General features: G+C 35.5%; 39 protein-coding genes and 1 pseudogene (2 of these 40 cut by a window edge). 18 read left to right on the top strand and 22 right to left on the bottom strand.

What is annotated here, in order from left to right; genetic code table 11:
* The 12 genes from mukE to HNR69_RS00670 all read left to right on the top strand — a co-directional run.
* A protein-coding gene (mukE, locus tag HNR69_RS00725) for a chromosome partition protein MukE (RefSeq protein ID WP_011609018.1) crosses the window boundary here: on the top strand, positions 1 to 74 show its end. 670 nt of this gene lie to the left of the window's left edge; 74 of the gene's 744 nt are visible here — the last part of the coding sequence; the start codon falls outside the window, past its left edge; it ends in the stop codon at positions 72 to 74.
* A 26-nt stretch (positions 75 to 100) separates the two neighbouring features.
* On the top strand, positions 101 to 4,603 hold the full coding sequence (gene mukB, locus HNR69_RS00720) for a chromosome partition protein MukB (protein ID WP_075293958.1): 4,503 nt from the start codon (positions 101 to 103) through the stop codon (positions 4,601 to 4,603).
* Positions 4,604 to 4,670: 67 nt separating this feature from the next.
* Positions 4,671 to 5,582: a DUF5655 domain-containing protein gene (locus tag HNR69_RS00715; RefSeq protein WP_075293864.1), complete on the top strand. Its 912-nt coding sequence runs from the start codon at positions 4,671 to 4,673 to the stop codon at positions 5,580 to 5,582.
* 11 nt (positions 5,583 to 5,593) lie between these two features.
* Positions 5,594 to 6,448, top strand: coding sequence for an EamA family transporter (locus HNR69_RS00710; RefSeq protein ID WP_075293865.1), 855 nt, complete (start codon positions 5,594 to 5,596; stop codon positions 6,446 to 6,448).
* A gap of 11 nt (positions 6,449 to 6,459) precedes the next feature.
* Positions 6,460 to 8,010, top strand: a complete 1,551-nt coding sequence (locus HNR69_RS00705) for a type I restriction-modification system subunit M (protein ID WP_075293866.1) — start codon at positions 6,460 to 6,462, stop codon at positions 8,008 to 8,010.
* 261 nt (positions 8,011 to 8,271) lie between these two features.
* Positions 8,272 to 9,354 (top strand): Fic family protein, encoded by a 1,083-nt coding sequence (locus tag HNR69_RS00700; protein ID WP_075293867.1) that lies wholly within the window; start codon positions 8,272 to 8,274, stop codon positions 9,352 to 9,354.
* Between the two features lie 370 nt (positions 9,355 to 9,724).
* The gene (locus tag HNR69_RS00695; protein WP_183405637.1) at positions 9,725 to 11,023 is read left to right on the top strand and encodes a restriction endonuclease subunit S; all 1,299 of its coding nucleotides are present in this window, start codon (positions 9,725 to 9,727) and stop codon (positions 11,021 to 11,023) included.
* 67 nt (positions 11,024 to 11,090) lie between these two features.
* Positions 11,091 to 11,615, top strand: a complete 525-nt coding sequence (locus HNR69_RS00690; RefSeq protein WP_075293869.1) for a transposase — start codon at positions 11,091 to 11,093, stop codon at positions 11,613 to 11,615.
* 129 nt (positions 11,616 to 11,744) lie between these two features.
* Positions 11,745 to 14,801 carry a type I restriction endonuclease subunit R gene (locus tag HNR69_RS00685; RefSeq protein ID WP_075293870.1) on the top strand — a complete coding sequence of 1,019 codons (3,057 nt, stop codon included), beginning with the start codon at positions 11,745 to 11,747 and terminating at the stop codon, positions 14,799 to 14,801.
* 42 nt (positions 14,802 to 14,843) lie between these two features.
* Complete coding sequence (gene sbcB / locus HNR69_RS00680) at positions 14,844 to 16,274, top strand: exodeoxyribonuclease I (RefSeq protein WP_135026440.1); 1,431 nt, start codon at positions 14,844 to 14,846, stop codon at positions 16,272 to 16,274.
* Positions 16,275 to 16,384: 110 nt separating this feature from the next.
* Positions 16,385 to 16,804, top strand: a complete 420-nt coding sequence (locus HNR69_RS00675; RefSeq protein WP_012340506.1) for a hypothetical protein — start codon at positions 16,385 to 16,387, stop codon at positions 16,802 to 16,804.
* Between the two features lie 225 nt (positions 16,805 to 17,029).
* On the top strand, positions 17,030 to 17,254 hold the full coding sequence (locus HNR69_RS00670; protein ID WP_087469221.1) for a hypothetical protein: 225 nt from the start codon (positions 17,030 to 17,032) through the stop codon (positions 17,252 to 17,254).
* Between the two features lie 560 nt (positions 17,255 to 17,814).
* On the opposite strand, the gene rplY is transcribed toward HNR69_RS00670, so the two are convergent.
* Complete coding sequence (gene rplY / locus HNR69_RS00665; protein WP_011609026.1) at positions 17,815 to 18,102, bottom strand: 50S ribosomal protein L25; 288 nt, start codon at positions 18,100 to 18,102, stop codon at positions 17,815 to 17,817.
* 220 nt (positions 18,103 to 18,322) lie between these two features.
* Between rplY and HNR69_RS00660 the strand changes: the two genes are divergently transcribed.
* Positions 18,323 to 18,928 carry a DedA family protein gene (locus HNR69_RS00660; RefSeq protein ID WP_075293872.1) on the top strand — a complete coding sequence of 202 codons (606 nt, stop codon included), beginning with the start codon at positions 18,323 to 18,325 and terminating at the stop codon, positions 18,926 to 18,928.
* A gap of 172 nt (positions 18,929 to 19,100) precedes the next feature.
* Here the strand turns inward: HNR69_RS00660 and rplT are convergent, their stop codons facing one another.
* The 3 genes from rplT to infC all read right to left on the bottom strand — a co-directional run bounded on the left by rplT (position 19,101) and on the right by infC (position 20,363).
* Positions 19,101 to 19,454 carry a 50S ribosomal protein L20 gene (rplT, locus tag HNR69_RS00655; protein ID WP_011609028.1) on the bottom strand — a complete coding sequence of 118 codons (354 nt, stop codon included), beginning with the start codon at positions 19,452 to 19,454 and terminating at the stop codon, positions 19,101 to 19,103.
* 70 nt (positions 19,455 to 19,524) lie between these two features.
* Positions 19,525 to 19,722, bottom strand: a complete 198-nt coding sequence (gene rpmI, locus HNR69_RS00650; RefSeq protein ID WP_011609029.1) for a 50S ribosomal protein L35 — start codon at positions 19,720 to 19,722, stop codon at positions 19,525 to 19,527.
* 98 nt (positions 19,723 to 19,820) lie between these two features.
* On the bottom strand, positions 19,821 to 20,363 hold the full coding sequence (gene infC / locus HNR69_RS00645) for a translation initiation factor IF-3 (protein WP_075293873.1): 543 nt from the start codon (positions 20,361 to 20,363) through the stop codon (positions 19,821 to 19,823).
* Between the two features lie 361 nt (positions 20,364 to 20,724).
* On the opposite strand from infC, the gene fnr reads away from it, so the two are divergent.
* Both fnr and uspE read left to right on the top strand, forming a co-directional pair.
* Complete coding sequence (fnr, locus tag HNR69_RS00640; protein WP_011609031.1) at positions 20,725 to 21,498, top strand: fumarate/nitrate reduction transcriptional regulator Fnr; 774 nt, start codon at positions 20,725 to 20,727, stop codon at positions 21,496 to 21,498.
* 150 nt (positions 21,499 to 21,648) lie between these two features.
* Positions 21,649 to 22,572: a universal stress protein UspE gene (gene uspE, locus HNR69_RS00635; RefSeq protein WP_011609032.1), complete on the top strand. Its 924-nt coding sequence runs from the start codon at positions 21,649 to 21,651 to the stop codon at positions 22,570 to 22,572.
* A gap of 44 nt (positions 22,573 to 22,616) precedes the next feature.
* Here the strand turns inward: uspE and folC are convergent, their stop codons facing one another.
* The 15 genes and pseudogenes from folC to glnS all read right to left on the bottom strand — a co-directional run bounded on the left by folC (position 22,617) and on the right by glnS (position 49,302).
* A complete protein-coding gene (gene folC, locus HNR69_RS00630; protein WP_075293874.1) occupies positions 22,617 to 23,948 on the bottom strand; it encodes a bifunctional tetrahydrofolate synthase/dihydrofolate synthase in 1,332 nt (443 codons plus the stop codon).
* On the bottom strand, positions 23,938 to 24,837 hold the full coding sequence (accD, locus tag HNR69_RS00625; RefSeq protein ID WP_011609034.1) for an acetyl-CoA carboxylase, carboxyltransferase subunit beta: 900 nt from the start codon (positions 24,835 to 24,837) through the stop codon (positions 23,938 to 23,940). The genes folC and accD overlap by 11 nt, the downstream gene beginning before the upstream one ends.
* Before the next feature lie 84 nt (positions 24,838 to 24,921).
* Positions 24,922 to 25,866: an oxidoreductase gene (locus tag HNR69_RS00620; protein ID WP_075293875.1), complete on the bottom strand. Its 945-nt coding sequence runs from the start codon at positions 25,864 to 25,866 to the stop codon at positions 24,922 to 24,924.
* 104 nt (positions 25,867 to 25,970) lie between these two features.
* A complete protein-coding gene (locus HNR69_RS00615) occupies positions 25,971 to 26,798 on the bottom strand; it encodes a PHP domain-containing protein (RefSeq protein ID WP_075293876.1) in 828 nt (275 codons plus the stop codon).
* Positions 26,799 to 26,877: 79 nt separating this feature from the next.
* Positions 26,878 to 29,487, bottom strand: a complete 2,610-nt coding sequence (gene pepN, locus HNR69_RS00610; RefSeq protein ID WP_075293877.1) for an aminopeptidase N — start codon at positions 29,485 to 29,487, stop codon at positions 26,878 to 26,880.
* Positions 29,488 to 29,595: 108 nt separating this feature from the next.
* Positions 29,596 to 32,055 (bottom strand): glycogen/starch/alpha-glucan phosphorylase, encoded by a 2,460-nt coding sequence (locus HNR69_RS00605; protein ID WP_136122223.1) that lies wholly within the window; start codon positions 32,053 to 32,055, stop codon positions 29,596 to 29,598.
* Positions 32,056 to 32,176: 121 nt separating this feature from the next.
* The gene (gene glgA, locus HNR69_RS00600; protein ID WP_075293879.1) at positions 32,177 to 33,616 is read right to left on the bottom strand and encodes a glycogen synthase GlgA; all 1,440 of its coding nucleotides are present in this window, start codon (positions 33,614 to 33,616) and stop codon (positions 32,177 to 32,179) included.
* 69 nt (positions 33,617 to 33,685) lie between these two features.
* Positions 33,686 to 34,996, bottom strand: coding sequence for a glucose-1-phosphate adenylyltransferase (gene glgC / locus HNR69_RS00595; protein ID WP_011609040.1), 1,311 nt, complete (start codon positions 34,994 to 34,996; stop codon positions 33,686 to 33,688).
* 58 nt (positions 34,997 to 35,054) lie between these two features.
* Positions 35,055 to 37,037 carry a glycogen debranching protein GlgX gene (gene glgX / locus HNR69_RS00590; protein ID WP_075293880.1) on the bottom strand — a complete coding sequence of 661 codons (1,983 nt, stop codon included), beginning with the start codon at positions 37,035 to 37,037 and terminating at the stop codon, positions 35,055 to 35,057.
* Between the two features lie 25 nt (positions 37,038 to 37,062).
* Positions 37,063 to 39,486: a 1,4-alpha-glucan branching protein GlgB gene (gene glgB, locus HNR69_RS00585; protein ID WP_075293881.1), complete on the bottom strand. Its 2,424-nt coding sequence runs from the start codon at positions 39,484 to 39,486 to the stop codon at positions 37,063 to 37,065.
* 11 nt (positions 39,487 to 39,497) lie between these two features.
* Positions 39,498 to 41,597: a 4-alpha-glucanotransferase gene (malQ, locus tag HNR69_RS00580; RefSeq protein ID WP_136122222.1), complete on the bottom strand. Its 2,100-nt coding sequence runs from the start codon at positions 41,595 to 41,597 to the stop codon at positions 39,498 to 39,500.
* A gap of 109 nt (positions 41,598 to 41,706) precedes the next feature.
* The gene (locus HNR69_RS00575; protein ID WP_075293883.1) at positions 41,707 to 42,150 is read right to left on the bottom strand and encodes a YcgN family cysteine cluster protein; all 444 of its coding nucleotides are present in this window, start codon (positions 42,148 to 42,150) and stop codon (positions 41,707 to 41,709) included.
* Positions 42,151 to 42,264: 114 nt separating this feature from the next.
* Positions 42,265 to 45,048, bottom strand: coding sequence for a M16 family metallopeptidase (locus tag HNR69_RS00570; protein WP_136122221.1), 2,784 nt, complete (start codon positions 45,046 to 45,048; stop codon positions 42,265 to 42,267).
* Positions 45,048 to 47,440 (bottom strand): annotated as a pseudogene (locus HNR69_RS09725) (TonB-dependent receptor plug domain-containing protein). The gene HNR69_RS00570 and the pseudogene HNR69_RS09725 overlap by 1 nt, the downstream one beginning before the upstream one ends.
* A gap of 194 nt (positions 47,441 to 47,634) precedes the next feature.
* Positions 47,635 to 49,302, bottom strand: a complete 1,668-nt coding sequence (gene glnS / locus HNR69_RS00560; protein WP_075293885.1) for a glutamine--tRNA ligase — start codon at positions 49,300 to 49,302, stop codon at positions 47,635 to 47,637.
* Positions 49,303 to 49,497: 195 nt separating this feature from the next.
* Between glnS and HNR69_RS00555 the strand changes: the two genes are divergently transcribed.
* Positions 49,498 to 50,451, top strand: coding sequence for a gluconeogenesis factor YvcK family protein (locus HNR69_RS00555; protein WP_075293886.1), 954 nt, complete (start codon positions 49,498 to 49,500; stop codon positions 50,449 to 50,451).
* On the opposite strand, the gene HNR69_RS00550 is transcribed toward HNR69_RS00555, so the two are convergent.
* Genes HNR69_RS00550 through ttrB form a run of 3 tightly spaced genes read right to left on the bottom strand, consistent with a single transcriptional unit; the run spans position 50,438 to position 55,282 of the window.
* A complete protein-coding gene (locus tag HNR69_RS00550; RefSeq protein ID WP_075293887.1) occupies positions 50,438 to 53,527 on the bottom strand; it encodes a tetrathionate reductase subunit A in 3,090 nt (1,029 codons plus the stop codon). The two genes, HNR69_RS00555 and HNR69_RS00550, sit on opposite strands and share 14 nt — an antisense overlap.
* On the bottom strand, positions 53,520 to 54,548 hold the full coding sequence (nrfD, locus tag HNR69_RS00545) for an NrfD/PsrC family molybdoenzyme membrane anchor subunit (RefSeq protein WP_075293888.1): 1,029 nt from the start codon (positions 54,546 to 54,548) through the stop codon (positions 53,520 to 53,522). The genes HNR69_RS00550 and nrfD overlap by 8 nt, the downstream gene beginning before the upstream one ends.
* Positions 54,545 to 55,282: a tetrathionate reductase subunit TtrB gene (gene ttrB / locus HNR69_RS00540; RefSeq protein ID WP_075293889.1), complete on the bottom strand. Its 738-nt coding sequence runs from the start codon at positions 55,280 to 55,282 to the stop codon at positions 54,545 to 54,547. Before ttrB ends, nrfD begins: the two co-directional genes overlap by 4 nt.
* Positions 55,283 to 55,500: 218 nt before the next feature.
* Between ttrB and HNR69_RS00535 the strand changes: the two genes are divergently transcribed.
* Positions 55,501 to 57,198: a sensor histidine kinase gene (locus tag HNR69_RS00535; RefSeq protein WP_075293890.1), complete on the top strand. Its 1,698-nt coding sequence runs from the start codon at positions 55,501 to 55,503 to the stop codon at positions 57,196 to 57,198.
* Between the two features lies 1 nt (position 57,199).
* Positions 57,200 to 57,671 carry the 5' portion of a response regulator gene (locus tag HNR69_RS00530; protein WP_075293891.1) on the top strand. Its footprint extends 119 nt past the window's final position, so 472 of the gene's 591 nt are visible here — the first part of the coding sequence; it begins with the start codon at positions 57,200 to 57,202; its stop codon lies beyond the right edge, outside the window.

Genomic DNA, 57,671 nt, shown 5'->3' with positions numbered 1-57,671 from the left:
AAGATAATATGGATCAAAGTGCGGTAGAAAATGAACAATATTTTGAAAATGAAGAAAATGAGGGGATTGCATAATGGTAGATTTAGCGTTACAGCCGACCATGTCTGAAGAAAACATCGATCAAGTTGAACTACAGGATAAACAAGAATCCCTCGAAAATTTTACGGCATTTTCGCCTTTTCGTTCTCAGGGGGGAGTGGAGCGAGGTAAGTTTCGTTCTTTAACCTTAATTAACTGGAACGGTTTTTTTGCCCGCACTTTTGATTTAGATGAATTAGTAACTACGCTTTCAGGCGGTAATGGTGCAGGTAAATCTACAACGATGGCAGGATTTGTAACTGCACTTATTCCGGATTTAACTTTATTACATTTCCGTAACACCACTGAAGCCGGTGCAACAAGCGGTTCTCGTGATAAAGGGTTACATGGAAAACTTCGCCCCGGAGTTTGTTATGCGGTTTTAGATACTATTAATTCACGTCATCAAAGAACTTTAGTGGGAGCAAGATTACAACAAGTGGCAGGTCGTGATAAAAAAGTAGATATTAAAACCTTTTCTGTTCAAGGCTTAGCATTATCACAAAATCCAACCGCACTTTTCACTCAAATAATTGATGAGCGTCAAGCGAGGATATTAAATCTTAATGAATTAAAAGACAAAGTTGAAAAACTCAATGCTCAATTCAAACAATATCATTCAATAACAGATTATCATGCGATGATGTTTGATTTGGGGATTATCCCGAAACGTCTGCGTTCTTCTTCAGATCGCAGTAAGTTCTACAAATTAATTGAAGCATCTTTGTACGGGGGTATTTCAAGTGCCATTACCCGATCATTGCGTGATTATTTATTGCCTGAAAATTTGGGGGTTCGTAAGGCTTTTCAGGATATGGAATCAGCTTTACGTGAAAACCGTATGACCCTAGAAGCCATTAAGATTACTCAATCTGATCGTGATTTATTTAAGCATTTAATTACTGAAACGACTAATTATGTAGCATCGGATTATATGCGTAATGTCAATGAGCGTTTAGGTAATATTCAACGTGCGATTAATTTTCGTCGAGATTGGTATAAAGCAAAAGGTGAGCAATATTTATCACAACATCGCTTAGTGGAATTGAGTAAAGAAGCTGCTGATTTGGCTGAAAATGAGAAAATCTTAGAAATAGATCATCAAAGTGCGGTAGATCATTTGAATTTAGTTCTAAATGCTTTACGTCATCAGGAAAAAATTGAACGTTATCAACAAGATGTGCTTGAAATCACAGAACGTTTAGATGAGCAAACTTTAGTCGTGGAAAATGCGAATGAGCAGGTAATTGACACTGAAGTACAGTTACAGAATGTAGAAAGTGAATTGGATCAGATTCGTAATCAATTAGCGGATTATAAGCAAGCCTTAGATGCACAACAAACTCGTAATTTACAATATCAACAAGCCATACAAGCATTAGAAAAAGCTAAACATTTATGTGGATTACCTGATTTAGCTGTTAAAAATATTGACGATTATCACCAAGAGTTTGCGGTTCAAGCGGATCAATTAACTGAGAATGTACTGGATCTTGAGCAAAAAATGTCTTTGACGCAAGTTGCAAAAACACAATTTGATAAAGCTTATCAATTGGTATGTAAAATTGCCGGCGAAGTACCTCGTTCAGCAGCATTTGAGCAAGCTAAGGAATTGTTGAGAGAGTATCCGACACAAAAAATACAAGCTCAACAAGTCTCTCAATTAAGTGCTAAATTACATGAGCTTGAGCAACGTTATCAACAGCAACAAAGTGCGGTACGTTTATTAAAAGAACTGAATCAGCGTGCGGATTTACAGGTCGATGAAGCAGAACAGTTGGAAGATTATTATGTAGAACAAGAAACATTGATTGAAGATTTAACCGACAAATTATCAGAGCAAATAGAAAACCGCTCTGTCTTGCGTCAAAAAAGGGAGCAACTAACTGCACTTCATCAAGAAAATAGCCAAAAAGCACCGGCATGGCTAACAGCCCAAGCCGCATTGGAGCGTTTACAAGAACAAAGTGGCGAACATTTTGCAGATAGCCAAGATGTCATGAATTTCATGCAAGCACAGTTGATTAAAGAACGCAACTTGACGATTGAACGTGATCAATTTGAGCAAAAGCGTCAGCAGTTAGACATTCAGATTTCTCGTTTAAGTCAGCCGGACGGCTCAGAGGATGCTCGTTTAAATATGCTGGCGGAACGTTTCGGAGGTGTGCTGTTATCTGAATTATATGATGATGTACCTATTGAAGATGCACCTTATTTTTCTGCGTTATATGGACCGGCTCGCCACGCCATTGTAGTACGAGATATAAGTGCGGTGAAATCTCAGCTGGATAATTTGGAAGATTGCCCTGAAGACTTGTATTTAATTGAAGGCGATCCAACCGCATTTGATGACAATGTATTGGATTCAAAAGAATTGGCTCATGGGGTAGTTGTACAGATTTCAGATCGTGAGTTACGGTATTCGAAATTCCCTGAAGTTCCTTTATTTGGTCGAGCGGCTCGAGAAAAACGTTTAGAAGAATTAAATATTGAACGTGATGAAATTTCGGAACTTTATGCACAAAGAGCTTTTGATGTACAAAAATGTCAACGTTTGCATCAGCATTTTAGCCAGTTTGTCGGGTTGCATTTGGCTTTAGCATTTTTACCTAATCCGGAACAAACTATTGCTGAAATTAATCAGCAACGCAATGAAGTAGATCGTGAATTAAATCTACTTAACAGTACAGAACAACAATTGCGTCTTCAATTGGATCAAGCCAAAGAAAAGTGGCAATTACTTAACAAATTAAGACCGCACTTTGCTCTATTGGCTGAGGACAGTTTAATAGATCGTATTGAAGAATGTCGTGAGCAACTGGATTTTGCACAACAAGATGAGTTGTTTATTCGTCAGCATGGTGCGAATTTATCGCAACTTGAACCTATTGTAAGTAGTTTACAAAGCGATCCTGAACATTATGATCGTTTAAAAGTTGATTATGACCAAGCAGTTATTTTGCAAAAAAAAGTACAGCAATGTTTGTTTGCTTTATCTGATGTAATGCAGCGTAAAGCTCATTTTGCCTATCAAAATGAAGTTCAAACCGAAACTTCTGATTTGAATGAGAAACTTCGTCAACGTTTAGAGAAAACGCAACAACAGCGTAATGATTTCCGTGAAAAATTACGTCAAAAGCAAGAACAATTTGCCCAATATAATAAAGTTTTAATTGAGCTGACATCTTCTTTGCATAATAAACAACAAGTACTAAATGAGTTGTTACAAGAAGTAGGTGATCTTGGTGTTAGAGTAGTTCAAGGGGCAGAGCAGTTGGCTCAATCTCGTAGAGATGAGTTATATCAACAACTTTCTATCACTCGCCAACGTCGCACTCATGTCGAGAAAGAATTAACTCGAATTGAAAGCGAATCGCAAAGCTTGAATACCCGTATTCGCAAAGCGGAACGAGAATATAAGGCTCAACGTGAAACAGTAGTAGCGGCGAAAATTAGCTGGTGTGTGGTGATGAGATTATCTCGTGGCAGTGATGTCGAAAAACGTCTAAATCGCCGTGAGTTTGCTTATTTATCTGCCAATGAATTGCGTTCTATGTCAGATAAAGCCCTTGGTGCATTACGTCAAGCTGTAGCGGATAATGAATATTTGCGTGATTCATTGCGAATTTCAGAAGATAGTCGCAAACCTGAAAATAAAGTGCGGTTCTTTATTGCAGTTTATCAACATTTGCGTGAACGTATTCGCCAAGATATTCTTAAAACGGACGATCCTATTGATGCTATTGAGCAAATGGAAATTGAACTTAACCGTTTAACTAACGAACTGACTCAACGAGAACAAAAATTAGCGATTAGTTCAGAAAGTGTGGCAAATATTATGCGTAAGACAATTCAACGTGAACAAAATCGTATTCGTATGCTAAATCAAGGTCTGCAAAATATTGCTTTTGGACAAGTCAAATCTGTGCGTTTAGTAGTGAATATTCGTGATTCTCATGCTATGTTGCTCAATGCCTTATCTAATGAACAGACCGAATATCAAGAACTCTTTACGGATACTCGCATAACCTTCTCCGAGGCTATTGCTAAGTTATATCAACGCCTTAATCCTCATATTGATATAGGGCAACGTACCGCACAAACGATTGGTGAAGAACTTTTAGATTATCGCAATTACCTTGATTTAGAAGTAGAAGTCTATCGTGGTGCGGATGGCTGGTTACGTGCAGAAAGCGGTGCTTTATCTACCGGTGAAGCTATTGGTACAGGTATGTCAATTCTCTTAATGGTTGTACAAAGCTGGGAAGAAGAAAGTCGCCGTATTCGAGGAAAAGATATTATTCCTTGCCGTTTGTTATTCCTAGATGAAGCAGCACGTTTAGATGGTAAATCCATCTCAACGTTATTTGAATTGTGTGAGCGTTTAGATATGCAACTTCTCATTGCAGCACCTGAAAATATTAGTCCGGAAAAAGGCACAACTTACAAATTGGTGCGTAAAATTTCAGGCAATCAAGAACATGTTCATGTTGTCGGATTGCGTGGATTTGGTGCAACAGAGTAGTCAAATAAAAGAAAGTGCGGCTAAAAATAAGCAATTTTTGACTGCACTTTTTTGAGGAAAATAATATATGTTGGTTTTCAAAAAAGAAAAAAAAGAAAAGCTATCTCTTTTAGAGGAAATACCTTTTAAATTGGAAAAGGACATTCAACGTCTTTTTGAACAAAATCTATCAGAAATCACATCTTATGACTTTGTCAAATCCGAATTTTCAATTAAAAATTATCGCATTGATACATTAGCTTTTGACGAGGAAAGTAATTCTTTTGTTATTATTGAATATAAAAGAAATCAAAATATTAGTCTTGTTGATCAGGGAATTTCTTATCTTAATTTAATGCTTGATAATAAAGGTGAGTTTATTCTTGAATATAATGAAAAAAATGAAACAAAATCATTAAAAAGAAATGAAGTAGATTGGTCTCAGTCAAAAATTATTTTTGTGTCCCCATCATTTACTGATTTCCAAATTCAAGCTACGAATTTTAAGGATTTGCCTATTGAGTTATGGGAAATAAATCAATTCAATCAAGATATTATAACTATCAAACAGATTAAAAAATCCAAATCTGCACCTAGCGTAAAACAGATTAAGGTTACCCAAGATTCATCTTTAGATAAATTAACGAAAGAGATTAAGATTTATACAGAACAAGAACATCTTGAAAATCAATCTGATGAAATAAAAGAACTCTACGATGAATTTAAGCAAGCTATTTTGAAATTAGATAGTGAAATAGAAATAGTTGCCAAAAAAGTTTATATCGCATTTAAAAAGAAATCTAATATTGTTGATATTCAAATTAAGAAGAAAAATTTAAAACTATGGATCAATTTATCTAAAGGAAAACTAGATGATCCTAAAAAACTAGCAGTTGAAGTTGATAAAAAAGGGCATCATGGTAATGGAGATTATGAATTAACCATTAAAAATACTGATAATATTGAATATATTATGAGTTTAGTTAAACAAGCTGTTTAGGAGAAATAATAATGCAATATCTTATTCTTGCCGTTTTATGTAGTGTTTCTGTTTCCATTTTATTTAAATTCACCAAAAAATATCAAATTGTAACCGCACAAATGATTGCATTTGGTTATGTGGTTGCCTTGTCATTGAGCTATTTTTTATTATCACCTAATTTTAAAGGACTTACTTTTACCGAATTTTTTGCACAAAGTGAAGCTAAGCCGATCTTTATCAGTTTAGGGATTTTATTGCCTGTCGGTTTTTTAGTGATGTCGAAAGCAGTGGAGTATGGCGGTATTATTCGCACAGATGCTGCACAACGTTTGGCATTGTTCTTGCAAATTATCGCTGCAGTTGTGATTTTCGGTGAAACCTTAAGCGATATGCGAATTGTCGGTATCATTGTCGCATTTTTCGCTTTATTTTTCCTATTAAGCAAACCTGCCGGCGGGATAAAAAGTGCGGTCAAAGCCGCTTTTGCTCTTGCCGGCGTTTGGTTAATTTGGGGAGCAACAGGGATTTTATTTAAGAAAATTGCACTAATGGGCGGTGCATTTCCTACAACCTTGTTTATCACTTTTGTCCTAGCCGCCGTGATTATGTTTATCTACCTATTAATCAAACGCACTAATTGGACAGTATCCAGCCTGATTGGTGGCATTATTTTAGGTTGTTTGAATTTCGGTAATATCCTGTTTTATATCTACGCACATCAACATTTCAAAGAAAATCCAACCATTGTTTTTGCCACAATGGATCTCGGCGTAATCTGTCTTGGTACACTAGTCGGTGCAACTATATTTAAAGAAAAAATCAGCAAATTCAATGGTATTGGGATCTTATTAGGTCTTGTCGCTATTTTGTTGTTACGGGTTTAGGGGAAGATTAAATGACAATCAGCATTCAACAACGTTCTGAACTCCATCGCCAAATTTGGCAAATTGCAAACGAAGTTCGTGGAGCCGTAGATGGTTGGGATTTTAAACAATATGTATTAGGCGCACTGTTTTACCGCTTTATCAGTGAAAATTTTGCCGCCTATATTGAGCAAGGTGATGAAAATATTGATTACTCAGCCTATTCCGATGAAGAAATTGATGCAGCAGGCATTAAAGAAGATGCTATCAAGACCAAAGGTTATTTTATTTATCCAAGCCAGTTATTTAAAAATGTCGCTAAAAATGCCCATTTAAATAAAAATTTAAACATTGAACTTGCCGATATTTTTACGGATATTGAAAGTTCTGCTGTCGGGTTTGATTCGGAATACGATATTAAAGGTTTATTTACCGATTTTGATACCAAAAGTAACCGTTTGGGGAATACGGTTGAAGATAAAAATAAACGACTTGCAGCGGTATTAAAAGGCGTTGAAGCGTTAAATTTCGGCGAATTTGCGGATAATCAGATCGATCTTTTTGGTGATGCCTATGAGTTTTTGATTTCCAACTATGCTTCCAATGCAGGTAAATCGGGTGGTGAATTTTTTACGCCGCAAAATGTGTCTAAACTGATTTCACAACTTGCTCTACACGGTCAAAGTGCGGTCAATAAAATCTACGATCCTGCGTGCGGTTCAGGTTCTTTATTGCTCCAAGCAAAAAAGCAATTTGATGATCATCTGATTGAAGAAGGATTTTTCGGTCAAGAAATTAATCATACTACCTACAATCTCGCCCGAATGAATATGTTTTTGCATAATATCAATTATGACAAATTCCATATTGAACTGGGCGATACCTTAATCAATCCAAAATTAAAAGATGATAAACCTTTTGATGCTATTGTTTCTAATCCCCCTTATTCGATTAAATGGATTGGCTCAGACGACCCAACCTTAATTAACGATGAACGTTTCGCACCGGCTGGTATTCTTGCACCCAAATCCAAAGCGGATTTTGCCTTTATTCTGCACGCTTTAAATTACCTTTCTGCCAAAGGACGTGCAGCGATTGTCACCTTCCCGGGAATTTTCTACCGCAGTGGTGCAGAGCAAAAAATTCGTCAATATCTTATTGAGCAAAATGTCGTAGAAACCGTCATTGCACTACCGCCAAATCTTTTCTTTGGCACGAGTATTGCGACAAATATTTTAGTGCTTTCCAAACATAAAACCGACACTAAAACCCAATTTATTGACGCAAGCGGTCTGTTTAAAAAAGAAACCAACAACAATGTATTGACTGATGAGCATATCGCTGAAATCTTGAAACTCTTTGCGGATAAAGTTGATGTTGAGTATCTCGCAAAATCTGTCGAAAACAGCCAAATTGCGGATAATGAGTACAATTTAGCAGTAAGTTCTTATGTGGAGCAAAAAGATACCCGAGAAGTGATTAACATCACCGAGCTTAATACCGAAATTAGCGAAACTGTTGCTAAAATTGACCGCTTGCGGGCAGATATTGATGCCATTGTAGCGGAGATTGAAAAATCATAACCAAAATAGAAGGGGCTTTAGTCCATCAAAAACAATCGGGTTTATGATGATGGGCTAAAGCCCATCCTACAAGTAAATGAGTTACGGAAACCATAGTTTGAAATCCTATGACTGATAGAAAATGGCATTTTTCTATCGATGAGAATGACAATACTGATAGAAAATGGCATTTTTCTATCGATGAGAATGACAATACTGATAGAAAATGGCATTTTTCTATCGATGAGAGTCACAATACTAATAGAAAATGAGTGTGTGTATATGCTATTTGATTGTCCTGTTGATGAATTACCATTAGAACCTAACCAATTTGATACTGTTGCAATTTTGAAGAAAGTAACGATTGCAAACCGTGCTTTAGCCGAATTAAAAGGGGTTTTACTTTCCATACCGAATCAAGCAATTCTTTTAAACACATTATCATTACAAGAAGCAAAACATAGCTCTGAAATTGAGAATATCATTACAACTCAAGATGAGCTATTTAAAGCTGATTTGAATGCAGAATATTTTAGTAATCCGGCAGCTAAAGAAGTACAACAATACAGTTTTGCGTTACATTATGGTTTCTCTGAAATTCAAAAAGATAAGATTATTCGCCTTAAAACACTCATCGGTATTCAAAATCGTTTAGAGGAAAATAAAGCCGGTCTTAGATCAATTCCGGGAACAGAATTAAAAAATTCTCGAACTGGTAAAGTTATTTATACTCCACCGCAACATAAAGATGATGTGGAAAGGTTGATGAATAATCTGATTGAGTTTATTAATGATGAAACGATAATGCCGGATACCGATCCATTGATAAAAATGGCAATTATCCACCATCAATTTGAAAGTATTCACCCTTTTTATGATGGAAATGGTAGAACAGGACGAATTTTGAATATCTTATATCTTGTGCAACAAGGACTTCTGGATATTCCTGTTTTATATTTAAGTCGGTATTTAATTCAAAATAAACAAGAATACTACCATCATTTACAAAATGTGAGAGATACAGGGCAATGGGAAGAATGGATTTTATATATGTTAGATGCAATAGCAGATACGGCAAAATCAACATTACATCTCATTCAGGAAATCAAACAACAGATGCATTCTTTTAAACATCGTTTGCGAGATGAATTGCCAAAAATTTATAAACAAGAATTGCTTAACCAACTTTTTAAACACCCTTACACTAAAATTGAATTTATAGAAACAGAATTAGGGGTAAGTTGGCAAACGGCTAAACGATATTTAGACGAAATTACAAAAATCGGATTATTAGAGAAAGCTAAAATAGGAAAATATAATTTTTATATTAACAAACCTTTGTTTGAACTTTTCTTAAATTACTAGAGTAGGATGGGCTTTAGCCCATCGAAAACATAGGCTAATACAAAAGGGCGGATGTAATCCCCCCTACAAAAGAATTGTTCAAACATTGTTGGGTTGTAGGGGCGAATCACATTCGCCCAAAATAAAAACAAGCGGTATAAAATCAAGGAAAATTTGCAAAATGAGTAATCGAATTATTGAGAAATTATTAAATGGGGCTGAGGTGGAGTGGGCTTTAGCCTATCAAAACAATTAGATGTTCAAAGGGCGGATATAATCCGCCCCTACAAAAATAGATACATATCCCAAAATCAAAGGTTATCATCGTAGGGGCGAATCACATTCGCCCAAAATAAAAACAAGCGGTATAAAATCAAGGAAAATTTGCAAAATGAATAATCGAATTATTGATAAATTATTAAATGGGGCAGCGGTGGAATGGAAGCCGTTGGGGGAAGTTTGTCATTCGATAAAAACAGGTTTAAATCCAAGACAATTTTTTACATTAAATACACCTGATGCAACTAATTACTATGTAACAATTAGAGAATTACAAAATCATAAAATCATTTTTACTGATAAAACTGATAAATTAAATGATGAAGCGTTGAAATTATGTAATAACCGTTCTAATTTAGAAATTGGAGATATTTTATTTTCTGGAACAGGGACTATTGGAAATGTAGCACTGATTGACAAAGAACCTAGGAATTGGAATATCAAAGAAGGAGTTTATGCCATAAAACCAAAGAAGAATATAATTTTGCCTAAATTCCTTTTATATCTTTTTGAAATAGATTTCATTAGAAAAGATTTTTTAAGTAAATCTGCTGGAGGTACGGTTAAAAGTGTTCCAATGAAGGAATTAGCTAAAATAATAATCCCAATCCCCCCACTCGAAATTCAAGAAAAAATTGTAAAAACACTTGACAAATTCACTGAGCTGGAAGCTACGCTGGAAGCTACGCTGGAAGCTGAATTAGCTCTGCGTAAAAAACAATATCAGTATTACCGAGAAACCCTATTGACATTCCCGCAAGATTTAGATAGGGGGGGGTATAACGAAATTGCCAAAGCCTTGTATCACAATACGCCAGTGGTGTTTAAGGCTTTGGGGGAAATGGGTGAATTAATTCGAGGGAATGGATTACAGAAAAAAGATTTTACAGAGACTGGCGTACCTGCAATTCATTATGGGCAGATTTATACTTATTACGGTACTTTTGCAGATAAAACAAAATCTTTCGTTTCTGCGGAATTGGCTAAAAAACTGAAAAAAGCACAAAAAGGTGATGTATTAATTGCAGGAGTAAGTGAAAATGTTGAAGATGTAATGAAACCATTAGGTTGGTTAGGCGATGACATTGTTTTTTCTGGGGATATGTTTGCATTTAGACCTAATAAAAATTTAGATACAAAATATCTTACCTATTTATTGCAGACAGAACATTTTGCAAAATATAAAGAAAAATATGCACTGGGAACGAAAGTTATTCGGCTTAATTCTGCAAATTTACTGAAATATGAAATTCCGGTCCCTGAATTATCTGAACAGCAAAAAATCGTCAATATTCTAGACAAATTCGACAGTCTAACAAATTCAATCAGCGAAGGATTACCGAAGGAAATTGAGTTAAGACGGAAACAATATGAGTATTATCGGGAGCAGTTGTTGGATTTTCCCCGATAATTGATATTTTGGGCGAATTACATTCGCCCAAAAATAAATCAACATAAAATGAAAACAGGTGTAAATAATGAAATTCAATCCTGACATTCATCACAGAAAATCATTACGTTTAAAACATTATGATTATCGTCAAAATGGGTTATATTTCATTACAATTTGTTGTAAAGACAGGCAATGTCTTTTTGGTAATATCGTTGCTAATGAAATGAACCTAAACAATTTAGGTGAAATGGTTAGAGAATGTTGGTTGAAAATTCCCAACTATTATTCACAGGTTAATTTACATCAATTCGTCATTATGCCCAATCATATTCACGGTATTATTGAAATTGCATCGAATGAAAATTGGGGCGAATGTAATTCGCCCCTACACAATAAATTTAATGGAACATCTCAAACCATAGGTGCAATGATTCGAGGATTTAAGGCAGGTGTAACATCGTGGGCAAGAAAAAATACAGAATATTATGATGTATGGCAACGAAATTATTACGAACATATTATCCGTAATGAGAAATCGTATAATGAAATTGTAGAATATGTTTGTAATAATCCGATTATGTGGAAAAAAGATAGATTTTATAATTCGTAAAATAGAAGATAAATACATTAAAAGGCGGATGTTATCCTCCCTAAAAAAATATATACATATCCCGAAATTAGGGGGTATTATTGTAGGGTCGAATTACATTCGCCCAATTGAAAAATAGAAGGAATGTTTATGTTTGAAACTACCCCTATCACCGAAACCAATAATTTTATCGTGTTAGATAAATACGAAAAAATCGAGCAGTCAAATTCTTATCAAACCGAAGCGGATTTAGAGCAAGAGTTGATTGCCGATTTGCAGTTTCAAGGCTATGAATATCGTTCTGATTTAAAATCTCAACAGGCTTTACTCGCCAATGTACGTGAGCAGTTGGAAAAATTAAATAATGTGCGTTTTTTAGATTCGGAATGGAAACGTTTTATTGATGAATATCTTGATAAAGCTTCAGAGAGCATTATCGAGAAAACCCGAAAAATTCATCAGGATCATATCTATGACTTTGTGTTTGATAATGGGCGTATTCAAAATATCTATTTGTTAGATAAAAAAGAAATTGCCCGTAATAAAGTACAAGTTATCAATCAATTTGAGCAAAAAGGTTCTCATCTTAATCGCTATGATGTCACTATTTTGGTCAATGGCTTACCATTGGTGCAAATTGAATTGAAAAAGCGTGGGGTGGCAATTCGTGAAGCCTTTAACCAAATTCATCGTTATAGCAAAGAGAGTTTTAATACTGAAAATTCGTTATTTAAGTTTTTACAAATTTTTGTGATTTCAAACGGTACGGATACTCGCTATTTTGCTAATACAACTAAGCGGGACAAAAACAGTTTTGATTTTACTATGAATTGGGCAAAATCGGATAATACTTTGATTAAAGATTTAAAAGATTTTACCGCTACGTTTTTACAGAAAAATACTTTGCTTAATGTGTTGATTCATTATTCGGTATTTGATGTGAATAATACGCTTTTAATGATGCGTCCTTATCAAATTGCTGCAACAGAGCGGATTTTATGGAAAATTCAAAATACACATTTCACTAAAAATTGGGGGAATTTAGAAAGCGGCGGTTATATTTGGCACACCACCGGTTCTGGCAAAACATTAACCAGTTTTAAAGCAGCACGCCTTGCCACTGCATTAGATTTTATTGATAAAGTCTTTTTTGTGGTGGATAGAAAAGATTTAGACTATCAAACAATGAAAGAATACCAACGTTTTTCGCCTGATAGTGTGAATGGTTCGGAAAGTACAGCAGGCTTAAAACGTAATTTAGAAAAAGAAGACAATAAAATTATTGTGACCACTATTCAAAAATTGAATAACCTGATGAAATCAGAAGATAATTTAGCAATTTATAAACAGCCTGTGGTATTTATTTTTGATGAATGTCACCGTTCGCAATTTGGTGAAGCACAAAAGAATTTAAAGAAAAAATTTAAAAAATTCTGTCAATTTGGATTTACCGGTACGCCAATTTTTGCTGATAACGCACTGGGTGCGGAAACTACAGCGACAGTTTTTGGCTCGCAGCTACATTCTTATGTCATTACCGATGCTATTCGTGATGAAAAAGTGCTGAAATTTAAGGTGGATTACAATAATGTTCGTCCTAAATTCAAAGAGATTGAATGTGAAAAAAATCAAGAAAAATTGACCGCACTTGAAAATAAACAGGCGTTATTACACCCGGAACGTATTAAAGAAGTTACGCAATATATTTTGACCCATTTCAAGCAAAAAACACACCGTTTAAATTCATCAGGAAAAGGGTTTAATGCAATGTTTGCCGTAAGTTCGGTTGAAGCAGCAAAACTGTATTACGAGCAGTTTAAATTGCAACAACAAGCGGTTCAAAATCCGTTAAAAGTTGCAACCATTTTCTCGTTTGCCGCAAATGAAGAGCAAAATGCGATTGGTGAAATTGCTGATGAAACTTTTGAACCTACCGCAATGAATAGTTCGGCAAAAGAATTTTTGAGTTTGGCAATTGATGATTACAATCGTCTATTTAAAACAAATTACGGCGTAGAAAGTAAAGAATTTCAAAACTATTACCGTGATTTAGCAATGCGGGTTAAAAATCAAGAAATCGATTTATTGATTGTGGTTGGAATGTTTTTAACAGGTTTTGATGCCCCAACGTTAAACACTTTATTTGTCGATAAAAATTTGCGTTATCACGGTTTAATGCAAGCCTTTTCCCGTACAAATCGAATTTATGATGCGACTAAGGCATTTGGTAATATCGTGACTTTCCGTGATTTAGAGCAGGATACCATTGATGCCATTACCTTATTTGGTAATAAAAATACGCGTAATGTGGTATTAGAACGCAGCTTTAAAGAATATATGGAGGGTTATCAAGATGCTCAGGGAAATTATCATCGAGGTTATAAAGAAGTAGTTAAAGAGCTGCAAACAAAATTCCCTGATCCTACTCAACTCGAAACTGAGGAAGATAAAAAAGCATTTACCCAATTATTTGGTGAATATCTGCGTTTGGAAAATGTGTTGCATAATTACGATGAATTTCACGAGTTAAAAAATACTGAGCAGAATGAAAATAGCGTAAAAGAGCCTGATGGCACATATATTGTTGGAAATAATGTGATTTTGCCGGAGAGAAAATTACAAGATTATCGTTCAACATATAATGATATTCGGGAATGGCAGAGAAAACAAAATCAAAATGGTAATGCTGGAAAATCTCAAATTGATTGGAGCGATGTGATTTTTGAAATCGATTTATTAAAATCACAAGAAATCAATTTAGATTATATTTTAGAATTGATTTTTGAACATAATAAAAAACGCAAAAATAAACCGGCACTCATTGAGGAAATTAGCCGAACCATTCGTTCGAGTTTGGATAACCGAGCAAAAGAAGGGCTGGTTGTTGATTTTATCCATCAAACTGATTTAGATAAAATTCCGGATAAAGCAACTATTATTGAAGAGTTTTTCCTATTTGCTCAGCAAGAGCAAAAAAGAGAGGCGGAGAACTTAATTGAGAGCGAAAATTTAAATATAGATGCAGCAAAACGGTATATAATGACATCTCTTAAACGAGAATATGCTAGCGAAAATGGTACAGATTTAAATGACCTTCTACCTAAAATGAGCCCGCTTAACCCACAATATAAAATGAAAAAACAGACGGTGTTTGAGAAGATTTCCGCCTTTGTGGAAAAATTTAAGGGGATTGGGGGAATGTTTTAATGAATTCTACAAAGTGCGGTAAGTTTTTTAAGGTTTTTGTGTATGCAAAATGATTTCAGTTTTTTTATCTACGATTACGAAAGTTTTGGGATTAATCCTGCCACTGACAGACCGGCTCAATTCGCCGGTATTCGTACAGATCAAGATTTTAATATTATTGGCGAGCCTGTAATGTTTTATTGTAAGCAAACCGATGATTATTTACCGTCGCCGGAATCAGTTTTGGTAACCGGTATTACACCGCAAATTTGTAATGAGAAAGGTATTCCCGAACCGGAATTCGCAGAGAAAATTTTAGCTGAATTTAGTCAACCCAACACTTGTATTATGGGGTATAACAATGTCCGTTATGACGATGAGATGACACGTTATACCTTTTATCGTAACTTTATTGATCCCTATGAATACAGTTGGAAAAACGGCAATTCTCGCTGGGATTTAATAGATGTAGTCCGAGCTTGTTACGCTTTACGTCCGGATGGAATAAATTGGGCTTACGATGATGATGGAATGCCGAGTTTTCGTTTGGAAAAATTAACACAAGTAAATGATATAGAGCATGGTAATGCTCACGATGCAATGGCTGACGTCTATGCCACGATTGCAATGGCAAAATTGATTAAACAAAAACAACCAAAACTTTTTCAATTTTTCTTTGAAAATAGAGGAAAGAGGGAAGTTGAGAAGTTGATTGATATCGCTAATATGAAACCTTTAGTACATGTATCAGGCATGTTGGGTAATTATCGAGGTAATACCAGCTGGGTTGTACCATTAGCTTGGCATCCTATAAATCAGAATGCTGTTATTGTTTGTGATTTAGCAAAGGATATTGATGACTTATTGGCTAAAAGTGCGGTCGAATTACGTCAAAATTTGTATACACCAAAAGTTGAATTGGAACAACATAATATTTTACCTGTACCACTTAAATTAGTGCATATTAATAAATGTCCTATTCTTGCTCCTGCAAAAACATTATTGCCGGAAAATGCAACCAAATTGGGAATTGATCGAGAATTCTGTTTGCAAAATTTGCAAAAACTGCGTCAATCTCCAGATATTCGAGATAAGGTCATTGAAATTTTCCATGATGAAAGAGAAGTAATACACAGTGATAATGTAGAAACTGAATTATATAAGCAATTTTTCAGTAATAATGATAAAAACAATATGACGATTTTGCGTCAATTATCTCCGGAGAAATTAAACGAGCATAATTTATCTTTTTCAGATAAACGTATCTCGGATTTATTATTTCATTATCGAGCAAGACATTTCTATAAAACGCTTGATCGCTCTGAACAGATAAAATGGCAAAAATATCGCCAACGTAAACTAGAAAAAAGTGCGGTTCAATTTGAGGAAAGTTTACAACGTCTAGTAGAAGAGTATCAAAATAATCCTGAAAAATTATTGTTGTTACAACAAGTATATGAATATGGAGCAACTTTACTTAGTAAGCTATATTGATAATAGCAATATCTAGAAATGCAGGATGAAAAGGTATTTGGTAAATAAAATAAAAGAGACAACGTAACAGCTATAATTTTATTTACTAAAATTTATAGAGGAGAAGAGGGTTGAATATTTTAATTGATTTTGATGGTACTTGTGTAACGCATAATTTTCCTGAAATAGGCGAAGATATTGGTGCTGCACAAGTATTAAGAGATTTGGTTAAGAATGGCCATAACTTGATTTTATTCACAATGAGATCGGAAGATTGTTATCTTGATGAGGCATTGACATGGTTCAAAAATAATGGGATTGAGTTATACGCTGTTAATATCAATCCTGAACAATCTAAGTTTACCAGTTCTCCTAAAGCCTATGGAGATCTTATTATTGATGATATTGCATTAGGCATTCCGAAATGGTCCTGCCATTTTTATCGCCCTTGTGTTGATTGGAAATTGGTGTCGGAAATGCTGTATAGTCAAAAATTGCTAACATTTGAACAAATCAATAAATATGATTTTAGCATGAGAAATTATTTATAATTATGAAACGTTTTAGCCTACGAGAAATTCTGAATAGAAACGATAAAAAGAGACAACGTAACTTAATTAACTGAAGCGAAACGAAAAGAAGCAAAAAATGAAAACATATAACAGTGAATATTTCTATGATCCAATGAGGGCTTTTTATGACAGCGGCGCTGATTATCTTACAGTAGAAAAGCATAGGTTAGTCGTTATTGTTAAACATGCCTATATGCAACGTTATTGAAAATATCTTGCGGTGATTATGGAAATTGTCCAATAGTAACAGAGCAAATAGAGCAAGATATGATGGATTTAGCTGAACTTCGTAGACTATTTGAAGGTACAAAAGAATTTCCATTAGACAAAAACTATATCAAATATCGCTATGAATTAGACTATGATGAGCAGATTAAAAGCTTAGATAAAATTTTACTAAAATATGTAGATTTTTTGAGTTCTAAATAGAATTGTAAAAAGTCATAAAAAAGCAACGTTCACAGCTATGCGAGGACGTTGCTTTTTTTGTAGCTTTTATTTATTAAGCTTTTTCTCCTTAAGACCACACTACAAAACTATTACAAATCATCTCTCTATTTAATAAAGTTAAATAATAATACCTTTCAATGTGCAAGGGAGCCTTTATCTGTCTTGCTTAGCTGGTATAACTGACTTGTGCATAAGTCTGTGATTTATTTATATCGTAGTTTTTACTAACTCTATAACTTATTACATATAATGTATATTATGTTAAATTAAATGATTAGATATGTAACTTTTGACTGTTTATACCCCCCTATTTTGCTATGAAATCTTCTGTTAATTAGATGAGATTAAAAAATAAAAACGATAAAAATAAAAGCGAGTTTTTTATTTTTTATATTTGATACAGCGTCACAAATTTGATTTGTATTTAAAGTGAATAAATTGCATTATTGAATACAATTTTCATTACGGTTTTATTTTAAAACACATTAAAAAAGCCCCATGATTTTCATCATGAGGCTTAAAATTTTGAAAACTTTTACTTATACACGTTTAAAATCAATATGGACTAATTTTGGCTTGAATGGATGGCGTTGCATCGCTTGTACTTTAACAGAAATTTCCTTCCCTTCAATAACTAGGATAATAGTATCCGAATAGAAAGAATCATGAATTTGAGCGTTATTTAATTCATCATGATTTAATACAATTGAAACAGGTGCTTCACTACCACCATAAACGATAGCAGGGATTTGACCATTATGACGCAGGCGGCGGCTCGCACCCTTACCTTGCTTAGAACGAACTTCAGCGTTAAATTTAAATGACATTTTTATGTTCTCTTGAATAAAATAAAAAAAACAAAAAAAACCGCAGGCGACCCAGCGATTTCCCTTACGTTATGCTAAAACTTATAGTCATGTTTTAGACAGGTGCTGATTATAATGAGTTATTCTCTATAAATCAAATAAAACATTGAATTTAAACTGGATATTTCTACTAAAAAAGCTAAAATAGCCGTCATATTTTCTTATTATAAATGGATAGTTCATGGACTTATTAATTAATTTTTTTACTGATTATGGGTATTTTGCAGTTTTCTTTGTTCTCATTATCTGTGGCTTTGGAATTCCTATTCCGGAGGATATTACTTTGGTTTCAGGGGGGGTTATTGCAGGTTTATACCCTAATGAAGTTAATGTTCATATCATGCTGATTGTGAGTATGCTTGGTGTGTTAATTGGTGACAGTACAATGTATTGGCTTGGTCGCATTTATGGGGTGAAAATATTAAGAACTCGATTAATCAAGAAAATAGTAACCCTTAAACGTTTAAAAATGGTGAAAGAAAAATTTGCTAAATATGGCAATAGAGTTTTATTTGTGGCACGTTTTTTACCTGGTTTAAGGGCACCAATTTATATGATATCAGGCATTACTCGTCGTGTTAGTTTTATTCGTTTTCTCCTAATTGACTTTTTTGCTGCAATTATTTCAGTGCCTATTTGGGTATATTTGGGTGATTTTGGTGCAAGCAATTTAGACTGGTTACATCAACAAATAAAGAAAGGTCAATTTGCAATTTATATCTTAATACTTCTACTCGCATTGTTCTTATTTTGGAAATGGAAACGTAGTAAGAAAAAAGATGTGTAATTTAGACCATCTTACAGGGCGTATTTAATTATGCCCTATTTTATTTACGGTATAGTGATTTGTAAAAAATAACCATACTCTTCTACTTTCGACACACTAGATATCGTATAAAATATTGGAGATATATAATTTAAAAAGGGTACTATAAAAAGTACCCTAATTTATCTTTAAATTAAAGCGCAGATTTTGCTTTCTCAACCAATGCTGTAAAAGCAACTTTATCAAACACAGCAATATCAGCCAAAATCTTACGATCGATCTCAACAGATGCTTTTTTCAAACCGTTGATAAATTTGCTATACGATAAACCGTTTTGACGAGTAGCCGCATTGATACGAGCAATCCATAGTTGACGGAATTGACGTTTACGTTGACGGCGGTCACGGTAAGCATATTGACCAGCTTTAATTACTGCTTGGAATGCAACACGATAAACACGTGAACGTGCACCATAATAACCTTTAGCTGCCTTAAGAACTTTCTTATGGCGTGCTCTTGCAATAACACCACGTTTAACACGAGCCATTATCTAATCTCCTATTGTCCATGAATCTTAAAAAATTTAACTAATCGTATGATTGTGCCCAAAACACTATTTATGCGTATGGTAAGCACGCTACTACTAAAACTTGGTCTGCTTTCGCAACCATTGATTTATGACGTAAATGACGTTTACGTTTAGTTGTCTTTTTAGTCAAAATGTGACGTAAGTGAGATTGTTTACGTTTGAAACCACCTGAAGCAGTTTTCTTGAAACGCTTAGCAGCACCACGTAAGGTTTTAATTTTAGGCATTGTTTATAACTCCGCATTGTTTAAGTTTAACATCAGATAATTAGGCGAATAAAAATACGGCAATTCATACCGCACTTTACTACTTGAATTTGCACTAATTATTTCTTTTTTGGGGCAAGTACCATAATAGCTTGGCGACCTTCTAATTTGCCAGGTGCAGATTCAACAACAGCAATATCAGCAAGATCATTTTTAACACGTTCTAACATGTCTAAACCAATATCTTGGTGAGCCATTTCACGTCCGCGAAAACGAACAGTGATTTTAGCTTTATCCCCATCCTCCAAAAAGCGAATCAGGCTGCGTAGTTTTACCTGATAGTCGCCTTCGTCTGTACCAGGACGGAATTTAATTTCCTTCACTTGTACAACTTTCTGCTTTTTCTTCTGCTCTTTTGCAGCTTTACCTTTTTCATAAAGGAACTTACCGTAGTTCATAATACGGCATACCGGTGGTTCTGCATTTGGACTAATTTCAACAAGGTCTAAATCTGCTTGCTCTGCTATATTTAAAGCTTGTTGGATAGATACAATACCTACTTGTTCGCCATCTTGGTCAATCAAACGAACTTCTTTCACTCTAATTTCATCATTAATACGATTAGGGCGATTTGTTGCCGGAGCTTTTTTTACGGTTTTAATAATGTTATTCCTCTAACGATTTTAAACTACCATCAAACTGCAATACTGCAGAAGACATAAACGATTGCTGTATTTTTAGCAAAAATACGGCGAGATTTTATAAGATTTTCAATTACTATGCAAGGTATTAAGGCATATATTGACAAGTTTTATAAATAAATGCACTTAATAAAATACATAGAACGCATAGAATTTGAATAAGTTTTTTCTTTGTTAGCTTTTCTGCCGGCATAACTAGTTTCCTTTGCACTTTTTAAATTTAAAACTTCTTAATTATTTTATTTAATGTTATCATTTCTTGAGTTAGATCAAGTTTTGCATTACACGCTTTTATCTCAGTTTCAATGCTTTTGAGGAATGAATGAAAACTTTTCCCTATGAACAAAAAATTGGACGACGAGTTCAATCTACTGGTTGTGCTATTCACTGTCAAGCTTGTAGTATTAGTCAACTATGTATTCCGTTTATGTTTAATGAACATGAATTAGATCAGCTTGATAATATTATTGAGCGTAAAAAACCTATTCAAAAATCTCAAATTTTATTTAAAGCAGGCGATGAACTGACTTCTCTCTATGCTATTCGATCCGGCTCCATTAAAAGTTATACTATTGGTGAAACTGGAGAAGAACAAATCACCGCCTTTCATTTACCTGGTGATTTAGTAGGATTTGATGCGATTAATGGTATGCGACATTTTAGTTTTGCACAAGCTTTAGAAACATCTATGGTGTGTGAAATTCCTTTTGATATTCTTGATGATCTATCAGGAAAAATGCCGAAATTACGACAACAAATAATGCGTTTGATGAGTCATGAAATCAAAACAGATCAAGAAATGATTTTGTTATTATCTAAAATGAGTGCTGAAGAACGTCTAGCAGCTTTCATCCATAACCTTTCAAATCGATACTCTGCTCGTGGTTTTTCTGCACGAGAATTTCGTCTAACAATGACCCGTAGTGATATAGGTAATTATTTGGGATTAACTGTTGAAACAATCAGTCGTTTGCTGGGACGTTTTCAAAAAAACGGTCTTTTATCCGTGCAAGGAAAATATATTACTATTAATAATATGTCAGAACTTTCTACACTTGCAGGAACGACAAAACCTAAAATTAAAATGATCGGATAAAAACTTGGACGCAATAATAAGTTACTACTTTCGATCATTTTTTAAAGTACAATTACTTGTCATTTTTATAAATATTGCCTATTCTATTTCTATAGTTTGTTTCCACTGGAAAAATATGTTTATTGTTTTTGCAAAATATCGGAGGTTATTATGCAATTTAATAATATACTTGTCGTTTTAAATCCCGAATCAGAAAAGCAATATGCTTTGGCTCGAGCAGTTCGTTTGGTACAAGAACAAAAGAGCGAGAATAGAGTAAGAATTACAACTTTTATGACGGTGTATGATTTTTCTTATGAAATGTCAACTTTGCTTTCTTCCAAAGAAAGAGAAACAATGTGTAAAAGCATTATTAAGCAACATCAGCAAGCTGTTCAACCATATCTCGAAAAATATGCGGATCCGAATATTGAATTTAATTCAATTGTTCTTTGGCACAGTAATGAAGCGGAAGCTATTACAAATGCTGTTGCGGAACATAATTATGATCTTGTCATTAAATATACTCAGGAGAAGGAATCTTTATCGGCATTAATTTTTACACCTCAAGACTGGCAATTACTACGCAAATGTCCTGCACCTATTATGGTAGTACGTGATGGAAATTGGAAACATCAACGTCGAATTTTGGTAGCGGTTAATGTTTCCAATAATCAAGAGGAATATACTTCATTAAATAATGAACTTGTTTCTTTAGGAATTGATTTAGCGGATAAATTAGAACGAGGCAATATTCATCTTGTTACCGCTTACCCTCCCACTCCAATTAATATGGCAATTGATTTACCTGAATTTACAACAACAGAATATGGTGATAGTGTTCGTGGACAGTATCTTTTAAATATGAAAGCATTACGCCAACAATTTTGTATAGATGAAGACCATACTCACGTAAGAGAAGGATTTCCTGAAGATGTTATTCCTGCTGTCGCAAAAGAGCTGGAGGCTGAATTGGTTGTTTTGGGAACAGTAGGAAGAACAGGACTATCTGCCGCATTCTTAGGAAATACAGCAGAACATGTTATTAGCAAATTAGAATGTAACTTGTTGGCAATTAAACCGAGTAAAAAATAACAAAATTATTACACGAAAATCCTAACTTAATCGTTAGGATTTTTTTAAAGTAATTTTAAAAATGAGCCTACGGTATAGAATGAGCCAAATACTAAAATAATATCCTTTTCTGTGGCATTTTGTACCGCACTTTTTACTCCCTCATATACAGAAGAATAAGTTTGAGCAGATAGCTCATTAGTTGTTGATATTTGTTGTAATGTCATAAATAATTCATGACTACTCTGCCCTCTTACGCCATCTAAGGTTACTAAATTCCACTGATCAACAACTTTGATTAAAGGTGATAATATTCCTTGACTATCTTTATCTTTTAGAATGCCACATACCGAAATAATTTTTCCGATTGATTTAGCTTTAAGTGCGGTTAATCTTTCTAATAAATAGGAAGCTGCATGAGGATTATGACCAACATCAACAATAATTTGAGGTAATTGTTTAACTGTTTTTTTACTTAATTTAGCTAAATTTAATAATTTTTCCGGGTTAATTTTCTGAAAACGCCCTGCCAGTTCAACTTCTCTAAGTGACTTATGAACAACTGATATAGAAATATCAAAAGGTAAATAAGCCAACGTTGCTAAAGCTGTTGCAGCATTTGCCAAGGGAATACTACAAATAGGTAAATTATCCATATAAATAGCTTTATCACCTTTTATTGTTTCCCATGTCCAGCCATTTTCCTGTTTGCTGAATTTCCAATCTTTATTACGACAAAATAATATTGAATCTAATTTTTTCCCTTGTTCTAATAAAGAACAGGGAATATTGTTTTCACCAATAACGGCAGGCTTATTTGGACGAAAAATACCCGATTTTTCAAAAGCGATCTCTTCTCGAGTATTGCCCAAGAAATCCGTATGATCGATGTCAATACTGGTAATTACGGCAAGATCTGCATCAACAATATTAGTAGCGTCCAAACGACCGCCTAACCCTACTTCTAAAATAACAACATCCAAATTAGCTTGCTTAAAGAGATACAAAGCAGAAAGTGTACTAAATTCAAAATAAGTTAAAGATTGTGATTTATGTTGCTCAATAAAAGCAAATGCTTGAGTATGTTCTTCATCAGCTAATTCTTGATTTTGAATTCTTACTCTCTCGTTATAACGAATTAAATGAGGAGAGGAATAAACACCAACACGAAATCCTGAGTTTAGTAATAATATTTCCAGTAGACGACATGTCGTCCCTTTTCCATTTGTTCCTCCCACAGTAATAACAAAAGGAGCAAGCTGTAATAAATCTAATTGTTGTGCAACTGTCTTGACCCTATCTAATCCTAAGTCAATTGCTTTAGCATGTGCTTTTTCTAAAAAACAAAGCCACTGTTCAAGTGGCGATGTTGCAAATAAATTTAAACTAGACATCATCAGATTTTTCTTGAATTAATTCAGGTTCAACAAAAGGGGAAGGCATATTCATGAGCTTGCTTAAAAGATTAGCTAAAGTTTCACGCATCTCAGAACGTTTAACAATCATATCAATAGCTCCATGCTCCAGTAAAAATTCACTGCGTTGAAAACCCTCTGGTAATTTTTCACGCACAGTCTGTTCAATAACACGAGGTCCGGCAAATCCAATTAATGCTTTGGGCTCTGCAATATTAATATCACCCAACATTGCAAAACTTGCAGACACACCGCCTAAAGTCGGATCTGTTAATACTGAAATAAAAGGAACACCTTTTTCTTTCATCTTTGCCAATACTGCACTGGTTTTAGCCATTTGCATTAATGAGAACAAAGCCTCTTGCATACGAGCTCCGCCACTTGCCGAAAAACAAACTAATGGACAATGTAATTCTATTGCTTTTTCAGCAGCTTGAACAAATTTTGAGCCTACAACAGATCCCATAGACCCTCCCATAAAACTAAAATTCAAGGCAGCCACAACAATTGGCATGCCATAAAGAGTGGCTGAAACAGTAATCAACGCATCTTTTTCGCCTGTTTCTTTTTGTGCGGCTGACAGTCTGTCTTTATATTTTTTTAAATCTCTAAATTTTAAAATATCTTTAGGTTCTAAATCTGCAGCAATTTCAACAATGCTATCTTTATCCAATAAAGCAACAAGGCGTTCTCTTGCATCAATACGCATATGATGACCGCACTTTGGACAAACTTCTAAATGACGTTTTAATTCATCACGATACAACACTTGCTCACAGGAAGTGCATTTGGTCCATACCCCTTCAGGTACATTTGATTTTTTGCTATTTGAAGTTGTATTTTTACTAAAAATTCTATCAATCCAGCTCATGTTTAACCTTTTATTTATTAACTTAAAACTCGCCTCATTAGACCATAAGTCGGGGGAATTTTCCAGAATTTAACACAACTCCGACTAGCCTATTAATTCAAGCAATTTAACTGCCATTAACGCTAGATTAAAGTGTTGCTCATCGGCTACAGACCAAAATTCTATTTTATTTTCCGCCGCACTTAATGTACTAATATGCAATTTCACTTTTTCCTCATTGTTTTCATTTTCTCCGTGAGTAACCGGCGTAATTAATTTCTCTGCATGATATTGAATTAGCTCATTTTCTTGCCAAAAATGTAATTGGCTTTCTATATCAACCAAATAATCTGAAAGTACGGTCACAAACTGCCCCATTCCATAAAATACAGGCACTTGAATTTGATGAAAGACAATATTCTCTAATTGTGGGTAAATTTTTTGTAACTGTATAACTAAATTTTGAGTTTGTACAGGAAAGACATCAAAGGCTAAACGTTGCTGTTCCGTATCCAGCGGAATCCCATTTAATAATTGAGCTGTCTGTCCGGCCAATTTGGCAACTTGTTCTGCTTCTACATAGGAAGCGGGTAATAATGAAGTCACAACCAATTGATGAATGCTATTAACAATATTACTGATAGCTAAAGCACATTGCGTTACTTGTGGATTTGGAAGGGAAACAATATTTCTTTGACGTAATTCAATCAATTGATCGTCATTAATACCTGGTACAACAACTGGAATATTTGCAAGGCTTGCACAAATGCCCAGTACATCGATCACAATACAACCTGAATCAGCTATTTTTGCCAAAAGATCAACATGCTCAATTGTCCCTGCAAATAAAACATAATTAAACTCTGTCCAATCTGCCTCTTCAGGCATAATTTGAACAACTGCTTTATTGTTAAAACGAATGCTTTGCTCTTCTTTGAAAGGCTTTATTTCAATAATTGTCAAGCTTTCAATTTCAAGCTGAGTGTGTTCTAAAGTTTCGACAATTTTCTCAGATAACTCAAATTCTGCTGCAATAGCAATACTTAACATTTTTCTCTCTTATAAACTCGGATAGAATGCAGTGCATTTTACAAAATAATTAAGGGAAAAGAAAATGCTCCTGTAATTATTTACTAGGAATATTGCTCAGAAAATTAACGCAATAAATCCCAAACAGGACGACAATTTTCCGGTAACACTAGAGATTTTCCCAATTCAATCCAATTGCTTGGAAAATGAAAATCGGAACCAACGGAACTGTATAAATCGTAATCTTCCGCCCAACGAGCAAGTAATAAACGTTGATCCTTGGTTTGTCCACAACCTGCTACTTCTATTGCATCCCCACCCCACTGTTTAAAATCAGCGATAAGACGTTTTATCTTTTTTGTTGTCATGGTATAGCGTAATGGATGAGCAAGCACTGCAATTCCGTTGGCTTGATGAATAATCTCTATTGCATTAGGAATATCAACCCATTGTGTTTTGACATATGCAGATTTTCCTTGTGCTAAGTATTTTTTAAAAGCTTGACTAATGTTAATAACCTTGCCTATTTGCACTAAATAACGGGCATAATGTGCTCTTGTTACTTCTCCATCCGTCAGTTTTTGCGTTTCTGCAAAGGCGTTGGCTACACCTAAATGCTCCAATTTTTTCCCGATTTCAACCGCTCTTTGTAAACGAATTTTTGCCTGCTCATTCAAAAGTGCGGTCATTTTTTTTGAATTTTCATCAAAACCTAATCCTACAATATGGATACTATAATTTTCCCAAGAAGTAGAAATTTCAACACCATTGATCAATGAAATGCCTAATTGTTCTGCTTGAGTACGAGCTTGCGATAATCCTGCAATAGTATCATGATCTGTCAAGGCTAAAACATTTACACCTTGTTGATGTGCCCTTATCACTATCTCTTGTGGTGATAAGGTACCGTCAGATATAGAACTATGGCAATGCAAATCATAAATTTTGTTCATACTTTCCTAAATTACTTATCAAAAATAAAAAGTGCGATAAATTTCACCGCACTTTCACTTAGTTATGTGTCTGTTTTCGCTATTGAAGGGCTTTTTCTATTTTCTCAAACAAATCTTTCGACAAATTTTCCACTTCGCTTAAGCGAACTAAAGCACGTTTCATCAAAGTTTGCCGTTGAGGATCAAAACGAGAGAAACGAATTAGCGGTTCAATTAAGCGTGAAGCAACTTGAGGATTACTTTCATTTAACCTTAACAGGATCTCAGTTAAAAAACGATAACCTGAACCATCGATTGCATGAAATCCTTTTAAATTATGTACACAAAAGCTACCGACTAAAGCTCTTAAACGGTTAGGATTATTAAAATTAAAACTTGGATGTTCCATTAATTGTTGCACATAGTCCAAAGTATTGTCTTCAGGTCTTGTAGCTTGTAAGGCAAACCATTTATCCATAACCAAACCGTCTTGTTGCCATTTTTGCTCAAAATCCGCTAATAATTGGTCTCGACAAGGTAGTTGAGCCTGTGTTGCCGATTTTAAAGCATTTAAACTGTCAGTCATGTTATTTGCTTTGACATAATGTTTATTCACCAAATTGTTACCTAAATCTGTATAAGCCAAATAATTCAAACAGAGATTACGCAATGCTCTCAACGCAATATCTTGCTCAGTTACTTGATATGTCTCTAACTGAATTTCATTATAAATTTTCAAGAATAACTCTTTCAAATTATTTGCAATATGGCATTGCATAAATTCTCGCACTGCATAAATACCGTCCGGATCGATCGTTTTGAATAATTCGGCAAATTCAGTTTCTTTTGGCAGTGTTAAAATCGTTGTTACTAAACCAATATCTTGCTGGTAATTTTCTAATACTTGATAAAGTGCGGTAAGAATTTCAGCAGAAAACTCCAGTGCCAGTCCTTGTTGATAATGAATTAAGTTACGTCGTAACTCTGCATTAAATAACATTTGAGCCGCATCCCAACGGATAAAATCATTTCCAGCAAATTTCAACAGTATGATTAATTGTTGTGTATTATAAGCATAATCTAATTTTACCGGTGCGGAAAAATCACACAATAACGCTGGTACAGGACGTGTATAAATGTGTTGAAATTCAAAAAGTTGTTCTTTTTGTGTAAGATTTAATACGTCAGAAAGATCTTTGCCATCAGCCTGTAAAAATTGCTCCACACCGCTTTCATCGTATAAAGCGATTTTTATTGGAATATGTAAATTGACTTTTTCCATCTGATCGGCAGTTGGCGGGGTAAATTGTGAGATTTTGAGTTGATAAACGTGATTTTTTTCGTCATAAAAATCTGTTACAACCAATTCCGGCGTACCTGATTGACTATACCAACGACGGAATTGGGTTAGATCAAGTTTATTGGCTTGTTCCATTGCAAGGATAAAATCTTCACAGGTCGCCGCCTTGCCATCATGGTCTGCAATATAACGTTGCATACCTGCCTGAAAACCTTTTTCTCCTAATAAAGTATGAAGCATACGGATCACTTCTGCACCTTTTTCATATACTGTAACTGTATAGAAATTATTCATTTCAATCACTTTTTCCGGACGAATTGGATGTGACATCGGGCTTGCATCTTCTGCAAATTGTACTGTACGTAAAAATTTTACATTATTAATGCGATTGATTGCTCGTGAACCGGTATCTGATGAGAACTCTTGATCACGAAATACAGTCAGCCCCTCTTTCAAACTTAATTGGAACCAATCTCGACAAGTTACTCTATTTCCTGTCCAGTTGTGGAAATATTCATGTGCAATTACACTTTCAATCGCTAAATAATCTTCATCCGTGGCAGTTTGCGGATTAGCCAAAACAAATTTAGAATTAAAGATATTTAGTCCTTTATTCTCCATGGCTCCCATATTGAAGAAATCAACCGCTACAATCATATAAATATCTAAATCGTATTCTAAATTGAAACGTGCTTCATCCCACTTCATGGACTTTTTCAATGCACTCATTGCCCAATGAGCACGGTCAAGGTTACCCCGATCAACATATAATTCCAGTGCGACATTACGACCGCTCTTTGTTACAAAATTATCCTGTAATAAGTCAAAATCACCTGCAACTAAAGCGAATAAGTAACTTGGTTTAGGGAAAGGATCTTGCCATTCAACCCAGTGACGACCATCTTTCATTTCACCACAAGCAATACGGTTACCGTTCGATAAAAGATAAGGATATTTAGTTTTATCCGCTGTAATTTTTGTGGTATAGCGAGCAAGCACATCGGGACGATCCAACATATAAGTGATTTGACGGAACCCTTCCGCTTCACATTGCGTACAAATACCCTCACCGGATTGATAAAGCCCTTGCAAAGATGTATTTGCACTAGGGTTTAGATGAGTAACAATTTCTAATTCAAAGGTATTGGCATTTACGTTGGTTAAATCCAACACGAGGCTTTCAGCATCTTGTTGATAAGATTTAAACTCTTCATCATTGAGTTTGACTGAAACAAATTGAAAACTATGACCATCAAGACGTAACTGTTTGCTTTCAGGATTAAGACGTTGAAATTGACTTATTGCTGTTACGATGGTTTGTTGCGGATCAAGTTGAAAATCAAGATAAATATCAGTAACAGTAAAATCGGGGGATTGATAATTCTTTCTATATTTGGCTTTTTTTTGCATAATGACAACCTAAATTTATTGAGAAAAACTGTGCTAGGATATGATTTTTCGCTAGGTATTTCAAGTTATAACAATTAAGGGAGCGTTTCGCTCCCTTTTGAAGTTTTGTTACGCTAATTTTAATGGCTCAATTTTCCATATTTTTTCTGCATATTCTAAAATAGTGCGGTCAGATGAGAAGAAACTCATATTCACAATATTTTGCAATGCACTTTCAACCCAAGCTTCTTGATTTTTATATTTTTCATCCACTGCTTTTTGCATCTCAACATAGCTACGAAAATCTGCAAAAGATTGATAATAATCGTAAGAACGCAATGAATTTAACAAATCATGATAGCGAGTAGGTTCTTTGGGTGAGAAACGACCTGCATTAATCTGATCAATAACTTCACGTAATTGTTCATCCGACTGATAAATATCAAATGGATGATAACCATTACGCCGTAACTCTTCTACTTGCTCTACGGTATTACCAAAAATGAAGATATTATCTTTTCCAACATTTTCCAATATCTCCACATTTGCACCATCTAATGTCCCTAGCGTTAACGCACCATTTAAAGCAAATTTCATATTGCTTGTACCGGAGGCTTCTGTTCCGGCAAGCGAAATTTGTTCTGAAATATCAGCTGCCGGAATAATAATTTGGGCAAGACTGACACTATAATTTGGAATAAACACAACTTTTAAACGACCTTGTAAGCGATCATCATTATTAATGATATTTGCCACATCATTAATTAGGTTGATAGTTTGTTTTGCTGCCGTATAAGCTGAAGCTGCTTTACCGGCTAAAATAAAGACCCGAGGTGTCCAATCTTTTTCTGGATTAGCAATCATTTCATTGTAACGAGCAACAATATGTAACACATTAAGAATTTGACGTTTGTACTCATGGATACGTTTTACTTGAACATCAAATAGAGCGTTTGAATTTAATTCAATACCTAACTCTTGTTTTACATAATTCGCTAAACGTTGTTTATTTTTACGTTTAATCTCTGGAATTGCTTTTTTCAATTCAGGATCTTGAATATGTGCTTTAAGCGTTTCTAATTGAGTTAAATCTTTACGCCATTCAGTGCCTATATATTTATCAAATAATGCGGATAAATCAGGATTCGCTACCGCAATCCAACGACGAGGGGTGATTCCGTTAGTGACATTGGTGAAACGTTCAGGATAAATGCGATAAAAATCTGCAAATGTAGAACTTACCATTAAATCCGAATGAATTGCTGCCACACCATTTACTTTATGCGATCCAACAACAGATAGCCACCCCATTCTCACTTTACGTATATTACCTTCCTCAATCAATGATATACGACGAATAAAGTCGTTATCAGTAGTAACAGAAGTGCGGACATATTCTAAGAAATAATCGTTGATTTCAAAGATAATCTGTAAATGACGAGGTAATATCTTCGCCATCATTTCTACCGGCCAAGTTTCTAGTGCTTCAGACATTAATGTATGACAAGTATAAGAGAATATCTGACAGCACATATCCCAAGCTTTTTGCCAAGTATATCCTTCTTGATCAATTAAAATATACATCAACTCTGGAATAGCTAAAGCAGGATGAGTGTCGTTTAAATGAATTGCAATTTTATCCGCTAAATTATCCAATGTATTATAAATTCGCTTATGGCGTTTAATAATATCTTGTAGAGAAGCTGAAACTAAAAAATACTCTTGGCGTAAACGTAATTCTCTGCCTGCAGCTGTTGAATCATCCGGATAAAGTACTCGAGAAACATTCTCACTAGAAGATTTTTCTTCGATAGCATGGAAATAATCACCACGATTGAATGACACTAAATTAAAAGTTTCACCTGCGTTTGCACTCCATAAACGTAGTGTAGCTGCACTGTCATTGCTATATCCCGGAATCATTTGATCGTAAGCAAGTGCGGTGATTTCTTCTGCATTTTTCCAAATACATTTTTTCCCTTCAAAATAAATATGCCCTCCAAAACGGATATTAAAGCGTTTAGACGGACGAATAAATTCCCAAGGATAACCTTTTTCTAACCACGCATCAGGTTTTTCAACTTGTTTGCCATCTTCAATATATTGCTGAAACATACCATATTCATAACGAATACCATATCCCATACCGGGTATTGCAAGCGTTGCGATAGAGTCCATAAAACAAGCTGCTAGACGACCTAATCCACCATTACCAAGACCGGGATCAACTTCTTTCTCCAATACATCTTCTAAATCGACATTAAGTTCAGCTAAAGCATCTTTAGCTAAGTGATATACGCCTTCAGAAATTAAGGCATTAGATAAAGTACGCCCTATGAGAAATTCCATTGAAAGATAATAAACTCGCCGAGTTTCTTCTTTTCTTGCTTGACGGGCAGTGGAAATCCAGCCCTCTGTTACTAAATCACGTATGGCGTATAAAGTTGCATTTAGCCAATCACGTTGACTTGCCTCCTCCGGGGAACGACCAATTAAAAAAATTAATTTATATACAATCGATTTCTTCAACGAATCCTTCGTATTTTCCGGACGATTATAAGAAAAAGGAAGGGGAAGTGTATTTACCATTAGGCTCAAACTCCTGATTTAATAAAAAACTACCGAATTTTATTCATCTGTATAAAAAAAACAATAAAATTTTATAAAAAATAATTTGAATATTTCTACTCAAATTATTTCGCTAAAAAATTTATTTATGTAAAAGAATATCATATAGGGATTGATATCCTTTTGCAGATGTCTGCCAACTGAAATCCTGTTCCATAGCATTGACTATCACACTTTCCCATTGACTTGGTTTACGCCACAAAGTAAATGCACTATCAATACCATAACATAATCCCCCAACATCAGCATCATTAAATACAAATCCTGTTGCATGACGTGCTTTGATGTTTTCACTGCTACTATCAATGACAGTATCAGCCAAACCACCTGTTGAACGAACTAACGGTAAAGTTCCATATTTTAATCCGTATAACTGCGTTAAACCACAAGGCTCAAAACGACTTGGAACAAGAATGACATCTCCTCCGGCAATCATTAAATGTGATAATGCTTCATCATATCCAATTTTTACTGCGATATTTTCCGGATACTCTTGTGCAAGCCAATTAATACCGGCTTCTAAATGTGCTGAACCGGAACCTAAAATTGCTAATTGCCCACCTTGTTGTACAATTCTCTCAGCACTACCAATTAGTAAATCTACACCTTTTTGCTCTGTTAGACGTGTAACCATTACAAATAACAGTGCATTAGGATTTTGTGGTAAATTAAAATAAGCTTGTAATTTTATTTTATTCTTACGTTTACCCTGCATTGATTCCAATTTGTAATGATCTTCAATATACGGATCACTATACGGATGCCAAATTTTTTCATCTACGCCATTCAAAATACCAACCAATCGTCCCTGTGCTTTCAAAGTTTGCAACAACCCTTGTAAACCATAAGCAAATTCAGGTGTTGTAATTTCTTTGGCATAGGTTGGACTAACTGCAGTAGAAATATCGGAATAATACAGTCCGGCTTTTAAATAAGACATTTCACCATATAATTCCAATCCATCTACATTAAACATCCACCAAGGCAACCCAATTTCAGTTAGATGATAAGGTAAAAAACGTCCTTGATAGGCTAAATTATGGATAGTAAACACCGATTTAGCAGGACGTCCTTTATGATGCAAATAAGCAGCTGTTAAGCCTGCATGCCAATCATGAGCATGCACAATTTCAGCACGCCACCAAAAGTCTAATCCTGTAGTCAACTCTGCCCCAACCCAAGCCAATAAAGCAAAACGCTTATAGTTGTCCGTATAATCGTTATACCACATATCATGATATGGATTACCTTCACGGGCATATAAATGCGGTGCATCGATTAAATAAACACCAATACCATTGTATTCACCATAACGTAGTACAACATGTCCAGCAAAATTATTAAACTCAGCAACAACCACAGTATTGGGGATACCACGAGAAATAGCAGGATAAGCCGGTAAAACAAGTCTAGCATCAATACCAATTTCATTTTGCGCAAAAGGTAAAGCCCCCATTACATCAGCCAATCCGCCTGTTTTTAATAATGGATATAATTCGGAACAAACATGTAATACTTTCATTGTTAATTTTAATCCTCCCATCAAGGCGGTAAAAATAAAAAATTCTACCGCACTTATTTATATTTACACCTAGTCTAAATGAATTTCAGAGACAACTTTTTCGCCATTTAATTTTTTCATCATTGATTCAGTTACCAAAATAACTTTTCCAGTGCTACTTACACGGAAGCGTTTGCGATCCTCTTCAATATTTACACCAATAACTGTGTTATCTGGGATAACTACTTGGCGATCAATAATACAATTACGTAAAATACAATTTTTACCGATAGTTACTTGAGGCAACACCACTGAATATTCTACTTTAGAATCAGCTTTCACTTTCACTTGATCAAATAACACAGAATAACTAATTTCTGCATCAGTAATCACACAACCACCGGAAATAAGCGAATTATCTACCGGTTTAATATCTTGCTTGTTATAGAAGAATTTTGATGGATAAGTTTGGGTCGGATTACCGCGAATTGGCCAGCGTTGGTCATAAATATCCAATTGCGGATGTTCAGATACTAAATCAATATTTGATTGCCAAAAACTATCTAACGTTCCCACATCACGCCAATAAATCTCCCCATCCGTATTACGTCCCATACAAGATCGGCTAAACGGATGTGCATATAAAACTTCTTCCTCTAAAGATTTTGGCAGAATATCTTTACCAAAGTCATGAGAGGTATACGGTGTATTTACTTCACGCATCAATACATCATATAGATAATCTGCATCAAACACATAAATTCCCATTGAAGCTAAAGAAGTATCCGGTTTATTTGGAATCGCCGGTGGATCTTTTGGCTTCTCAACAAATGCTTTTACTTTCAAATTTTCATCCACTGCCATCACACCAAACTCTGATGCTTGTTCACGTGGAACTTCAATACAGCCTACAGTACATTTTGCATTGCTTGAAACATGATCTAAGAGCATTTGGCTATAATCTTGTTTATAAATATGATCACCGGCTAAAATTAAAATATATTTTGGACGGTAATGATCACGAATAATTGCCATATTTTGATAAACCGCATCAGCTGTGCCACGATACCAAGTAGAATCATCAATTTGCTGACGTGCCGGTAACATATCAATAAATTCACCACGTTCTTGCGGTAGAAATGACCACCCTTTTTGTAAATGGCGTAATAAAGAATGAGCAGCATATTGTGTAACAACCCCAATGCGATTTAAGCCGGAATTAATACAATTTGATAAAGCAAAATCAATAATACGACGGTTGCCACCAAAATATAAAGCTGGTTTAGCACGTTTATCTGTTAATTCGTGAAGTCGTGAGCCTCGACCTCCGGCGAGAATTAATACTAAGGTATCTTTAACAAGTTTATGTTTACTTAAATTTTTAGTAATACTGTTACTCATAGCAACTCCTTATCTTTTATTTTTATACTCACGACTAACTCACATTTACTTGAGTTATTCACTTTTTCTGCAACACACCAAAAGCCAAATCCGTCATCTCCAACTGCTTGTTTTCTAAATGTACTACTTTTGAATAACACAAAATCTCCCAATTGCCTTGAGGTAATAAGAATTTTTGTGAACTTGTTTTTGCGTTGATAACGAACAGGTATTTACTGTCCAGCAAAATCTGCAGAGCTTTGCTCCCTTTATTATGCCACTCATCTAATGACATCTTCTCAGCATCAATATTTAACCAAGATACATTGCTCTCCTGCCACCAATTATCCCGTTGTAAACTCGGAATTTGTTTACGCAATGCAATAACTTGCTTAACCAAATTAAAGAGATCTTGTTCAAAATATTGCCATTTTAACCATGTTGTTTCATTATCTTGGCAATAGGCATTGTTATTACCGTACTGCGTATTACCAAACTCATCACCAGCCAATAGCATTGGCGTTCCGTTTGATAATAACAAGCTCAGTAACAACGCACTACGACTTAAATAACGAGCTTCTTCAACAAGAGAATTTCCCTCTTTATATCCTTCCATACCATGGTTATAACTATAATTCTCACTCCGCCCATCTCGATTATCTTCACCATTTGCCCAATTATGCTTTTGGTTATAACTTACTAAATCATGTAATGTAAAACCATCATGTGCGGTAATAAAATTGATAGAATTATGTGGTAATTTCCCCTGACAACGATATATATCACTCGAACCTGCGAAACGCTCTGCAAAAACACCGAGTTCACCACTTTTCCATAACCAAAAACGACACATATCATCACGAAATCGGTCATTCCATTCAGCAAAATACGCTGGGAAATTACCTACTTGGTATCCGCCCATACCTATATCCCAAGGTTCGGCGATAAATTTAACTTTTTGCAAAATTGAGACCTGCTCAATTTCTTTAAATAATAAGGCGTTAGCATTAAAATCCGGCGTTTCTCGTCCTAAAACTGAGGCTAAATCAAAACGAAAACCATCAACATGACATTCTTCTACCCAATAGCATAAACAATCAATTATCCATTTTCGTCCTATTTCAGTGGATAAATTAAGTGTATTTCCACAACCTGTTAGATTAATGTAGTTTCCCGCTTCGTCCTGCCAATAATAAGTCCGATCATCAATTCCTCGTTGACTAAACGTTGGAAAATGCTTTTCCGATTCAACAGAATGGTTGAACACTACATCTAAAATCACCTCAATTCCCGCTTTATGTAATGCTTTTACCATTGATTTAAACTCTGTTAAGGGTGTTGTATCGGCTTGATTTGACCAATATTTGGACTCAACAGCAAACATCGCTAAGGGACTATAACCCCAATAATTCTGTAGTCTTTTCTCCTGCAAGTGCGGTTCATCTAAATGATAATTTATTGGCAATAATTCCACCGCACTTACACCTAATTCTTTCAAATAGGCAATAACATTTTGATGAGCTAAACCTGCATAAGTCCCTCGAATTGCTTCCGGAATGTCCTCTCGCAACTGAGTAAAACCTTTTACATGCAATTCATAAATGATACTTTCTGACCAAGGTGTTTGGGGTAAAATATCTCCTTCCCAATCAAAAGATGACGATTCAATTAACGCTTTAGGTGCTAAATGTGCATTATCTCTCTCATCTTCAAGTAAAAACCAAGCTCTATTTTCTGCACAACTTAAATCAGGTTTACCAACAACAGCTTTTGCGTAAGGATCTAACATTAATTTATTTGGATTAGATAAAGAACCATCCACGCCATGAATACGAAAACCATATTCGGTTCCATATTCCAATTCAGCTATCCAAATATGCCATATATTTTCTGTACAATACATTGAATAACGGGTTTCTTGAACAGAATTTTTATTAAAAATACAAAGTTCAACCGCACTTGCCTGTGAGGAATAGATTGCAAAATTAAATCCTGCAATACCTTCCATACAACATTCTGTACAACCTAAAGGATATGGTTTACCTAAACTTATCTTACTCATAAAAATTCAAATTGTTTTTATACCTTTAGCTAACGTTGTTTTCTACTGATGTCGATTCTGCAATCACCTCTGCATTTTTTACTTTTTTAACTACCGCTCTTTTTGTTACCGTCTTTTTAGGCTTAACCTCTGTTGCCTCAGAGACAGTATCAGCGACAGTTTTTTTGGTTCTCGTGGTTTTACCCTTTGCTATTTTTTTCTCTGTTTTCACCGCTGTATCTTCAACTTTCGAGGTTTTTCTCATTTTTCTGACTTTTTTTACTTTATGCAGTTTAAGATACACTGTTGCTAGAGGAGGGATATCAATACTGATAGATTGTGCTTTATTATGACTTTCAATATCTTCAGTTACAATTTTGCTCGTATTTGTCGAATTTGATCCCATATACTGTTGTGCATCGGAGTTTAAAATTTCCATATATTCACCGGCAATATTTACACCAAAACGGTAATTTTGACGTAAAACAGGGGTGAAATTACTGATAACAATAATACGTTCATCTTTTTTACTACGACGCTCAAAAACAAACACGGAATTTTGATAATCATCAACAACAAGCCATTCAAAACCTTGTGGATCCGTATCTAACTCAAAGAGCGGTGCATTTTTTTGATAAATATGATTAAGATCTCTAACATAATCCTGTATAGCTTTATGCCAGCCACCACCATGAATTTCATCAAGAAGATACCAATCCAAACTTTCCTGATAATTCCATTCTCTGCCTTGAGCAAATTCATTGCCCATAAAGAGTAATTTTTTACCCGGATAACCCCACATATAACCATAATATGCACGTAAATTAGCAAATTTTTGCCACGCATCTCCGGGCATTTTACCGAGTAATGAACATTTACCATGTACAACTTCATCATGTGAAAGCGGTAAAATAAAGTTCTCACTATATTGATACACCATACCAAAGGTCATTTGGTTATGGTGATGTTGACGATAAATCGGATCTTTTTTCATATACGACAATGTATCGTTCATCCAACCCATATTCCATTTAAAATGAAAACCTAAACCACCTTCATACGGAGGATGAGTAACACCGGCAAAAGAGGTTGATTCTTCCGCAATTGATACAACACCAGGAATTTCCGTTCCCAATAAATGATTAGTTTGTTTCAAAAATTCAATGGCCTCCAAATTTTCACGACCACCATACTGATTTGGTATCCATTGCCCGTCTTCACGGCTATAGTCACGATAAATCATAGACGCAACCGCATCTACTCGAATACCGTCTAAGCCAAACCGCTCCATCCAATACAACGCATTCGAAGCCAAGTAATTTTTTACTTCATGACGACCGTAGTTATAAATCAAAGTATTCCAATCTTGATGATAACCTTCTTTGGGATCCGCATGTTCATATAAAGCCGTACCGTCAAAAGCAACTAAACCGTGCGTATCGCTTGGGAAATGACCCGGAACCCAGTCTAAAATCACATTGATTCCAGCCTTATGAGCTTTATTCACTAAACGTTTAAAACCTTCGGCTGTACCAAAACGGCTAGTCGGAGAATATAAACCAATAGGCTGATAACCCCACGAACCGTCAAATGGAAATTCAGAGATTGGTAAAAGCTCAATATGCGTAAATCCCATGTCTTTTACATAGGGAATAAGCTCATCAGCAATTTGATCATAATCCAGCCAAAAATTATTTTCCAAGTTACGACGCCAAGAACCCAAATGTACTTCATAAATTGAAATCGGCTGATCAGCTTGATTAGCTTTTCGGCGTTTTTCAGTCATTGATACAATTTCAGGCAATGCCCCAATTTGTGATGCTGTATCAGGACGTAATTGTGAACTGAAGGCATAAGGATCGGCTTTTAAGCGTAATTGATTATGACAGTCTAACAGCTCAAATTTATACAGTTGCCCCAACGATACTTTGGGTAAAAATAATTCCCAAATACCGCTAGATTGATGAAAACGCATTGGGTGCCGGCGACCGTCCCAATAGTTAAAATCGCCTACGACCGAAACACGTTTAGCGTTTGGTGCCCACAGACGAAAATTTACACCTGCTACGTTGTCACATTCGGTAAAATGTGCACCTAAAATTTCATAAGGGCGTTTATGGGAGCCTTCTGCCAGTAGCCAATTATCAAGTTCATTAATCATCGGATGAAATGCGTAAGGATCTTCTATAACTTGAGCTTCATTTCCCCAATAAACTTCTAATTGATACGCAAAAAAACTATGCGTATTAGGCACAACACCGGCAAAAAAACCACGTTCATCTACCCTCGATAATTCACAAAGTACATTTTTTGTTTCTTTACTGAGAACAAATACTTTTTCAGCATCCGGTAATAATACCCTTACTTCAATCCCATTTGACGTTTCATGCATACCTAACACGGAAAAAGGATCTGCATGTTTTCCATCAAAAAAAGTATCAATGGTAGATTGTGATACAAATTTATTCATAAAAACCCTGCCTATTTATTTCTTGCCTGATTAATTGTTCTAATTAATGAAAGTACTGTTTTATCAGTAAAAATTTTTTCTAGCGGTTGTAATAATTTCTTACGCCAGTTAGGATATTCCGTTGAAGTACCGGGTAAGTTAAAAGAAACCTCTTGATTAAGTAAATTTTCCAGTTGTATACCTATTAATTGCGTTTGACTTTCAGCTAAATATTGATGAATGACATGATTTAAATTATCGTGCATTGCCATATTTAACGCATCTCCCCAATAATCAGGCGGTAAGTATTGATCTCGGTGCAAAGTATTAAGCAACGCTTGTTTATCTACTACTCGCTGATCATATTTTGATTTTAAAACACCTTCTTTCAACATACCTAATTGAGCAAACAGTTCTAAATCACGACAGTGCCAAAAACTCTGCAATGAAGGAAGATCATGAGTTCCAACTGTAGCAAATGCTTGCAAAGGAAAACGATCTGCTTTCGGATATTCGTTGTGTTGTTGCTCAAAATACAGAACAAAATAAGAGAACACTTTAAATTCATCCAATTTAAACCGCACTTCATTAGGTACAGTACCTAAATCCTCACCGACAATTAAACATTGATTACGCTGACTTTCAATTGCTAGAATTGCCATCAACTCTGCAAAAGGATAATGTACATAAAGTCCATCACAGGCACTTTTTCCTTCCGGTATTAACCACAAACGAAACAATCCCATAATATGATCAATACGTAACACACCAAAATGCTGCATATTGGCTCGCAACATATCAATAAAAGGCTGAAAGCCACGAGCTTTTAAAATTGTTGGATTATAAGGCGGAATATTCCAATTTTGTCCTACCGGACCTAAAGGATCCGGCGGAGCACCAACTGAAGCGTTCACACAATAAAGTGTTTGATCGGACCAAACATCCGCACTTCCTCTCGAACTGCTTACAGCCAAGTCTCCATAAATTCCCAACGATAGACCTTTTTCCAAGCACAAGTTTTTTACTTCAGTTAATTGGATAGTAGCCAACCACTGCACCCAAGTGTAAAAATCCACTTGTGTTTTATATTTACGTAACAAATTTTTGCGTTCTTTATCAGTTAAAATTTGCCATTCTTTACGCCAACCTAACCAACCAATTTTATTTTCATCTTCTGGCATATTTTGATGTTCAATACTATCTAATACGTCAAATAAAGCCTGAGATAATAAAGCATCACCTTGTGCCTTCACAAACTCAGCAAATTGGCGACGACGCTCAATAATTTTACTTGCTCTGCTACGCTTAAAATAAGCGAATAACTCTTCTAATGCAGAACGTTTTAATGACATTACTGCCTGATAATCTACGATATCAGATTGGCACAACTCAGTCAGTTTAGCTTGAGTATTCTCTTGTTTAAACCAATTTTGGACTTTTTGACATAAATTAAATTCAGGTAATTTATCTACTGCCAAATATAAAAAATTCAACCAACGTCTTGAAGAAGAACTGTAAGGACTTGCCCATTCAGGAATAGCCGGATAAAGTTGATGTAACGGATTAATTCCAATAAAGTCAGCTCCCAGCACCGCACTTTTCTCAATTAAATATGCAAGATCGGCAAAATCGCCAATCCCCCAATTGCGTGCGGAAACCAAACTATAAAGCTGAACATTAATTCCCCATGCTTTTTTACGTTGAAATACTGTCGGTTGATAAGATTGTTGAGGCGAAACTAAAATGCGAACGACATAGTTATTTCCATTTATTTCAAGAAGCAACGAATAATAACCATAAGCTAAAGGAGATAATGTTAGTTTTTTCCGCTCTTTAAGAAGTTGGCTCCGAGACAGGAAGTTCCCATTATCATCATACAAAGAATATTGAATAGAAATGCCGGAAGATAAATTAAATGCGGTTAAGTCATAAATTATAGGTTCATTTTCACTGACGACTATTACATCATCAAATTTTTTATCTTCTGAGCTAACTTCCGTTTGACTCAGTAATTGAATGAAATAATGCAGACTTTCCGGTTTTGCGTAAATCAAATTACCATCAATATCATAATGAGATATGGCAATCCCTATTTTTTCTGCATCTTGTTGTAATTGATTAGAAATGCCCATCTTACTCTCAAAAAGCTTAAAAAGAATTAAATCAATTTCATTCTATCTAATCTTAACTGACAAAAGCAAACGCATTACTTTAAATTGTGATCCAGTTCAAATAGAAATTTTAAGTTTTTTCATCAATCACAAATTCAAACCAATCAATCACATCTTTTTCATGAATACCCTGCTCAATCATCACACCAGCACGTTTCATCGCTTGAGAATGACCAACGATGAGAGGATGCCAATCAAAGAGCGGTTTATTTTCATAAAGTAAACGATAAGCACAAGTACTGGGCAACCAACTGAAATGTGGCAAATTTGCTTTAGTTAATTTTGTACAATCTTTCTCTAAGCGAAAACGTTTCTCATAATGACCGCACTTTCCCGTTTCTAAATTCAATAGATTGCAAGCAATACGAGTAAAATACAGCTTTTGTCGTTTTCCTCGCCCTTCAATAAACTTACGGTAACAGCACTTGCCACAACCATCACAAAGTGCTTCCCATTCTTCATCGTTCATTTCAAGCAAAGATTTATATTTCCAGAATTCAGGGGATAAAGTCATTTCAAAAAAAAACCGATACTATCATCTTAAAAAAATAATCCGGTTAAATATTATTCAACCGGACTCGTAGAATATTACCCAATTCAGGGAGTGCGGAATTTAACCGCACTTTTATTACTGTGTCAATATTGCTTCAAATCTAAATTGAGATGGCAAAATTTTATGGGCTAAAGCCTCTATATTTTGTTGAGTTACTTGCTGTAATAACTGTTGCTCAGCAAACATAAGCAAAGGACCATCACTCAAAGAATAACTTTGTTCCAATTGAGATAAAATGGCTAACAATGATTCCTTCGCCTGTTTTAACTGAGATTGTTTTTCACTCACTTTTTTAGCCAACAATTCAGGCTCAATGCCTTGTTTAAGTATTTGATCTAATACATGATGAGTCATCTGCGTTAATTCCTGTACACGCATAGGATCACAACTAAACTCTATTTTCCCCTCAATTTGAGGTGAAAAATGTTCTTGTTCAAACCACGCATGCACTGCATAGATACCCGATGCCTGTTCTCTTAAACTCAACCGTAATTTCTCTTGTATGATATCCGCTAAAATATCCAGTAAATATTTGTTTTCCACTTGCCATTGATGATCAGCTGCGAAATACATTTCAACTTCTGCTCTTGGCTCATGCAAGCCTTTAACAACTAAACGCTGCTCGGGTACATGTGCCTTTATCGGCTGTAATACTCTATTTTGTGTTTTAACCGGTACATTGGCTAAATATTTTTCAGCCAAATTTTGTACCGCACTTTCGCTAATATCACCAACAATAAAATAAGTGAAATCTGTTTTATCCGTAATATATTGCTGATAAATTGCGGAGAGTTTATCTGCCGTTAAATGCAGATTACTGAAACGATTTGCACCATATAGCGTTTCTTGTTGTGGAAAACGCAATTGCTCTACTTTCTGCATAAACGTCTTTTCCGGACTTTTTTCATTCACTTCATCCTGTAAAGTTTGGCGATATTCGGCTAAAACTTTCTCTGAAACAGGGCTGGTTTGTAGTTTTAACCTAAATAATTGTAGAATATCCGCTAAACTTTCTGTTTTACCTGCCGCCGTAAAACCCTGATCAGCCTCATCAATAACCGTCGTAAAAGCTATCGGAGCGTGACTGAAATACTGATCAATATCAGCCTGAGGTACAATGCCAATTCCGGTATCATCGACCACAGAAATCGCCGCTCTTAACGCATGATAATGTGATCTTGGCACAGAACGTAATCCTCCTGCTGTCAAGGCTTTAAAATAAACTTGTTGCGGACTTTTATCACTATACATATAAATCAATTTACTGCCGTTACTTAACAAATATTCAGTAATTTTTTGTCCACGCCATACTTTTTGCTTAGTGGCATTGCCCGCAACTAAATCTAAATGCGGAAGCTGAACTACCCTATTATCTTGTTGTTGCCAAGAAGATTGCGATTGCTGTAAAGCCTGTTGCCATTTTTGTGCCAACCATTGACTATCAAACGATAATTTGTGCGGTTTTGGCTGAGTAATCAGCACCAACTTGGACTTTAACTGCAACATTTGTTGAAAAGTGCGGTTAATATCTGCCAAAGTCAGTTGATTGAACAATTGATGATTTAATTCATATTGATCTTGCGGAGAGAGTAGCACTTGATCATTTGCCATGGTAACAACTAATTCATCAGCAATTTTGATACTACTCACTTCCAAATGTCGTTGTTTAGTATTTATTTTACGCAAACGCTGAAGTTCATCATCCAATTCCGTCTGCGTAAACCCGTTTTGAGCAATTTCCGCAATAAAGTTAAAGAGTTGCTCTGTCGCTTTTCGATAATCCTCATTCTCAAGTTGTAAAGAAAATGTGGATTGTAACGTTTGCTTACCTAAATAATCATGATAAAAATTAGCAGATTTTACGACCGCACTTGAAGACTGCTGTAAATATGTTTCCCATTGTTGCAAACGTAAATTAAGCAAACGTACCACAATTTGTTGCCATAAATTCTCTCGGTATTGTGCTACCGTATTGATATTTTCTGCTGGTTTAAAAAAACTCAAGTCCAATCCCGGTTCACGCATTTCTTTCTCAGACACGGTCGCTAAACGCCATTTAGGCGGTAAAGGAATATCAAAATCAATCTCGGGTAAAGGTTGGTGTTGTAGCGGATGGCTACTCCCTAATTTCTGTTGAATTAAAGACTTAATTTTTACTGGATTCACATCGCCTACCACAATAAGACTGACATTATCCGGACGATACCATTTTCGATAAAAATCTTTTACACGCTGTGCCGAAACATGTTTAATGACGTTGACATCACCAATCGGATCTCGTTCTACATAACGTGACCCCGCCATTTCTATTTGGCTTTTTTTATCCCCTAAACGCAACATAGGGCTTAAGCGTGAACGCCATTCTTCCAACACAATTCCACGTTCCGCCTCTAAATCCGCTGGTAAAATGGTAAGATGGTTTAGCCATTGATCAATAACATTGAATGCCAAGCTAAGAGATTGCGGATCATTTTTAGCGATATTTAATGTATAAACCGTATTTTCAAAATCGGTAAACGCATTAATATCACGTGCAAACTTCATTCCTAATTTCTCAAGTGCATTAATAATTTGATTTTGCGGATATTGTTGCGAGCCATTAAATGCCATATGTTCAACAATATGGGCAACCCCTTTTTGATCATCATCTTCGTGCATCGACCCTGCATTAACTACCAAACGCATATACACACGATTTTGCGGAAAATGATTAGGTAAAATGACATAACGCAAGCCATTTTCCAGTTGTCCTTGGTGGGCTTGCGAATGAAAAGGTAACGTATCTTTTTCATGAAATAAGGATTGGCAAGCACCAATCCCCAAAAGAGCGGTTAAAATTAGCAATATTTTTTTTAACATTAGAATTCATACCCTAATTCAAGCCAAAATTCACGACCTGCTGCGTAGAAACCATTATCCTCGTTAGAACTTAACCCCTTTCTCGTTTGATTAAGGACATTCAATATATCAAATTTCACAATCGCAGAATGTTTACCAAAGATTTTAGGTTGCCAACGAAGGCTGGTATCCCATTGTGTATGAGTGCCGTAATTGTAACTGCGATAAATCGGTAACTGACTACTTCTACTACCTGTATCCAATTGTTTAAACCCTTTTATAGGTGCTTTTACATAAATTCGGTTGGTCCATTCCAAATTATAATTTGGCATAGACATATCCACGCCAATCCGAGCCATCCATTCTTCACGATTGTTATTAACTTTAGACCGCATTTCTAATTCGGTCATTTGTTTTCCGTCTAAAATCACAATGGAATTCGGGTCATATCCTACATCTATATCAATACCTTTGGTATTTAACCAATCAAACCCTAGCGAAGCTCGCCATTCTGTCTGCCAAAATTTCCAACTGTCTTTATTTTGAATTTGCAACGTATATACATTATTGCTGTAATCTTTGCCTCGTGCAAAATGACGCACTTTTTTACCATTTTGACCATCTTCTTTTAGTATGATGCGGTTTTTATTTTGACGATGAATATATCGGGCATCAAGGATAACATTCCCGAGTTCTTGATTAATACTGAAACTCAATTCATCACTAAACGGCGTTTTCATGGAAGCAACGGACTGATAACGTGTGGTTCCTTTAGTGCCATCAATATCATCTAATTTGAAAATTCCCTCACTTAATTTCATGGAAGCAAAAGAGCGGCCATAATAACGGTTTGCTCCGAGGCTTAATTTGGTTTGTTCAAAGGGTTGATAGCGGGCGACAAAACGAGGGGCAATATTGGTATTTTTCAGGAAAGTATCACGCTCTAAACGTAATCCCGGACGAACTTCCCATTTACCCCCCCCAGCTTGATTAAATCTTCGACATAAAGGGCGATATTGTGATAATCGGTTTTTACTGTTCCTTTGGAAACGGAATTGCTACTCCCAGGCAACTCCATATTACCCATAATTATTTTGATTGCACCTGTAGCATTTTGATCTCGTTGGAAACGATAATGCGTAAATTGCCAGATACCCCCTAAGGAAATGGAATGTTCAGTACGTCCCCAAGTCAACGGATCCATGGCAAATTCACTGGAAAAATGCACATTGCGTTGCGTTAAAGCACTATCTCCCATTCCTCCACGTTCATAATTAATCGGATCATAGTTTTCATCAAATGCCAATATTTGCTTCAAATAATTAGAGGCGGATTTACGCTTATCTGCAAATTGATCATACGCCAATGTATTAGTTAACACACCGCTCTTTAACGAACGAATCCAAGCTAAAGTAGCACCATAGGCTTGATGATAATCTTGCACATTGCTATCAACATTCTCTGCAAAGAATTTAGTTTCCACATAATTAGAATAACGCAAACTCAATTCAAAGCGATTATCCTCATTAGCAAGCCAGTTAAAATTCAACAACGCATTATCGGAACGGCGTTTATGTCTGCGATTATCCGAACTCAACTTGTCATCTTTTCCCAGCACTAAACGACGTTGCTGAATATCTGAAGTACGGCGACTAAATCCTGCTACCATACCGATATTTTCCCCTAAAGAATGTTGTGCAGAAAGGCTGAAGAAATCTTTGCTATATTTAGGTTGAAAATCCGCACTACTACCGTTAGGCGAGGCTTGTTTAAATCTTTCTCGATCTTTTTCCTCAAGATGAAATTTCGCCCAATTAGAATGACTGGTACGATAACGCAATTGCACACCATCGGTACCATCGTATTGCTTGGTTTTGGCGACTACGGCACCGCCGGCAAAACCGCCTAAACTGGCGGAAATATCGCTGTCGTAAACGGTTACGGAAGACAATAAATTCGCATCAAAGAAATAGGCTTGTGCATGACTTGCCATAGGCAAAGTTTGCATCGCTCCCTCAAAAATTTCAGAGTCAAAGCCTAAATCATTATTGATATTGACATTATCTACAAAATAACTGGTTTGATTGGCTTCCGCACCATTAATCGAAATGTCAGCAGGTTTAATTTCACCTCGTTGAAAACTGTTTTCATCACTACGTTCAAAACGCACATGAGAATTGGTTTTCAAAAAATCAGAAATATTGCCGTTGGAATTAGGGGAAGATTTAATATCTTTGGCGGTTACTTTTTGGCTGGAAGATAATCCTGCGTTTTGCTCTGCATAAACAACAACCTCCGGTAATTGATTAGCTCGTTCAACTTTATTTTTACTTGTTTCTGCTTGAGCGGAAAACGCTAAACAGACGCTGACAGCTAATAAGGTTTTTTGGGTTTTTAAATCATAAACTGACATAAATTTTCCTTAATTAGATATAAATGATAACAATTCTTATAAATTTTATCATCTAAATTTTTTAATGTAAAAATGTTCATCGCTTGCAGAAAAAAATAATCCGACCATAGGTATGATCGGATTATGTGAGAGGCATTAAAATCATTAAATATACTCAGTAATACAACCGCACTTTTGGCGAAAAGGAACTGATATTAAAACCCTTCTTTCAGACTGACAGTTAGATTAAAAACTAAGTTACCCGCATTACTGTCTTTGCTATCGGCACAATAATACCCTTCCCGTTCAAATTGATACGCTTGTTCAGCTTTGGCACTAGCAAGGCTTTGTTCAACTACTCCACGCTTAATGATTAAGGAATTTGGATTTAACACTTCATTAATGTCTTCCACTGCTCCCGGATTCGCTACGGTAAACAATTTGTCATACAAACGAAATTCTGCCGATAAATTATCCGTTGCTGACACCCATTGAATAACACCTTTTACTTTGCGTCCCTCAGGATTTTTACCTAATGTTTCGGGATCATAAGTACAATATACTGTGGTTACACAACCTTCCGCATCTTTTTCAACACGTTCCGCTTTAATCACATAAGCATTACGCAACCGCACTTCTTTACCCAACACCAGACGCTTATATTGTTTATTCGCTTCTTCACGGAAATCAGCCTGATCGATATAAATTTCTTTGGTAAAAGGAAGTTCCCTCGTTCCCAATTCTTCACGATTTGGGTGATTAGGTGCGGTAAGTATTTCTTTCCCATCAAAATTTTCAATCACAATTTTTAGCGGGTTTAATACTGCCATTGCACGAGGTGCGTTTGTGTTTAAATCATCACGAATACAGCTTTCTAATGCACTGTATTCCACCACGTTATCCTGTTTAGTTACCCCTATACGACGACAAAACTCACGCAATGATGCAGGGGTATAACCTCGACGACGTAAACCGGAAATAGTAGGCATACGTGGATCATTCCAACCGTCAACAATCCCATCGTTAACCAATTTCAGTAGCTTACGTTTAGATGTCAACGTATATTCTAAATTCAAACGTGAAAATTCATATTGATGCGGTAATGGACGATCAATCGAAATATTATCCAATACCCAATCATATAAACGGCGGTTATCTTGAAATTCTAGCGTACATAATGAATGAGTAATTCTTTCAATGGCATCGGAAATACAATGAGTAAAATCGTACATTGGATAAATGCACCATCTATCGCCTGTTTGATGATGACTTGCAAATTTGATGCGATATAACACAGGATCACGCATAACCATAAAAGGAGATGCCATATCAATTTTCGCTCTTAAACTTGCCGCACCTTCTGCAAACTCACCTTTTTTCATTTTTTCAAATAACGCCAAGTTTTCTTCTATGCTACGATCACGATAAGGACTGTTTTTACCTGCTGATGTAAGTGTTCCTCTATACTCACGAATTTGCTCGGGTGAAAGTTCATCAACATAAGCCAACCCTTTTTTAATTAATTCAATTGCATAACTATACAGTTGATCGAAATAGTCGGAAGCATAGCGAGGCTCCCCCTCCCATTCAAAACCTAACCATTTTACATCTTGCTTAATACTGTCAACGTATTCCACATCTTCTTTTACCGGATTGGTATCGTCAAAACGTAAATTACATTTCCCCTGATAATCTTGTGCAATACCGAAATTTAAGCAGATCGATTTCGCATGACCGATATGTAAATAGCCGTTCGGCTCAGGGGGAAAACGAGTATAAACATTATGATGTTTTCCGCTAGCTAAATCTTCATCAATAATTTGGCGAATAAAATTTGTTGGTTTATGTTCCGTATTTTCCATTTCAACTGTTATTTCGCTCATTTTTTGTCCTCAATGCAATTTGATAATTAAAAATCTGCGTATTTTACAGTGTTTTGCACAGAATACAAAGCATAGCGGATTTTATCTCACTTGGCATATCTGTACATTACCTTTTGTAAACTTTCAGGTAAAATAGCATAACTTCTAATACAGGTATTTTTATACCGCACTTATTTTTCATGAAAAGGAACGTTTATGTCTGATTTGACCCTACACAGCCGACATACCTATTTAGATCAAGTCAAACACATTGTGGCAATCGGTGGGGGTCATGGGTTAGGACGTGTCATGTCTGCATTGAGCTTTATGAATGAGCGTCTTACCGGTATTGTTACTACAACAGATAATGGCGGCTCAACAGGGCGGATTCGACAAACTCAGGGCGGCATTGCTTGGGGTGATTTACGTAATTGCCTTAATCAGATCATTACAGAACCTAGTACAGCATCTGCTTTATTTGAATATCGTTTTTCCGGTCAAGGTGAATTAGCGGGGCATAATTTAGGTAATTTAATGCTGAAAGCACTGGAAAATATGAATATCCGTCCAACAGATGCGGTTAATTTAATTCGAGATCTTCTCAAAGTGCGGTCTTTTATTGTGCCAATGTCTGAAAGCCCTGTACACCTTGCCGCCTCCTTGTCTCCCGGTAAAAGTATCGTTGGAGAAGTAAGTATTGATCAATTAACCGAAATCCCTACTTCTATTTTTTTAGTTCCATTAGTACAGGCAACCACTGAAGCAATTCAAGCCTTAAGACAAGCGGAAGTCATTTTATTCGGTCCGGGTAGCTTCTTAACCAGCATTATGCCGCCATTATTACTACCAGAAATTATTGAGGTGCTGAAAAATAGTCAAGCTAAGAAAATCTTTATTGATAATTTAGGTGTAGAACACGGTCCAGCCGCCAAATTATCTTTAATCGATCGCATTCAATGGATTAATCAAACTATTGGTTGTGATATTATTGATGGTGCGATCGTTCAAAGCAAGCCGCAACAGAATCATCACGCCTCCTCAATAAAAATCATGGCTCGCCAACTTAAAGCCGATGATATAGGCTACCGCCACGACCGCACTTTACTTTGTAATGCGATTGACGAATTATTGATAGAATTAGCTCATCATTTTTCACCTAAGCAAGTTTGACTAATTTAGCTGGAATTCCTTGTCTAACAGCGGAGCCACATACCCAATCAACCCAAGGCGAGGCAATCTCTTTGGTACTATCTAACAAACCAAGATCATTAATATTAACTCCGGAACCAATCTGAGCATTTCCTTCAATTAATTTCCCATTAATTGTATAACCTGTAGCCCCCAGTTGTTTATGTCCATAACCATGTTCAATCGCAATCGTCCCTTTAATGACACCGTTCATCACAACCAGCTGCACAACAGCTTTTCCTCCCGGGGTATTTAGCTCCACAAGGTCACCATGCTGTAATCCATATTCCGTGGCATCCTGTTGATTAATTGCCACAATACCATTAGGTTTAATACTATGTAATCTTAGTAAAGGTGCTGTAATACTACTCATTAAATTTGATTTAAAGGAAATTAATTTAAATGGCCATTGTATTTTAGGGTAATGGCTTTCAACTGTGCTATTATCGGCAAACTGATCTTCAAAATACGTTGGACAGCCGTGATAATTTTTACCGGTTTGAGCATGTTTGGCTTTTGCTACATTTTCATTCCAAATTTGCAAACAGTTTTTCCAGCGAGCCTGCATATTATCTTCCTGCCATGCACTGCTATGAGGAGCAAAACGTCCGCCTTTACAGTAAATTGTAGCCACTTTCTTAATTTCTTCAGGTTTTAACACTTGTTGTAAACTTGGCATCAAACGTTGTACACCCGTTAGCAATAAATCTTCTTGAGTTGCATCTTGTACCGGCTGTTTTCCATCATAAGCTATATTGGCAGCTGCTCGTAAAAAGAAGTCTTCACTACGATTTAAAGGATAGGAATGATTTTGTTTATCTAAGATAGCATTATCACCAAATCCAGGTAATTGCATCATCTTAGCAATTTCGATAACAAAACTTTCCATACAAATAGTATCGCCTTGAGATGTTTTCTCATTAGGCGATGCTATCACAGGCCAGCGAGCAGTACTGGTTTTTGTTGGAACACCAGCCCAAGGGGTACTAAATCCCCAACTCTCAAAATTATGGGTATCCGGCACAATATAATCGGCAAGGGCGGTAGTTTCATTCATAAAAGCATCAATAGAAATAAAGAGCGGTAAGATTTTCGGATCTTTTAATTTCTGTTGCGTAATATGGTGAATACCTGTCATACCATAAATTGGATTCCCCATATGATTAATCCAAGCTTTAAGTGAGTATGGATAGCCTTGTAAGGCAGAAGTAATCATTTCTGACATTTGTCCGCCAACAAAAGGATACCAAGCGGCTTTCGCCGGATATGGAGAAATACCTTGTGCTACTTTTTGTTTAAATTCACTGGATTTTTCATAGTCTTTTTTACTACGAGCTAAATTTGTTCCTTTTGGTTTCATCATATTGGGGAAATTTGCAAGATTGTAACGAGGTCCGGCAGCAAAATCTTTAAATTTACCGCCACTCATACTCATCCCCCCTTTTTTATTCATATTTCCTATCATGGCATTAAGTAACAATATCGCCCATGCTGTATAGAAACCATTGCTATGCATAGTTCCACCGTGGGTAATAACTGCCGCACGAGGTCCATGAGAAGTAAACTTTTTAGCAAGTTGAATAATAGTATCAACAGGTACACCACACTGCTCAGAATATTCCTCGATGGAGTATGAAAAACAAGATTCTTTGAATAATTGTAAAGCTGATTTAGCTAAAACCTGTGAGCCGTCTTTAAGGCTTATCCTGTCTTCCACAAAAAGCACCGCACTTTGGCAATCTTTGGCAGCTATAAATTTGCCTGTTTGTCGATCTTTCACCAAAATATCACTATCGCTCAATTTTTCAGGTTCGGGTAAATCCTCTATATGAAAATTTCTAATGGCTTGCCCATACTGCTTATGATTTGGATCGGCGATAAATAAATGTGTTGCATTACAAAAACTTACGCCATTAGCTTGTTGCATCGCAATTTCACTTGGTATAGACAAATAATCTTCGTTATAACGTTCATTTTCAATAATCCAACGTAACATGGCTAGTGCTAAAGAAAGATCTTTACCCGGAATAATTGGTACCCAGCGATTTTTATCTTGTGATGCAGTTGAGGTAAGCTCTAAACGAGGTGCTATCACGACATATTCAAAATTATCCTCTGTACGCTTCTTAGCAAGCTGACGAGATTGACGTTTAAATGGATTTCCGGATTGTGCAGGAGAAGTTCCCATAAACAAAATAAATTCAACATGATCCCAATCAGGTTTAGCATGAGAATTATTAGCAAAGTCATTCATAAATGCACCGGATCCGGCACGATAGGATAAACCACAAAAAGAGCCATGAGAGGCGAAGTTAATGGTACCAAAACTGTTGCTTGCAAAACGTTTCAGAAGAGGTTGTCTTCCTTCAGGACCTGCGAAGGTTACCATCAGTTGATTTACTTTTGCACCAAAATCAGGGTGTTGTGCATTCACTGGCGTTTGCAAATCACGAATCGCTTTTAATCCATCTACATGCCCCTCTCCAAATAGATCTCCGCCATTCACAACTTCATCAATTAATTGCTCAAAACTGATCGTTTTCCATTTACCTTCTCCCCTTTTACCTACTCGCTTAAGAGGTTGTGTAATACGATAAGGGCTATTTATCCCATCTAAAAATGCAGCTCCACGGGCACAAGCAGTAGAACGTTGCTGTAAGCCATTTTCACCAGAAACGCTTAACTCTGCTTGTTTAATTGATTGATTGTAATCAAGGTAATGATCTGATGAGAGCGGGTGATAAGGATTACCGTTAATACGCAATACTTTATTTTTTTCTAAATCTATTCGAGCCCGTAAACCACATAGAGTCCAGCAACCCATACATTGGGTATTACACACTACTTGTTGGCTATTAGTTAATAAATTGCCCTCTTTGACTTGATATTCAGGTAATAAAGAATTTCCATTTATATTGTCTTGTGTTTTTTGTCCTGAAGAACCTTCAATTACGCCCTTTGCAATTTCTTTTACTTTGGGAGAATAACCTGCAACAAAAGCAGTAGCGGCAGTTGTAGCCAAAGCTCCTTTTATCAAATTACGTCTTTGTTTATTCATGATCTTTTCTCCCCAAATTTGATTGCAATAGTGTATGAGATAGCAGTTGCCATAAAATAATACCTACTAATGACCACAAGCTAAAGACAGCTATCATTCCAATTAGCCCATCTACGTTCCAACTCAATTGATATGGATTTACCAAAGCGTTATATTTTGCGATTTGCTGTACTTCAATTAATAAAATCCAACGGGTAAGCCAAGTGATACAAAGTGCGGTTAATATTCGTAATAACCTTAGGAAAGTTGAATGAGGCAATAACAGCAATATGAACAAAACGAAGATCCCAATGAGTAATAACATCGGTGAATAGCTAATTTGCCATAATTTCATTAAATGAATAGCTGTTTGCTCAGAAAATAAATAAATCCCCAAAATAGAAACTATTAATCCTAATAAACTGGCGATAGTAAAGTATCTGAGAGCATAAACTTGAGGTATAAAATAATGACAAAATAATAAGCTGACGGGTAAAACACTAAATACAAGCAAAGGTAAAAGCCAAGTGTGATTCCATAAAGGACGAGCCTGTACAGTGAAGACCTCCATCGTGGTATACATTAAAATCAATATTGTCATAATTAAAGAAAGCCAAACAAAAAAGACTTTAATTAAATCAGTATTGAATTTCCCCCAATAAAGCCAGTGAAAATACTTAGGAATAGATTGCATTGGAACTGAGGTACGTAATGAACATAAAAAATATCCTGCCACGGATAAAACAAAGAAAGGTAAAAACCATGCTCCCCAATACATCCAAGACCATATCGTTGGGTTCAAATAAAAATTCATAATACGACCCGGTTGATGTAAATCCGCAGTTAAGGCAATAGGTGCAACAATTGCACAACTGAACGCTAAGCTAAGAGCAAGCAATTCAAGGCGTGAATTTTTAATAAAATGAAAGAAGAACGCAGTCAAAACAGATGAACAGGCTAATCCAATAAAGAAAAAATAGCTTACCGCCCAAGGTAGCCAAGCAATAGCTTGTGGTTCTACTAAGATCTCACGAATAATCATTCTGCTTTCTCCTTATCTTGCCATAACATTGGTTGACCGTTAACTTCATTCACAAAAGCATCATCTAAACCTAGATAAAATACATGTGGAATGGTACCGTCATCCGGTTTTAAAACCTTCAAATCATCTTTAAATTCATCTACCATTTTACTAATTGTACTGGTTGGATCCCGTAAATCCCCAATAATACGAGCTCCTCCCACACAACTCTCTACACAGGCAGGTAATAATCCTGCTTCTAAACGATGAGTACAAAAAGTGCATTTATCTGCAGTTTTAGTTTCTGAATTGATAAAACGAGCATCATAAGGACAAGCTTGTACACAATAAGCACAACCAATACAGCGTTTGTTATCAATCACAACAATACCGTCTTTACGCTGATAAGTTGCTTGTACAGGGCAAACCGGCACACAAGGAGGGTTATCACAATGGTTGCATAATCGAGGAAGTAGAACATTATTGGTAATATTCTGTTCATTGGTGACTTCATATTGACGTACGGTAGTGCGAAACTCGCCAAGCGGTGTTTGATTTTCCACCGAACAACTCACCGTACAAGATTGGCAACCGATACAACGGCGTAAATCAACTAACATGGCATAGCGATGAGCTTCATTACCCTCTTTTCTTTCCGGCTGAAAACTTGTATTCGCTTGAGAAAAAGGGATAAAAGCCTGCCCAATAGTTAGTACTGATAAGTTTTTCAAAAAACGTCTTTTGCTTATGTACATAATCACCCCTACCTTTAATAAAGATTGAGCATTCAAGTTGATCAATTCAGGTTGTCTGAATATCAATGCTTAATCTTCCCACTCACAAATAAAATATTTAATAAAATTGAGTTGTTACCTCTTTTAGCGTATTGTTAAAAAATCTCCATGAAAAAACCATTGTGGTTTTCCACATAAAAATATGAGGATATTGATCTTCATCAATAAAAGGAAATAAAGTGAGAAAGTGCGGTCAGTTTTTAAAAAATTTTATGTTAATAATGGCTTTATTGCCCCAGTTAGCTTTTGCACAATCTTGGAAAATCGGTATTTTGGCACAGCGAGGAATTGCTGAAGCACATGAGCGTTGGCAACCTTGGATTGATTGGCTAAATCAACAATTTGATGAACATAACCAATTTTCATTAGTTACTCTCGATCTTAATGATCTAGAGACAGAACAAGCACAAGGAGTTGACTTTATTTTAAGTAACCAATCCCAATTTTTTTATTTAAATAATAAGGAAGTTCGTTGGTTGGTAACATTAAAATCGCTAAGACAAAAACAACATGACAGCACAGGAAGAGTTGGTAGTGCTATTTTTGTTCGTAGTGAAAGTAATTTTTATCAATTGAAAGATTTGAAGAATAAACGTATAAGTGCGGTAGGAAATAAAGCATTTGGCGGATTTTTATTAGGTTATAACGAATTATATAACCAAGGCTTGATGGAAAATAAAGATTTCAAGCCGGTTTTTACGGGATTTCCGGTAGACAATACACTATTTTTTTTAAAAGAGAAACAGGTAGATGCGGCAATTGTTCCCGTTTGTATTTTTGAGCAATTGGTAAAAGAGGGAAAAATAAAGGCTGAAAATTTCCGTCTATTGGCAGAAAAACCTAACCACATTGGTTGTCTGGCGAGTACAGTCTTACTACCCAATTGGTCATTAGCTGCAATGCCACAAGTACCCGGTGACTTGGCATCAAAATTAATAACCCTATTGCTTAATCAAGCGTCTGATAATCTTCCGCAATGGACACCTCCATATTCAACAAATCAAGCGGATAATATACTGCATCAGCTATATAAACACCCGAAACAAAATTTGTGGCAAGCAATAAAATATTGGTTCTCACAATATCAATTTTGGATTACTGGTATTATTCTGCTTTTATTCGTTAATTATATTTGGATAAATTGGCAGATACATAGAAAAAGTAAAGCCTTACAACAAGCGTATCAACAACATCAAAAATATGAACAACAGTTGATACAGGCTGATAGACTTTCTATTCTTGGAGAAATGAGTGCAGGTATTGCTCATGAAATTAATCAACCTCTTACTGCTATTAGAATGTATGTGGAAGGTATGAAATATCAAGCAGAAGAACAAAGAACTCAAATCGTATTGGATAAAATATTACAACAAGTAGATAGAAGTGCGGAGATTATTCATAACTTAATGAATTGGGTAAAAGGAAAAAGTAGCGAAGATATTGAGTTAATCAATCTCAAACATTTACTAAAAAAAGTGACTCAATTCATTTCTCTACAACATTATAATAAATTTCAAATTAATCTAGTTTGTGCAACAGATATTTATTTGGAAATAAAAACCACAATTTTAGAACAAATTCTCTGTAACTGTTTATTAAATGCCTTACAAGCAAAAGCATCAATGATAGATATTATAGTAGAGAAAGAGCAAAAAGAACTAAAAATAAGAATTTTGGATAACGGAACAGGTTTTCAACAAATAGAGTTGGATTTTCCTTTTGTTCCTTTCCGCACAAGTAAAAAACAAGGATTGGGCTTGGGATTAGTATTGTGTCAACGTCTAATCCAAGCGATGAACGGTAATATAAAACTATCAAATAGACAGGATCAATCTGGGGCAGAAGTGACCTTAATCTTACAAATAAAAGGAAAATAGTATGAATATTCATCTACTTGATGATGACTTAACAATACTTGATGCCGCTAGTTTTTTATTGGAGCAAGCAGGTTATCAAGTTAAAACTTGGTCTAATAGTCAGCAATTTGTACAACAAGCTAATATTTTTGAGCCTGGAATTTTGTTATTGGATATGAAAATGCCTCATTTAGATGGAAAAGCTGTTCATCAATTTTTACAGCAACAAAATAGCCCTTTTGCTGTAATTATTATGACAGGTCATGGCGATATCCAAATGGCAGTACAAGAACTCAAATTAGGTGCAGTAGATTTTTTACAAAAACCTATGCAATTTAGCCAATTACAATCAGCCATTAAACTGGCGAGAAAAAAAACAATGGATAATTATGAACAATATCAAATCAAACAATGTTATAAGCAACTTAGCACTAAAGAATTAGAAGTTTTATCTTTATTATTAAAAGGTTATATTAATCGACAAATTGCAGAAA

The organism is Histophilus somni, assembly GCF_014202395.1.
GTDB lineage: Bacteria > Pseudomonadota > Gammaproteobacteria > Enterobacterales > Pasteurellaceae > Histophilus > Histophilus somni.
Note: the sequence above shows the minus strand (reverse complement) of the source record. Positions and strands in the feature narration are given on the sequence as shown.

Coding starts and splice junctions, on each gene's coding strand:
- mukB (WP_075293958.1), top strand. CDS start 101: ATGTCTGAAGAAAACATCGATCAAGTTGAACTACAGGATAAACAAGAA.
- HNR69_RS00715 (WP_075293864.1), top strand. CDS start 4,671: ATGTTGGTTTTCAAAAAAGAAAAAAAAGAAAAGCTATCTCTTTTAGAG.
- HNR69_RS00710 (WP_075293865.1), top strand. CDS start 5,594: ATGCAATATCTTATTCTTGCCGTTTTATGTAGTGTTTCTGTTTCCATT.
- HNR69_RS00705 (WP_075293866.1), top strand. CDS start 6,460: ATGACAATCAGCATTCAACAACGTTCTGAACTCCATCGCCAAATTTGG.
- HNR69_RS00700 (WP_075293867.1), top strand. CDS start 8,272: ATGCTATTTGATTGTCCTGTTGATGAATTACCATTAGAACCTAACCAA.
- HNR69_RS00695 (WP_183405637.1), top strand. CDS start 9,725: ATGAATAATCGAATTATTGATAAATTATTAAATGGGGCAGCGGTGGAA.
- HNR69_RS00690 (WP_075293869.1), top strand. CDS start 11,091: ATGAAATTCAATCCTGACATTCATCACAGAAAATCATTACGTTTAAAA.
- HNR69_RS00685 (WP_075293870.1), top strand. CDS start 11,745: ATGTTTGAAACTACCCCTATCACCGAAACCAATAATTTTATCGTGTTA.
- sbcB (WP_135026440.1), top strand. CDS start 14,844: ATGCAAAATGATTTCAGTTTTTTTATCTACGATTACGAAAGTTTTGGG.
- rplY (WP_011609026.1), bottom strand. CDS start 18,102: ATGTCATTTAAATTTAACGCTGAAGTTCGTTCTAAGCAAGGTAAGGGT.
- HNR69_RS00660 (WP_075293872.1), top strand. CDS start 18,323: ATGGACTTATTAATTAATTTTTTTACTGATTATGGGTATTTTGCAGTT.
- rplT (WP_011609028.1), bottom strand. CDS start 19,454: ATGGCTCGTGTTAAACGTGGTGTTATTGCAAGAGCACGCCATAAGAAA.
- rpmI (WP_011609029.1), bottom strand. CDS start 19,722: ATGCCTAAAATTAAAACCTTACGTGGTGCTGCTAAGCGTTTCAAGAAA.
- fnr (WP_011609031.1), top strand. CDS start 20,725: ATGAAAACTTTTCCCTATGAACAAAAAATTGGACGACGAGTTCAATCT.
- uspE (WP_011609032.1), top strand. CDS start 21,649: ATGCAATTTAATAATATACTTGTCGTTTTAAATCCCGAATCAGAAAAG.
- folC (WP_075293874.1), bottom strand. CDS start 23,948: ATGATGTCTAGTTTAAATTTATTTGCAACATCGCCACTTGAACAGTGG.
- accD (WP_011609034.1), bottom strand. CDS start 24,837: ATGAGCTGGATTGATAGAATTTTTAGTAAAAATACAACTTCAAATAGC.
- HNR69_RS00620 (WP_075293875.1), bottom strand. CDS start 25,866: ATGTTAAGTATTGCTATTGCAGCAGAATTTGAGTTATCTGAGAAAATT.
- HNR69_RS00615 (WP_075293876.1), bottom strand. CDS start 26,798: ATGAACAAAATTTATGATTTGCATTGCCATAGTTCTATATCTGACGGT.
- pepN (WP_075293877.1), bottom strand. CDS start 29,487: ATGCAAAAAAAAGCCAAATATAGAAAGAATTATCAATCCCCCGATTTT.
- HNR69_RS00605 (WP_136122223.1), bottom strand. CDS start 32,055: ATGGTAAATACACTTCCCCTTCCTTTTTCTTATAATCGTCCGGAAAAT.
- glgA (WP_075293879.1), bottom strand. CDS start 33,616: ATGAAAGTATTACATGTTTGTTCCGAATTATATCCATTATTAAAAACA.
- glgC (WP_011609040.1), bottom strand. CDS start 34,996: ATGAGTAACAGTATTACTAAAAATTTAAGTAAACATAAACTTGTTAAA.
- glgX (WP_075293880.1), bottom strand. CDS start 37,037: ATGAGTAAGATAAGTTTAGGTAAACCATATCCTTTAGGTTGTACAGAA.
- glgB (WP_075293881.1), bottom strand. CDS start 39,486: ATGAATAAATTTGTATCACAATCTACCATTGATACTTTTTTTGATGGA.
- malQ (WP_136122222.1), bottom strand. CDS start 41,597: ATGGGCATTTCTAATCAATTACAACAAGATGCAGAAAAAATAGGGATT.
- HNR69_RS00575 (WP_075293883.1), bottom strand. CDS start 42,150: ATGACTTTATCCCCTGAATTCTGGAAATATAAATCTTTGCTTGAAATG.
- HNR69_RS00570 (WP_136122221.1), bottom strand. CDS start 45,048: ATGTTAAAAAAAATATTGCTAATTTTAACCGCTCTTTTGGGGATTGGT.
- glnS (WP_075293885.1), bottom strand. CDS start 49,302: ATGAGCGAAATAACAGTTGAAATGGAAAATACGGAACATAAACCAACA.
- HNR69_RS00555 (WP_075293886.1), top strand. CDS start 49,498: ATGTCTGATTTGACCCTACACAGCCGACATACCTATTTAGATCAAGTC.
- HNR69_RS00550 (WP_075293887.1), bottom strand. CDS start 53,527: ATGAATAAACAAAGACGTAATTTGATAAAAGGAGCTTTGGCTACAACT.
- nrfD (WP_075293888.1), bottom strand. CDS start 54,548: ATGATTATTCGTGAGATCTTAGTAGAACCACAAGCTATTGCTTGGCTA.
- ttrB (WP_075293889.1), bottom strand. CDS start 55,282: ATGTACATAAGCAAAAGACGTTTTTTGAAAAACTTATCAGTACTAACT.